The organism is Streptomyces sp. NPDC101194, from assembly GCF_044767885.1.
Lineage (GTDB): Bacteria > Actinomycetota > Actinomycetes > Streptomycetales > Streptomycetaceae > Streptomyces.
This window is the reverse complement of the sequence record NZ_JBIWOS010000016.1, coordinates 30,393-86,562: the sequence shown is the minus strand read 5'-3', so window position 1 is coordinate 86,562 and position 56,170 is coordinate 30,393. Positions and strand designations below refer to the sequence as shown.

The window sequence follows — 56,170 nt, the reverse complement described above, 5'->3', positions numbered from 1 at the left end:
GACGTCTTCCGCTCCTTTGCCTGTGACCTGGCTGCTGGTCGCCGTTCCTGGGACGGCGAGACGGCCCGTTTCATCGCCGCTCAGTTCGATCAGCTCGCCGCCGAGTGGGACACCACCCGAGCCACCGGCCGAGACGGACCTCTGCGCGATGCCTTGGACCGCGGCGGCCCTTTTTCTGAGGGCGTTTGTCTGGAACTCGGATCCGGAACTGGCCTGTTCACCCAACTGCTCCGCAGCATGTTCCCGTGCGTGATCAGCGTGGATCTGTCCGAGCAGATGTTGCGTCAAGCTGCCGGACGCTCACCAGCACGTGTGCGTGCCGATGCCACCGCCCTCCCGTCGGCCGATGGCCAGGTCGCGGCCGTCGCCGCGATCGACATGCTGTTGTTTCCCACCGAGACCGCCCGTGTACTGGCTCCTGGCGGCGTGTTGCTGTGGATCAACCAACTTGGCGAGGCCGGTCCGCTGCATCTCCCTGCGGCAGACGTCGTCACTGCCCTGCCTGGAACCCGGCAGGCCGTCGAGTCCAATGTCGGCTGGGGTGGCTGGGCCGTTCTGCGTCTTGTGTGTTCCCGACCGAACGGCACTCGCCGGTGTCCTGTACGTGCTGCGGACCGGTATCACCTGGCGTGACGTCCCCGCGGAGACGGTGGGCTGCTCCGGCGTGACGGCCTGGCGCCGGCTGCGGGACTGGACCGAGGCCGGCGTCTGGCCCCGTTTGCACGCCGCCCTGCTCAGCGAGTTGCGCCGCGCCGACCTGTTGGACCTGGACGACAGCGCCGTGGACGGCTCGCACATCCGGGCCCTCAAAGGGGGGATCACGTCGGTCCTTCACCCGTCGACCGCGCCCGCCCCGGCTCCAAGCACCACCTGATCGTCGACCGCCACGGAACCCCGCTCGCCGTCACCCTCATCGGTGACAACCGCCACGACATCACCCAGCTCCTGCCGCTGCTGGACGCCATCCCGTCGATCCGGGGCCTGCGCGGACGCCCACGCGGCAAGCCCCGTCACCTGTACGCCGACCGAGGCTACGACTTCGACAAGTACCGCCGCCTGCTGTGGAAACGCGACATCAAACCGGTGGTCGCCCGCCGCGGCGTCGCCCACGGATCCGGACTCGGTAAGGTTCGCTGGGTCGTCGAGCGGACCTTCGCCTGGCTGCACCAGTTCAAGCGCTTGCGGATCCGCTATGAACGGCGGGCCGACCTTCACCAGGGCTTGCTCGAACTTGCCTGCTCGATCATTTGTCTGCGACGTCTTCGCAGACCTGTCGGCCCCCAACAGTAAGCTCCCGGCCTATGATGTCCCCCTCCCAGCCGCTTGACCCGAAACATCACGCCGTGCCCTACGCTGCCGAGAGCGACGACGTGCTGATCGACAAGCTACGGGCCCGCGCATGGGACCCGGGCCTGCGGTTCGACACAGCGGATGTCCCCCTAGCGTGGATCGAAGAACGCTTCGGGCCGGAGCATCTGGAGCAGGTTCAGGAACAAGTCATCTCCTGCAACAGCAACGGAACGATCGAACTCAAGGCGCAAACTGAGCAGGTGGCGGGCTACTTCGCAGACGCTCCGCGCGAGCCGATGTTCCCGCCGGTCACGCCAGGAGCGGTCGAGGCTGCAGAGCACGCCGTCGGGCGTCGGCTGCCGGAACTCCTCCGCCGGATCTACACCGAGGTGGGCAACGGCGGCTTCGGACCCGGTGGCGGGCTGGCCTCTCTGACGGCGGGCCAGCGTGCACCAGGACACTTGGCCGACTGGCCCTGCTCGGTCGACAGACACGCACGCAACCGCGCGGCGGGACTTCCAGCGTCGTGGCTGTACCTGACGTCGGGCGGCTGCACGATGGAGTGGCACGTCTCGCTGCTAGCCGCAGAAAACCCCGTGCTCCTCTACGACGCGGACGGCTGGGTTCCAAGCTGGGGCGAGGATCCCCATCACGGCCTCCGGCACGCCACTTGGTCACTTCGGGAATGGTTGTGGGATTGGGCGAAGGGTGGCGACGTCTGGGCTGAAGTGCTCAAACTCGCGAGACCGACGAGTAGCCCAGTCCTGGGCCCCTTCTGACCAGGCCCGACATTCTGAAACGATCAGTTAATCGTCAGGTTCAGGTAAGTCTTCGCCCAGGTCACGAGCTGTCCGGCATAGGCGGAGTCGGCCCAGACGATGGTGATCTCGGGGTGCATCAGCCGCAGCCGGAACAGCACTTCGTTGGCCGCGTTGCGGTCGGTCATGTCGGCTGAGGCGACCATGACGAACAGCGGCAGGCCCTTGGTGTCCACGACCAGGTACCACTTGCGGCCGTTGACCTTCTTGCCCGCGTCGTCGTAGGTGGCGCCGCCGATCCAGCTCGACCCGAGCATGCTGGTCGACAGCACCCGCCCCATGTAGCCGTCGGCGACCAGGTCCCGCAGGTACCGAAGCGGCGGAGCCGACCGGGCCTGCAGGCCGACAGCCGTGAGCACACGCCTGCGCTGCGCGAGGTCGGCCAGCTCTTCGGCCTGCGCGAGGTTGGCACCGAGCGGCCACTCGCTGAACACCATCCTTCCCGCTTCCAGCGCGGGCCGGATGAGCGGGGCCGGCGGCTCCAGCCGGTCCTTGCGGCAGCGGGCCACCACGGCCTCCGTGAGCCGGTCCCGGTTCAGCTCCACTCCGCACAGCTCGACCGCCAGCCACTCGGCGAGCTGGGCCTGGTCCTCCTCGGTGCACTCACGGAGGCCGAACGCGCCCCGGATCTCCATCCGGTACGGCTTGATCGCTCGCCCCGACCAGTCGTACGCGGCCCACTCCTCCGCGGGCACCTTCACCTGCCGGGCGACGTACGACACCGCCGGCGCCGGGATCTCCTCGGCATCCTCCGGGAGACCGGGCCTCCACCTCGAAGAACTTCAGCAACAGCGCTAACCCCAACCGGTTGGCCGCCGACTTGTTCCGTAGCCGCTCCTGGTCCTCCTCCAGCAGCGTCCAGACCTCGATTAGGTCCTCCGGCTCCCACTCCTGCCGCACGCCGCGTTCCCTCCGGTCGCCATGACCGGACCGACCTCGCCGAGCACGGCCCCCGATGAGCCCAGGAGATCAAAAACGCTGACAAGCACACCTCAGGTCCGCTACAGAGAGCTACTTGTCACTTCGCCGTAGCTTCGGGAGAACAGGGCCGTTCTGGACGCATGTGAACCCCTACGGCCGCTTCGAGCTGGACATGAACAGCCGTCTGGACCTGGACCCGACCGCCATGGCGGTGACGGTGCCGGGCCCGCGCAGCCCGCAGGGAGAGATCACCCCGGCCCCAGCATGAGGGTGGACGGCGGCCCGTGAGTCACGGCTCCGGGGGAGCTAAACAGTGACGGAGGCGGCGGGGCGTACACCCGCGGTGGTCGCGGCCCACCGCGGCGACGATGGAGGACGAGATGGACCGAATGGCAGGCTGTGTCAGGCTTTCCTGTTCTGCGACGGCGTGGGCGTGGTCGTGATCTCGGACGTCGTGATCTTGGACGTCACCCCGGGTGAGGGTGAGTTCGCGGATTTACTTTGCGAGGGTGACGAAGACATGGACAGCGCCACGAGGTGGCGGGCCAGGGCCAGTGCAGCGAGCAGCACCACGAGCGCGCACACGCCGCGCCACCCGGCCTGGCTGTAGACGCGTACGCCGAGCCAGGAACCCGCGCTGCCACCCAGGTAGGCACAGGTCATATAGGCGGTGTTGAGCCTGCTGCGGGCGTCGGGACGCAGTGCGTAGACCCGGGCCTGGTTTGCGACCATGCCGGACTGCATCGCGATGTCGAGCAGCAGCGTTCCGACGACCAGAGCGGTCAGCCCGGGTACGTCGCCCAAGGCGCCAGCAGCCAGGACTGCGGCTGAGACGAGGACCGCGAGCATGGAGACGAGGTTCACCGGGTCCGGGCCGTGGCGGTCCACCAGGCGTCCGGCGAGCGGGGTGCAGAGCATGGTTGCGCCGCCGACCAGGGCGAGCAGTCCTACGGCCTGGGCACCCATGCCATAGACCGGACCGTTGAGGAGGAGCGCCAGGCACGTCCACACGGCCGAGAATCCGGCGAAGACCATCGCCTGGTAGAAGCAGGAGCGACGCAGGTCCGGCTCGGTGCGCAGCAGGCGCAGTGACTCGGCCAGGAGCGCTGGATACGGCTGACGTGAGGACGGGGTTGCGACGGGCACGGTGAGGGCCAGAATGCCGGCGAGCAGCAGGGTCAGGGCCGCGGTCGCCAGGTAGGGCACTCGCCATCCCAGCCATTCGCCCAGCGAACCGCTGAAGGCCCGGGCGAGCAGCATGCCGCCGATCGAGCCGCTTAGCAGGGTGCCGATCACCGCTCCGCGGCGGTCGGCGGCCACCAGTCCGGCTGCCAGCGGGCCGACGACCTGAGCGGCCACGGTGGTGATGCCGATGAGGGCGCTGGCGACGATGAGGAACGGCAGGCTCGGGGCGCATCCCGCGGCGAGCAGGCCCAGGCCCGTCAGGGCGAGCAGTGTGACAAGGAAGGAGCGGTGTGGGAGCCGGTCACCGAGGGGCACCAGCAGAAACATTCCGGCCGTGTAACCGACCTGGGTGGCGGTCACGACCAGAGAGGCTTCATCGGGTGAAGCATGCAACCCTGCGGCAACCAGCGGGATGATCGCCTGCGGGAAGTAAATGTTGCCCACGGCCACCGCACAGGTCATGGCCAGGATCAGGGTCATCCGACGGTTCATCCTCAGTCCACCGGTCCGCCGGCGACGTAGACGACCTGGCGGGAGACGAATCCCGCCTCGCGGCTCACCAGAAAGGAGGCCGTGTGTGCGATGTCCTCCGGTTCTCCGACCCGTCCGACCGGGATGGACTGCGCCGCGCTGCGCCGGAACTCCTCGAAGCCGCGGCCGAGCCTCCGGGCGGATGCCCTGGTCATGTCGCTCACGACGAAGCTCGGAGCGATGGCGTTGGCGGTGATGCCGTGCCGCCCGAGTTGGAGGGCCAGTGACTTGGTGAAGCCGATCAGACCGGCCTTCGCGCTGCCGTAGTCGACGCGGGCGGCATCACCGACTGCGGAGATGCTGGGCATGTTCACGATTCGCCCCCACCCAGCCGCGATCATGTGCGGGCAGACGCTCCGAGTGAGAAGGAACGGGCCGCGCAGATTGACCCCGGTGACGGTGTCCCACTGCTGCGTGCTCATCTCGACGAGCTCGGCGCGGGGACCGATGCCGGCGTTGTTGACCAGTACCGTCGGCGGCCCCAAGACGGCGGCGATCCGGGCGACGGCGGCCGTCACCGCGGTCTCGTCGGAGACATCGGCGGCGGCAGCTGTCGCTGATCCGCCGCTGCTGGTGATGGCTTCTACGGTGCCGACACAGTCCGCCTCGCCCAGGTCGATCACGCCGACCGCCAGGCCGTCGTGCGCCAGCCGTCGGGCCACCGCGGCGCCGATGCCGCGTGCCGCGCCTGTGACGATCGCTGTGTGCCGCTGAGGAGTTGTATGCGTCATGTGCCGAAGTCCACGGCACCTGCGTGCCGTTGCCAATCGATGTAGCGTACGGCTCAATGATCAGCTTTGTGCTCGACGTCGAGGATCTCGCGGACACCAGGTTCGCCGTTTCGCCCCTGCACGAGACCGTGGTCAGCCTACGGGTGCTGCAGGATCCGGGCCTGTCCGCGCTGCACCTCCCGTGGCGCAGATCCGTTCTCGGCCGACTCGGAGTCCTCGACACCGGTCTGTTGATGTCCCTGGTCGCGGCCAGGCGCACCCTCCCTGACTTCCTGACCCCGCGGCCCACCAGCTTCGCCCCGGCCTTCGAAGAAGAACTGGCCGTCGTCCGCGGGACCTCTCCCCGGACGGTGCGCCGCGATCTGCTGGCCACGCACGCGCCGGACCCGCTTCCCGAAGCCCTGCGCGACGCTACTGCCGCCGCGGACGCTGCTGTCATCGCACTCCGCGATGCCCTCTGCGAGCTCCTGCGGCAGTACTGGGAGATCGCCATCGAGCCGACGTGGGCGCAGATCCGACTGTTGCTGGAAGCCGACATGACCTACCGCGCACGGCAACTGGCCGTGGGAGGCGCCCGCCTGCTGTTCGCGGACATGCACCCGAACCTGCGTTGGCAGGACGGTGTCCTGCACATCGAAAAAATGATCAGCAGGTACCGCGTCGCGGCGTCCGGTCGGGGCCTGCTGCTCCTGCCCTCGGTGTTCGCTCACAAGCCCGCTCCTCCGGTCAGTCCGGAGGAGCCGCCGGCGCTGTCCTACCCAAGCCGTGGAGTGGCGACGCTGTGGACCCCGGCGCCCACCCCTGACGCAACTGCCCTGGTGGCGCTGCTCGGTGCCCCCAGGGCGAGACTGCTCGCCCTCCTCGATGAGCCACTGCCCACGGTCGAGATCGCCCGTCGCTTCAGGGTCACCCCGAGTGCCGTGTCCCAGCACCTGCGTGTGCTGCACGCCACGGGCCTTCTGACCCGGGCTCGCGACGGACGGCAGGTTCTGTACCGCCGCAGCCCTCTTGGCGACCAGTTGGCCGGCCAACATCACCCCCACCCGCTCGCGTCCCCTTGATAGGCGATGGCAGCAGTCGGTCTCCGATGAAGCCCGCCTGGCCGGCAGGACATCTGGCATGCGCGGTTCGTTCAGGCGTAGGTCCGATCGGGTGTTCATATCGCGGGTGGGAACCGGTCCTTCGCCGGAACGGTGCTACCAACCGCTGGGGTGCCTTTTATCTCCCGCCGTCGTTGACCCCATGCACGCTCGGTGCGGGCCCGGAGTGTCGGCACCAGGCCCGCACCGGCCCCACGGATACCGCCCAACCACCCCTGCACGCCCCGCTCCCGGCCTACCCTGGCGTCAGAGCACTACCGTGCGCCCCGGACGACGGGAGACCCTCATGGCCGCGCCTGTGACCGAACAGACCGCCCCGCCGTCGTACCCGCCGAAGACTCCGCCCCCGCCGAAGAAGCCCATCTCGCCGCCCCGCCCGGAAACGACGGACGAACGGGTGGCTGGCCCCGGCCCGCTGGCACGAACAGCCTGGCGGGGGGTGGGGATGCGGAACCGGCGCGGTGTGAACTGGTCGCTGGAGTCCGCGCCCTGGGCCGCGGGTGTCGCGAAGCGGAAGGTCGCCGCGCAGCTGGGGGAGTGGGGCTACCGGCCTGCCCCCGCGGTCGCCGAGACGGTCGCGGCCGTCACCGAGCTCGTCGTCGCGGCCGCGGCCGCGGGCAGCGGCCGACGTATCAGCGTCCATCTGTCCGACCAGGACCGGCAGGCGTGCATCCTCGCGCTGTCCCACCAGGCCGGCCTAACCCCTGGCCACGTCCCGGACGGTGACGACGTCCTGCACCGGATCACCGCACAGGCCGGGGTGACGGGGTGCGGCACCGACACCGGACCCGACGGACGTCGCATCTGGGCTGTCATCGAACTCTGACCGCAGATGCAAGAAAGCCCCGGACCAGAACGGTGCCGGGGCTTCGTCGTACCGGGCGCAGGCTTACACGGTGGCGCCGGATGCCCGGTTCTCGGCGTGGAAAAGCTGCGCCGGCTCCGTCCGGGGAGAGTTCTCGTACCAGCAGAACGGGCGCAGCACATCCGCGGCCGCGGCGAGCGCTGGCCGGAGCCAACCGCCACGACTCCCCGCTGCTCGCCCCGACCCTGGACCGCCTGAACGGCCTCGGGCCGTTACCCGACGACATCACCGTCCACCTGGACGCCGGCTACGACTCCGACACCACTCGCACCCTGCTCGGCGACCGGGGCCTGCACGGCCGGATCGCGCGCAAAGGCGAGAAGGCGCCGATCCAGGCGAGCCAGAGGTGGCACGTGGAGCGCACCCACGCCTGGCAGAACGCCTTCTACCGCCTTGCCCGCTGCTACGAGCGCCGGGCCACCGTCATCGACGCCTTCTTCGATCTTGCCGACACGATCACCACCGTGCGCAGCCTCATTCGACAGGCATGGACGACTCACCGCTGGGACGAACGCCCGCACCGCCGTCCATGAGCACATGCCTATCTGCGCGACCTCTTAGCGTCAACTCCTGTTCCGATGTTCCCCGAGGTCGGCCTCCTCGGCCAGGGCGTGCCGGGACACGCAGGCGAGAGCGGCATCGACGTCGTCTTGGGTGATGTCGCAGACGTACTGAAGCGTAGCCATATGGCGCTTTCCCCTACTGGACTGGGCGTTCAGCCATCCAGCATGCTTTGCAGATGTTCCGACGCGGATGGCGAGCGTGGCAGGGCCGACGAACTGGGCAGAACCAGGGCGTCGCGGACCATATGCAGAGGTTCTACGACTCGCTCTTGAAACAGGAGAGAGGGTCTGTCCAAGACGTCGCCCTCAAGTACGGCCGCACGCTCAAGCCCCATTACGAGAGTCTCCTGAGCGCGAAGGCGGCCTCGACCTCCCCGTACTACGTCGGGCTGTCCTCAGAGATGGGGAGCTTCACGGATGTCACCAAGCGGGTAACCCTGGTCGCCGACACGATGCTGCTGTCCGACCACGGTGTCGGAGCGGTGCACGAACTTGGGGTCTCCCAAGAGAACATCGCCTACTCGCTAACCGACCAACGCATGCCAGACCAAGGCGCAATGTTCAGCCGACGCGTCGGGATGGTGACTAGGGATCTCGCCGAGTTAGGTCAGTGGCTCCTGGACACCGAGCCTCTGCTACGCAGAGGACTGGTCTGGTACGGGCCCGTCTTCACGGAAGGGAGCCTAGGAACGACGTCGACTGTTCGCCCTGACTTGCTCAATGAGCGAGTCGGCCCGCTCCCTTCATTTAGTGACCGGTCCATCGACTTTGTCGTGGAGCACGGCCGGGCTGTGGACCTATCGACGGCCAAGCCTGTCGCCAGCCGGGTGGTCCGGCCGATCCTGGAGATTGATCTCCCCTTCCTCGACGGCCTCAGCCTCAGCGACTTCGCGCACGTCACCAGTGAGGAGTTCGACTCCTACCGCCAGTACCGCACCTTCATGCGCTCGCGGCTCCTCGAACTCGACGACGCGCTCGAAGCGGTCGACTCTCAGCTGGCCGTGGAACGAGTCGCGCTCGCTATCCAGGACGAGCTGAACGCCGCTACCGCCGAGATGCACAGCGCGACCCGGACCCGGGCCCTCTCCCAAGCCGTACTGGGTACGACGACCGCTGTTCTCACCGCAGTCCAGCCCGAGGCCCTCCAGGGTACGCTCGCCATCAGCGCAACGATCACAGCCGGTGTCGGCAGCCTGTGGCCGGTCATTGAAGCATTCGCCGATACCAAACCCAAACGCAAGCACGGTAAGTGGCACTACGTATGGGTCCTGCAAAAGAAGGCTTCCCGCTGATCGGGGCGATCAGCGCGTGGTCCGTTGCCGAAGGCTCCGCCCCCACAGAGTCCCAGGTCGAAGCGCTCTCAGGCCCACGCGAGGCTTAAGGGCTGTCCCGTAAATGATCTATGGGTCACCTCGGGCGTGCTTGGCCATAGTGTGGCCCGCTCGTTATCCGGCGAGGGCGAGGTTATGCATCCGGGCGATGGCGCCCATGGCGTGGTGGACTCCGTCGCCTTTGAGGCGGCAGTCGCGGAGGATCTTCCAGGTCTTCATTCGGGCGAAAACGTGCTCGACACGGGCGCGGACCTGCTTGTGGGATTTGCTGTGCGCTTCCTTCCAGTCGGGCAGGTCTTCGCCCTTGCGTCGACGATGGGGCATGACGAGTCCCGTGCCGGGATAGCCGCCGTCGGCGATCGTGAGTGTCCTGCCGACGGCGGCCTTGGCGCCGGATTCTTCCCATGCCTTGCAGTCGTTGCGGTTCCCGGGCAGCCGTCGGCCGACCACGACGACGAGCCGAGTGTCGGCGTCGATGACGACTTGGTGGTTGGTGGAGTACCTGTAGTTCTCCGACTGCTTGGCAATGGTGTGATCGCGGGTGGGCACCAGGGTGCCGTCCACGATGAGCACGGTGTCCTCGGCGAACCGCTTGCGGGGCTGGAGCGTGAGCATTGGCCCGAGGTGATCGATGATGCGGTCCGCCGCCGACTTCGACACCCCGAACAGCGGGGCGAGCTGGCGCATCGTCAGGTTTGTGCGCCAGTATGCCGCGACCAGCAGCGCCCGGTCCTCCAGGGGCAGGCCCCACGGCCGACCCTTGCGGACCGCGTCCGCACCCTCGCGCCGCAGCACGGTCACCAGCTTCCCGAAGGCACGCGGGCTCAGCCCGGTGAACGGGGCTATCCAGGACGACTCCGACGCCGTGATCACACCAGCCACGCCGGGATCACCGCACCGGACCAGCGTGCCCCGTCAGCAAGCCTCCCCGCCTCAGCGGAACTCGTGGACTACCTGGATCTCGCCGACAATGTGCGCGTTGAAGTCGTCCAACTCCTCGGCCGGAACCCAGAGCTCGAGGATCGTCTGCCCGCCAGCCTGCTGGACGGGATACCGGCCCAAGAACTCCGACTCGACCTCAAAACGAGTGACGAAACCGACGCCATCGTGCTTCACGTTCCAGTCCCGCGCGATCCTGACCGCGTAGTCCTCGTTGAGGACCGGGTAGAAGATCGGCTGCTCGGGCAGCCGGGGTGGCCAGGCACGCCAGTTCAGCTCCCGAACCAGATCCAGCTCCTTGGGGCCGGTGGGGCGCCACAGGGTCGTCGTTGCTTGCTGGCTGGTCATCTGCATCGCTCTCTGAACGTAGGCCGCCGGTACGGCGGGTCGGGAGACCGGACGATACCGGCACCGCGAACTCAGCAGCTACGCCATTTCCGCACCCTGGCCAGTTCCGTGACCAGCAGTTACGGGACAGCCCTTAGCGCCGGTTTTCGTTCCGATGTTCTGAGCGCCGTCAATCGCATCGGATGCGAACTCGCGCTGGTTGCAGGATGCCGAATTAATCGCCGTGACCAGGGTGATTGAGGTCCTGAAGCGGCATGTGACGCTTGGCAGCCCTCTTGCATCGGATGCGGTTTTCTCGCACCTGATGCGAGTGACGGAGGGTGGCGGAATGGTGGGATTCAGCAGGCCGGTGCCGGGGGCGGCGGGGCTGCATCTGGTCGACGGGGTGCCTCTGCTGCGGCCGGAGGAACAGGCCTTCACGGCAATGCTGACCGGCTTCGCCAACCAGCAGCTGGCTCGGAACCTCGCCCGCACGACCGTGGAGAGCCGGGAGAACACAGTGAAGGCGTTCGCCACCCACGTGAATGCCTACCCGTGGCAGTGGACGCCGGCGATGGTCGACGAGTGGCTCGGTGACCTGCGTTCACTGCGGGACCTGAAGCGCTCGACGATCCGCTCGTACTCCGAGGCCGTGCGGGCGTTCTGCCACTTCGCCACCGATCCGCTCTACGAGTGGGCGGCGACCTGCGAGGAGTGGTTCGGCACTCATCCGGTGCAGGTGGTGCACGAGTGGAACACCGCAGTGCACGTCCAGGACAACGAGGCGGACGCGAAAAAGCGAGCGTTCACCAAAGCTGAGCTGCACGCCTTCTTCGCGCACTGCGACGACGAGGTCGCTCGCATCCGGGCCGTCGGCCGCAAGGGCTGGCTGCCCGCCTTCCGTGACGCGACGTTGTTCAAGACCGCATACGCCTACGGGCTGCGGCGCAACGAGACGCGGATGCTGGACGCTGCCGACTTCGGCCGCAACCCGCACGGGAGCGAGTTCGGCGAGTACGGCCGGTGCCAGGTCCGGTTCGGCAAAGCCAAGAAGGGCTCGCCGCCCAAGCGCCGCGGGGTGCTGACCGTGTTCGGCTGGACCCCGGACGTCCTGGACGAGTGGTTCACCGAGGAGAACCGTGACGCAGGAATCCTGCTCGGCCAGTTCATGGCGAAGAACCGGATCATCGACGGCAAGGACGACGGCTTCATTGTCGAGATCAGGTGAGTCCATGGGCCGGGAGCGCTCCGTTCCCGGCCCGTCTCTCATTCCCGCACCGGCCAGAACTGCGCGAAGTACTGCTCGACCCCCTCCGGCACACCGTGCTGAGACTGCTCGGCCACCGCGGCCCGCCCCCTACACCGGAGCCTGAGCTGCCAAATCCCTGGCCGCCCCAGGGATACAGACTCTCCGGCATCGCCCCCGGTGACGCCCCAGACGTCCAGCGTTCCTGACGGTGAAACGATCACCGCCTGTACATCCGCCTCCCAGCACCCTGCCGCCTCTGTCGGCGGCGGCTCGTCCCACACTTCCACCGTGAGATCCGCAGTGTGGGTGTGACCGGCACTCCTTACGTCCAGTCGACCCTCACGGGCCGTCAGAAAGCTGCCCTCAGTGTCCCAGTCCTCTGGAAACTGCACAGGAACGGCAACCCCATCCCGTTCCTGCAGACAAAACCCGAAGGACTCCACTTCTACAGGCCCCCGCTGCCTCATCACCGGACTGGCCATATCAACTACCCCTCACTTCCGACGTCACATGCCAGTGGAGATGCGGTTATTCCACAGGGCTTTTCATAGAACCTCGATGCATGCCTTTGTTCGTTGGTGATTGAATTGTCCTATTTCAATTGGCAGGAATAAGAAATTCCTTGCTGATATTGCGTCGTTTGGGTATAGAGGGCAGGTTCCGGTATTCGCTACGGACATAGCTTTGTCGCGCTGTCGACACGTCAGGTGCACAGGGCGCCTGAGCGACACGGCGGCGAGGGGGAAGCACTGTGTCATTGCGATGGATGCGTACAGCCGTGACTGCGGTTGCGGCGGGGGCGCTTGCGGGGACGGGTCTGGGAGCGGCGGCGGCTCAGCCAGGGCCAGGCAGTCTGGTGGCCAGCGTCGATCAAACACAGACGAAGGCGGCGCCCACAGGCGTCAGCGCCGCTGCTGCAACGTGCAAGGTCGACGCCATCGTCTACACCCGCACCACGGAGTGCGAGACCGTCCAGGCGACTGTGAGGGTGCTCGACAGCCGTGTCGTGGTCGGCACGGCTGTGTTCGTGATCAGCCACGAGATGACCCTCAACAAGAAGTCGCTGAAGTGGTCGGAGGCCATGCGCGTCAGCAAGGCACCGATCGTCGGCAAGGCCGGCGGTATCCGGATGGGGGTGTCGGTCTCCTGCGGCAGCCCGTGCAAGGCGTCCAGCCACGTGCCGGGACACAACCTGAGAACTGCCTTCTCCGGAAAGGTCGACTACTCCGACGGAGCCAAGAAGAACAAGACGCACTCCAGCACGGCAAACTACTCGTTCTCGTTCACCAAGCCCGGATACACCCTGGGCGGCTTCTCGTACTCCTCATTGAACTTCCGCTGCGACGATGCCTCCTGGAACGCGGCCAACACCCGCCGCCTGGTGCGTCCTGGGTGCGTCTTCCCGATGAGCACGCTCCCGGAGATCGCGAACAACATCCGCCAGATCCAGTCGAAGGGCGGTCACTACGGCAGGCCCGGCTCCGGGCACCCGCTGCACCGCCTCACCGATGACAAGAAGGCTGCAGCGAACCGGCGAGCCGTGTGCGGGAAGGCGAAGCCGCCGGCCGGGAAGTCCTGCCACGAGTACCCGTTTGCCAGGACCCATGAAGGCGGCACGGCGCTCCCGGCGGCCAGCCGGGGCATCGCCATGGTCCCGGAGACGGAGCAGGACAAGCAGGGAGGCCGGATCATCGGGTTCTACAAGCAGGAGCGTCTCGTGAACAAGGATGGCTTCTGGGTCGCGGTCTGACTGAGAGATGATGACGGTTCAGGGCCCTGCCCGTGTTCAGGTGTCGCACCACCAGTACGTTCTGCTGGACACGGACGCCGAAGAACCCGACCAGGACATCGACGGCACGCTCGCGAGCAACGGGCCCGTCCACACCAACGCGGAGTCCACCTACGCAACTGTCCTGACCGGGACCTCCTACGGGGACGTCGACGTCGCCTTCGACGTGACCGCCTACCCAGCCCCCCTGAGCGTGGAAGGCTGGGACGAAGTTGCCGAGATCAGCCTGTACTTCCCGACCGAGGGACCGCTCGTCGGCGACCCTCTCTCCGAAGACCTGGCAGAAGTGCCTCTCCTCGGAGACGAGGAGGAGTACCAGTGGTGGACGTTCCGGATCCACGCCCGGGGACGGGACGCCGCATCCGCGGCCGGTGACATCCACGCCGAGGAGGACGACACCGTCCTGGAACAGCACCTCATCCAGATCTGGGCCGCCCCCCACGCACCGGAGATCCGCCACCGGCTCACCGACCAGACCGGCCGACGCAGACGTACGGCCGGCACCGAGGAGTACACAGCGACAAAAGCCGCAGAGGCAGACCACGCCGCAACGCCCCCCCGCACCCGCCGAGGAGATGTCCATCGCCCCCGTGCACGCCGAGCTGCACGCCCGTACCCCGGAATCCTCTGACCGACCACTCAGGTCGGATTGAGTACGAGCGCCCATGTCCGGCGCATCCTCGCGCGGCGAGTATCGGTGCAGCGCCGCAACAGGGCGGCGCCGACCCGTTTCGGTGTTGAGGCAGTTATGGAGAATCCCATGTCCCGACGTGTTGCTCTGTCCGTTGTTGGTGGTGTCGTTCTTCTCGGTGGTGCCGGTGCTTTCGCTTTCGCCCAGGCCGCAGAGCAGGCCCCGGTGCTGACGCACAGCACTGCCCGCTACACCGCTCCCGACGGGGACCGAGACGGCGTGCTGGCCTTCGCCACCGATGTCACGGCGTCCTCCGGTGTCAAGAGCGTGAAGGTGCTGGCCTGGCCGCAGAACTCGTCCCTGGCCAAGAAGGGCCTGACCGCCAAGGACATGGCCGCAGTGGAGTCGGCCGATTGCAAGCCCTCGGGGCTGGACACCGTGCGCTGCACCTACACCGCCGGGGTCACCGGTGCCGACGCCGCATCGTCCCCGCGCGGTGCCTGGCACGTCGCCGTCCTGGCCACCGCGCAGGACGGCACCACGACCTTGGACACCGAGGCGGCCGGTTTCACCGTCCGGTGACCCGAACGCGCACATGGTCGAGAGCAAGTGCCGCCGACGACGCGCGCCAGTCCGGACTTCCCCGGCAGGGGCAAACAGATCGCGATGCCGGACGGCGAGCGGTGACGGATGACAGGCTGAGATAGAGCGCACTGGTACCTCGAGGGGAATCGACATGCCTTGCGCGCTGAACCGGGCTCCGGCGGGGGGCGTCATCTGCCGCCTCGCACCGGGCCTTCCACTTCCCCGTCCGTCCGTTGGTGCTCGACGGAGTCGTCGGTGGTGTCTCTGCGCCTGATGTGGGTCCCGCCTCCTTCACGGGGATGGGGGTGTCCCCGGGGCTGAGCGAGGATGTGGCCGCAACCAGGATTCCAACCTGTTCGGCGAAGTCGGGCGCGGGCAGAGTGCCAGGCCCTGGCACATCACCGGGCCGACGGCGGCCCCTACGTCCGGATCGCCGACCGGCGCCCCCGCTCTGCGTGGCGCCAGCACGCACCTACATGGACTCCTGAGCCAGGAGGGGCAATGACCGACAGTTCCCGCCAGGGTGTGTCGGCCTGTCGTGAGGACGCCGCAGTACAGGCATACAACCCCGCACCGCAGACGGGGCTGGTCGACGGGCGTGCAACAGGTGGTGCAACATCCGGCTGCAGCAGACTTCTGTTGCAGCCATGAACTGCGGAAACAGGGACCGTGCAGCCACGCGCAGACGTGGTTCACCCCCTCCGGCATTCGTGCGGCCTCAGGGAAGACACAGCAGTAAGGGTACGGGTACGCACCCGTACCCTGGCGGGATGGGAAGCAGTACGACGATGTCTGATGTCAATGTCCGTATCCCCGAATAGGCCAAGGACCGGCTGGCCGCGATCGCGGCCGCCGAGGGCCTGTCACTGCGCGCGTACCTCGCGCGCCTGGCCGAGACGATGCTCACCCCGGCCGAGCGTGCTGAGCGGGCGGAGAAGGCCAGGGCCGCGTTGAAGGCGTGGAACGGTTACGCGCCCACCGGCTCCGAGGAGGACGATCTGGACAGTGAGCTGGACCGGCGCCTGGCACGGGCGACGACCCGGTGAGCGACGCCATGCACATCGTCCTGGACGACACAGCGATGACTGCGGCCGGCCAGGGCAACGTCCTCGCCTCGCGGCTCATCCACCGGGCTCACGTCGAGCCCGGGTGGTTCCTGTATGCCCCGACGTGCGCGCTCGTCGAGGCCGACCGGGCACGGCCCGGCACGGCCGAGCACCTGGCCGCACTGCCGGGCATCACCGTTCTGGACCTGGACTTGGCCGCCGCGCTGGCTCTAGCTCGGCAGGAGACGTGGGCAGCGGCCCACAGCCAGTTCGCGGCGCAGCCCACCTCCGACCGCCCGGACGGGTCGATCATCGCCACCACGGCGCCGAAGCGGTGGAAGGGCGAGCCGGTGCGCGTCCTGGGCCTCAACACCTGAGCCACAGCCCCCTGATGGCCGCCGGCCCCATTCTGGAGGGGCCTGCGGCCTCATTGCGTGGTGTCGAGCTGTACGCGCGGCTTCCAGAAACGCTGCTCGTGCTTGATCGAGAAATTCGAGAGAGTCATGTGCCTGCTGGCCCATCTCGAACCGCCCTCCGTGGGCGGGGCTACCCCTCGCCCGGACCGTCCCCGCTGGACGTCCTGCCGCACACCCCAGCGCCGGAGAAAGGGAGTAGCAGGTCATGGTGGAATCGCTCGGGGACGGTCCCTGACTCGCCGGAAGCAACTTTCGCGCCGAAACCCACGTCTGCCAGTGGGAACGGGACTGAACCCCACCGACCCATACATGAACGGAGCTTTCGGTGCTCATAGGACTGCTCACCGCCGTGGCAGCATCGATCTGTTACGGCACGGGCTCCGTCCTTCAGGCCGTCGGATCACAGAAGTCAGCCCGCCGGGAGGCCGCCGCGGGCAGCGTGACCCAGCACGGTGGCCCGAGCCTGTCGTCCACTGCGAAGGCGGCGATGACCTGGGAGTTCATCGTCGGGACCATCCTGGACTTCGTCGGCTTCGGGCTCGGCGCACTGGCGGCGCGCCTCCTGCCGCTGTTCCTGTCGCAGACCGTGATCAGCGCCAACTTGGTGATCACGGCGTTGCTGAGCATCAAGCTCCTCGGCATCCGGCTCAACCGCGCCGAGTGGACCTCGATTGCTGTGGTCTGCTCCGCGCTGTTGCTTCTGGCGACGGCAGCGGGCCCGGAAGGCAGCGGCGACACCCCGATCTCCACGCACTGGTGGCTGCTGGGGATCTCGCTGCTCCTGATCGTGGGCGGCACCGTGGTCGTACGCCTACTGGGGGCGCGCGCCGCGATCCTGGCCGGCCTGCTGTCCGGACTGGGCTTCGGCGCCCTCGGTGTCGGGGTCCGTGTGCTGAATGGCATCGACCCTTTCGATCCGGGAGCGCTGCTCTGCGACCCGGCGCTCTACGCGATCCTGGTGGCAGGCATCGGCGGCATGTACCTGCACACGGTCGCCCTGCAGATCGGCTCGGTCAACGGCGCCACCGCCGCGCTGGTCGTCGGCGAGACCGTCCTGCCGGGCATCATCGGCGTGCTGTGGCTCGGCGATGCCTCCCGTCCCGGCTTCGCCTGGGTGGCGATCACCGGGTTCGTGCTCGCCGTATCGGGCGCGGTGGCAGTGGCCTGGTTCGGGTCCCCGAAAGGGCACGGCAGCGGCCCTGCGGCGGCGCCCGTGACACCCGCCAAGGACGCCCGGACGTCCGCGGGGGTCTGACCCGGCACCAGATGCGCCGAATTTCCAACCCTCGGCTGCCGTACGGGAGCCATCTTTGCGACACAACTCCCCACACAAGCAAGCCTGGTTGAGATCCGACATCCTCTGGCCAAGAGAGCGGTTCAACGTGTGGAGTCTGGTGGCCAAACCGACAACTCGCCTGCGCATCGTCTCTTCCGTCCGGCATCGTTGCTGCCGATATCGGGCTCCCAGATGCTCAGCGACAGGTGTCGCGCCCAAGTGGCAACTATCTCGCCCAGTCGTGATCTGTCTCAGCGAAGGCTGAGCGATTCTCACCGAAGGTCGGGGGACTGCTCCGGTCCGATTCGCTCGTCGGCTCGCGTTCACTGCGAGCGGTGGAAAAGCGGTGGACAAAGATCGCGCGAGCGGCACACTGACCTGTGTGAAACGACTGCTGGTGGATGTGGAGAGCGTCACTGCGCGGTTGGTACGTCGATTCGGTCCCCAGGTTGCCGAATGGTGCGCTGACACGCCGGATCTCATCGCGCGGCTGACGTCCCAGTGGGGACTTTCGCTCGGTGAGTCCCTCCCGGACGGCGCTTCGTCGGTGGTGTTGCGGTGCCGTTGGCCCGATGGCACGCCCGCGGTGTTGAAGATCAGTCCGGAGCGGGCCCTTATGGCCGAACAGGTCGAAATGCTGGGGTGGTTCGCTGCCTCGGGCCGGGTGCCCTCGGTGCTGGCCCTCGACGAGGAGGCAGGCGCGATGGTGCTGGAGGAGATCGTGCCTGGAGCGCCGGTGGAGGACATGCCCGCTGCTCCGCTTCCGGGACAGTGGTCGGATCTGCTCGCCGCCTTGCACGGGGTCGCTCCGCCTCCGCTGCCGACGCGTGTGCTGCGTGGGCGGTGCGAGGAGGCCTTCGCCCGGGTCGGCAGGCGGCTGTCCGAGCCTGCGATCAGTGCACGGATGGACGTCACCGCGTGGGACAGGGCCATCCAGCGGTGCGAGCGGCTGCTGGACACGGAAGCGACAACGGTGTTGCTCCACGGTGACCTGCACCTGGGCAACGTGCTCGACGGCGGCGCGGAGCGCGGTCTCATGGCCATCGATCCGAAAGCCTGTGTCGGTGATCCGTGCTTCGACGCTGTGGACTACGTGCTGGCCGGCGCCGGGCTGGAGGGCGTCGAGACCCGCTGCGCGCGCGTGGCGGCGGCGTGCGGGCTCGATGGCGACCGGCTCCATGCCTGGAGCCAGGTGATCGCATCGTTCGCGGCCATCGCCCACCTCAGTGACGGTGGTGAGGAACCGGTGATCGATGAACTGCTCGCGTTGACCCGGTGAGCACACCCGGTATTCCCGATCGCCTCGTCCCCACGCTCCACCGGGGACGGAACACCTATCGCTCAACCTTCGATGAGACTGCTCAACCTTCGGTGAGGCGGAACAAGTCACCAACAGCTGGGTGCACGGTCCGGCGCGCCATTCGCATCCGATATTCGAACAGACGTAGCATTAGTGCGTGCCCAAGTACGACTTCCCCGAAAATCTCCGAGCAGCCCAGCTTTCTCTCCTCGAGACCCGTACCGCATACGAGCAGTACGTCACCACCCTGCCGTGGTCGGCTGAGCCGATGCCCGGGTGGGAGGGCGACAAGCAGCTCCACTCCTCCTACCGGTCCCACAAGGAGGACTCTCCCGGGTATACGGAGGCGCAGGCCGCGGAAGTGGCGCGGTTCCGGGCGGAGCTGCTGAGGCTGAGCGCCGAGGTGGTCACGCACCCGTACTGGCAGTCGCTGAGCGGCCCGGACCTGGTCGACGCGCGCATGGTGCTGCAGCACGCCCACGAGTCCGCCGAGGGCGAGGCGGCGTAGCCGTGCCTGGCCCCGAGGGCATATCTGACCTCGACAAGAAGAGGGCGCTGGCCGACTGGCTGGAGTGGCAGCTGAGGCAGGTTCGGAACCGGATCTGTGAGCTTGAGGTGAAGGAGCGGCAGGAGGTGCGTGCTCGGGAGCGGGCGCGGGCCGAGCAGTCGTGGAAGATCCAGCCGAAGCGGTCCGGTGAGACCGCGCTGCTGCACCGCGGCGGGTGCGGGCTGTTCAAGAGCGAGCTCGGGTTCCTCACCCGGGACGAGGCGATCATCGCCATGGCGGAGCCGGACATCGAGCCGTGCGAGGTGTGCCGGCCCGAGACGGGGCTGGAGCAGTACAGCTGAGAGCCCCGCCTTGGGAGCATGTCGGTTCCGAGCAGACCGACAAGGAGGCACGGATGAGTCTCGATGAGATGCTGCAGCAGGCTGTGCGAGTACACGACCTGTACGACCAGTTGAACCGGCGTGAACGGGGACGGGTCTGGACACGGGAAGAATTCATGCTCGGCTTCATGGGCGATGTCGGCGACCTGGCCAAGCTGGTCATGGCCGAAGAGGGAGCCCGGGACATGCCGGGCGGGCGAGTGGCGCTGGAGCACGAGCTCGCGGACTGTCTGTGGTCGGTGCTCATCCTGGCTCACCGCTTTGACGTCGATCTGAAGACCGTCTTTGGCCGCACGATGACTGAGCTCGAGACCGCGATCAGTGTCCGGCTCGCCGGTGATGAGAACCCCGGTCACAAGCAGGCGTAGGCCGGACGGACAGTCCGGCGCGCTTCGGGAGCTTTGGGCCCGCAGGATCGGATCTGTGGAGTTCCCGACCAAGGTGACACTGGCCCAGACCGTCCCTGTCCCGCCCGAGGGGCCGGGCTGGTGGTACAAGCCCAAGTTCGACGGTTCTCCAGACACGCAGATGTGTCTCATCTTCTGCGGTCGCTTCCGTGATGGTCGCCACCGACAACGCCTCGTGCGCCGGCCGCCTACTCCGCCGCCACGATGCGCTCGACCGCGGCCGTCACCAGTTGTTCACGCTCTGCTTCCGTGAAGACGTCCGGCAGCGTGAGCTGCTCGACGATCAGCCAGTTCATGGCCAGCATGAGCAGCTTGACGGCCATGGCGTCGCCAGGGAGACCGGAGGCCTCGTGGTAAGCGACGTTGGCGTCGACGTCGGCCCGGACTCGCTCGGTGAGGACTTTGCGCAGTTCGGGGCGGCGGGTGGCCTCGAGGCGGAGTTCGAGCAGCGCGAGGTAACCGGTGCGGAAGCAGGCGATGCGTCCGACGAGTTCACGCATCAGCTCCGCGTAGGTCTCCCGGTCACGGTCGGCCGCCTGCTGGCGGGCGACCGTGGCCTCGTCGGGCTGGAGCCGCTCATACACCCGGGCACCGGCTTGGGTGAGCAGGTCGTCGCGGTTGGCAAAGTAGTTGGACGCGGTGCCGGCGGGTACGGCGGCCTCGGTGTCCACCGCCCGGAACGTCAGGCCTCGTGCGCCTTCCCTGGCCAACACCTCGATCGCGGCGTCGACGAGGGCAGTGCGCCGCTGATCATTTCGTCTCACCATTGACACCACTCCAACTGTAGTACTACGTTCAAACCACTTCAAGCAGAGTACTATGTGGAGGGCATCAGAGATGCGAAAGCTCGTGTACTACGTCGGTGTCACGCTCGATGGCCGCATCGCCGGCCCCGGCGGCGAGTGCGATTTCTTCCCCCTCGGCAACGAACAGCAGAGCGCCGCCTACTTCGCCTGGACCAACGCGCTGTACCCCGAAACCGTCCCGACCGCCTACCGCGCCGCCGCGGGCCTCACCAACACGCCCAACCGGCGCTTCGACACCGTCGTCATGGGCCTCGGCACCTACCGCCCCGCCCTCGACGCCGGGATCACCAGTCCGTACGCGCACCTGCGCCAACACGTGGTGTCCAGCACCCTCAAACCCGACACCGACCCGGCCGTCACCGTCGTCCAGGGCGACCCGCTCGCCCTCGTCCGCGAGCTCAAACGGGAGGAGGGTACCGGCCAGGACGTCTGGCTCTGCGGCGGCGGCAAGCTCGCGGGCGTCCTCCTGCCTGAGATCGATGAACTGGTGGTCAAGAACTACCCGGTGGTCGCCGGGGCCGGAATCCCGGCCTTCGACGGCGCCTTCGACCCCACCGTCTTCGATGTCGCCGAGCGCACCGCCTTCCCTAACGGCGTCACCCTCACCCACCTCACCCGCCGCTAGGAGCGTGGGTCAGTAAACAACTTCTGGTATGCCGGGCCTCGTGGTGGAGTGGGGCTGTCGGGTGCTGCTGTTGAAAAGGCGTGGCTGCTGGGCAGTCATGATGCGAAAATCAGTCCGCAATTTGATTCACATCCGCGTCCCGGAGGTCCGTATGGATGTCGCCTCGCTGCTGCCGTTGGCCACGGCCCGGTTGTCGTTGCGTCTGTTCACTCCTGGCGACGCCGACGGCCTGTACGCCTACCAGAGCCTGCCGAGCGTGGCGCGCTACTTGTACCGGCCGGCGCACACGCGTGAGCGCAGCGAGCAGGTTGCCGCCGAGCGCGCGGCGCAGACGGCCTGGTGTGCCGACGGGGACAAGCTGGCGCTCGCTGTCTGCCGACGCGATGAGCCCGGCGTCCTGGGCGAGGTGAGCCTCGCCCTGGCCGATGCCCGCGCCGCCCAGGCCGAGATCGGCTGGACTCTCGATCCAGGTCATCAGGGGCACGGCTACGCGACCGAGGCGGCCGCGGCGCTGGCCGGGTTTGCCTTCGACACGCTGGGCGTGCACCGGCTCTACGCACGGCTGGATGTGGAGAACAGCGGGTCTGTGCGGGTCTGTGAGCGCCTCGGGATGCGCCGGGAGGCGCACCTGGTCGAGAACGACCTCGACGGGGATCGCTGGGGCAGCGAGTACATCTACGCGGCGCTGTCCACGGATCTTGGCAGTCGATCAGGCGATTGAGCCCGACGCCGTCTCTTGTTCGTGATCTGCCACATGGGAGAAACCTGGTATCCGCAACCGCCGCGACGAGTGGATCCGGTTCGGTGTCTTCGCCCGGCTCAAGCAAATCGCACTGGAGCCCTATGGCGGGATTGTCGGCCTCGTCTTGGGTCAGTCGCCTGAAACGCTCCGGCATGACGGATGGTTACGGCATTCCACTGAGCCGCGTCCTGGCCGGAGCCAACTGCCACGACTCCTCGCTGCTCGCCACGACCCTGGACCGCCTGAACGACCGCGGGCCGTTACCCGACGACATCACCGTCCACCTGGACGTCGGCTACGACTCCGACACCACTCGCACCCTGCTCGGCGACCGTGGCCTGCACGGCCGGATCGCGCGCAAAGGCGAGAAGGCGCCGATCCAGGCGAGCCAGAGGTGGCACGTGGAGCGCACCCACGCCTGGCAGAACGCCTTCTACCGCCTTGCCCGCTGCTACGAGCGCCGGGCCACCGTCATCGACGCCTTCTTCGATCTTGCCGACACGATCACCACCGTGCGTAGCCTCATCCGACAGGCATGGACGACTCACCGCTGGGACGAACGCCTGCGCCGCCGCCCGGCCGGCGCCAGGGGCGGCCGTACCCTCGTCCCCGTGCTGCTGGCGCGCCAGGGGCAGGGTGCGTGCACGCCGCCGCCCGCCGCAGTGCCGGCGGACAGGTCGTCGGCGGCGCCGAAACGGAAGACGGCCCGTCAGCCGTCGGCCGGGCGGCCCGGCACGGCCCTAGCCCCAGGAACCGCAAGCACGCTTCTGCCACCGGGAGACCGGCACCTTCAGCCCCGCTCCACTCCATTCCACAACGGGATGGAGGGGCCTGCGGGCCGTGGGCAGCAGCACCGGGGACACGCACATCCTGCAGCGGCTTTGCCGAGTCCGGGACCGAGAAGCAGTCCCCGATCGTGAAGCCGTTGTCCTGCCGGATGTGGTCGCTGCGTCTTTGCCGGCCGGGCAGGGGGCGTCGTTTCGGCGGGACGGTCTGGGGGTGCATCCGTCCTCGGCGACACGAGGTTGAAGCGGGGTGCCAGCTGAACTCGCCGCTGCACAACGGTCGCCAAAGCAGCGGGTGACTGCCTGCGAGGACCCTGGCGGCCTTGGCCGCGGCCGGGGTTCATGCCGGCTGTCGGCTCACGGGTCAGGAAACCGGCCGGCGGGAGCGGGCCGCCTCGATGTCCGGGACATGCTGCTCGGCCCAGAGCCGTACGGCGCGCAGCGGGACGAGCAGGGAGCGGCCCAGTGGTGTCAGGGCGTACTCGACGCGGGGCGGGTTCTCGTCGTAGTCGCGGCGGCTGATCAGGCCGTCGGCCTCCAGGGAGCGCAGGGTCTCGGTCAGCGCCTTCGGGGTGATGCCCCGGATGTGTGCCTTGAGTTCAGTGAAGCGGCGGGGGCCGTCGGCGAGGGCGTTGACGACGAACACGGTCCAGCGGGCGCCGATGCGGTGCAGCACCGTGCGGCTCGGGCAGGTCGCTGCCATCACGTTGTACGCCTTGCCCATCGTCCGCTCCCAGTTTCGTTGTAGATACCGGTATCAAAACCATACCGTGAGTTCCGATCCTACGAAAGAAGGAGTCGGGACGCATGGAACGGATCCTGGTCATCGGAGGCGCACGGGCGCTGGGCGCGGCCGTCGCGAGGCGTGCGGCGAAGGACGGGTACGACGTTGTCGTCGGTGCCCGTGACCGGGCTGCGGCCGACGCGCTGGCGGGCGAGATCGGCGCCACAGCGGTACGGGTCGACCTGCAGGACGAGTCGACGCTCGCGGCTGCGGCGCAGCTCCTGGACGACGGAATCGACCACATCGTGACGACCGGTTCGGCCCCGCACGACGTCCGCGCCACCGAACTGGACCGCGACAGGCTGCTGGCCGCGTTCACGGCGAAGGTGGTCGGCCCGATGCTGGTGGCCAAGCACTTCGCGCCGGTCCTGCGGTCGACCGGGTCGATGGTGCTGTTCTCCGGCGTGGTCGGCTGGCGCCCCGGGCCCGGATCGCTCGTCAAGGGCGTCACCAACGGGGCGGTCGAGTTCGCCGCGCGCCACCTGGCGGCGGATCTGGCACCGGTCCGGGTCAACGCCGTCTCGCCGGGTGTCGTGGACTCGGGCGCATGGGACCGCCTGGGGGACAAGAAGACCGCCCTGCTGAGCAAGAGCGCGGACGCGACCCTCGTCAAACGCCACGGCGAGAGCGAGGACGTCGTCGAGGCGGTGATGTGGCTTCTGCGCGCGGGTTTTGTCTCCGGCGAGACGATCCACATCGAGGGCGGCGCCCGCCACAGGTCCGCCTGAATCCGGGGCGGCGCCCGCCACAGGCCCGCCCGGCCGGCACCGGCGCCCGTCACACCGTGCGAGGCAGCGCTCGCGAACCCCAAACCGGAAGCACCCGGCAGCCACACGGCGCGGACGGCGTTCTCGGTAGGAGAGCGCCCGAGCGCACGTCTCCTTGCCGCAGCTGGCGAGCGATAGGGCTGTCCACTCTCGGTTCTCCACAGAAACGGTTGAGCGGATACAGGGTGCCGGGCCCGCACAGCCGTCCGCGAAGGTCACACGCCGCTCCCAAAGCCCTGGCCTGTTCATAGGCGTGGGCTGACAACGGCCCCCCTCACACCAGGAGGCTTCGCCCGCAGGCGCGTGAGCCGGGCAGAGAAGTATCAGACGAAGGTGGGCATTGTAGTGGCAAGTCCGCATGTGCTGAGCAACTGCATAGATCGCCACATGTAGTGTGGTGTGTCGCCCTACGGGGGGCTCGTGGTGAGTGGAATCATGCAATCCATCCCGGGTTGAAGGCCACCCCGCCCGCCAGGGCTCGACCGGAACCGAACCCTCGCCGCTCGGGGCGCGGTCCGGCCGGCCCGGGACTGAATGCCTCGCGGGGGTCGCCTGCGGGAGGTTCGCAGCCCGGCTCCTGCCGTGTGGACGTCCACTACTCGCGCCTCTGCAGACATGCCTAGGTCGGTTAGGTCGGCGCGAAGCACCCAGGACAGACAATCGAAGGCGCCGCCGCGCCCCGACGTCTGAGATTCAAAGGTGCTAATACGCCTTGCTCATAGATTCCTTGTATGCGACACGCTCGTCGTCGTGGGGCCCGACCGAACAGGAGGCTCTCGTCAGGTCGGTGTCGGTGTCGGTGCTGGAGCGGAAGGGGGCCCGGCTGGCCGGGGCTGTGAAAGAGCTGGAAGCGGAAGCCGGTCGCTCTCGGCGGAGGACACCATGGGACTTCAGTCGAACGATCTTCGCCATGTGTCACAGGTGAGGCCTGGGGTGCAGTTTCCTTTACGCCCAGACGCAAATGAACCGTCAACTACCCGCGAGCATCCCGCGTGCGACGGACCGGTCGGAGAACGGCTTCGCGAACGGTCGACATGTGGGCCTCATGGTGTGAGTCGACAGGGAAGCGGTCGCCCAGGCGGCGGGGGAGTGCTACCAGGTCACCGGCCTCGGCGATGTTGGTCCAGTGGTGAAGACCTGGGGGGCCGCTTTCGTGGTCGGACGTGTCGGGCGGCGGATCCAGCATGTCGAACACGGCTCCTGGCACCCCGAGCGGAGAACCGATCGTGACCAGGACCTCGACACCGAGATCGGGGTAGGCATGCAGGGCCTCGTAGGTGACGACAGACCCGAGAGAGTGCGCTACGACGACCTTCGCGCCACTGTGCTCGATCGAGAGCCGTCGGGCAGACGTTTCAGGACCGGCAGCCTGCGTTGTTCTTTCACGCGGACCAGGACGTGTGCGCTCTTCTCGGTGATCGCCTCGACCAGCAGGGACATCGGAAGAACCGTGGTTCCCGAGGCGGTCGGTCCACCGGTTTCGACAGCGAGCGCTACAAGAAGCGCAACACCGTCGAACGCACCATCAACCGCCTCAAAGGCTTCCGCTCCGTCGCCACCCGCTACGAGAAACGCACCTACATCTACCTCGGCACCGTCACCTTCGCGGCCCTCATGATCTGGCTCCGAGCATGACCTGAGAACCACGGCCTGCTCCAGCCTCTGCGTGCAACGCAGGTAGATTTTTTTGCACCTACAGGGGTGATCACCGTAGAGATAGGGCCATGATGACGACGTATGCAGCGACCGCCAAGCAGGTAACGGCGGATTGGGCGCGGGTCTTCGACGGCTTCGACATTTGGCGTCCTTTGCGGCTGTTGCGCCGAGTTGGCCCCTTGATCCAGGGGATCACTCTTGATCGTTCCACTTCGGGTGACGCCTATTTCCCGACCGCTCACACGCATTGACGCGACCGTTCCCAGTCGTCTCGCTGACACTTGGTCAACGTTTGGCGTCAAGATCGGGGATGCCGGAAACTGTCAGGTTCTCCGACCATGCGGAGGATTATCTCTGCGCTGCCCGGCGCCTTGCTGACCAGGCCAGGCTGAGTCTCGATGTTCCGCCTACCGTCGGAGACGTCGTCACCGAACTGCGCGCTTTCGCGGTAGCCCAGCACGGTATGGGCAGCTGGCCCGCAGTCGGGGAGGTTGAGGACAGCGTCCTCATCTCGTCGGCGTGTGGGGACAGGGACCTAACGGAGGAGGGGCTGCAACTTGCTCGGGACCTGGTGAAGAAGTGGCCTAAACACAGGCTGCCGCTGGACTGGGTCGGCGAAGAGGTATGGATCACTTCCTTGAGCAAGAAGGCGGACAATGCCGAGGACCTGAGCGCCATCGTTGAAAGCCAGGTCAGGGCCCACAGATTGACAAAGGTCCGCCAGACCTAACGTGTCGCCACAGGGACCTCATGTTGTACGGCTCCATCACAATCCCGAATAGGCACCGGCTCCGGGCAGATGGTGAATGCATGATCCAGGAAACAGGGCGGCTTGAGTAGGACGGCATCCGCCTGCCCAGGAACACGACGGCGTTTCGTGCAGACGCAAGGTTCTTCCGTCCCTCGGTCCCTTGACAGTTGGTCAACTACCTCGGGAGGCTGGCCGAGACGGACTTCCATGAAACCCGCGATGGGTTGAACGAGAGCAACGCACGGCGTGCCATGCTTGCCGCCTGCGACTCTGCCGGACTGCCTGTCCTCCCGGACGCACAACTCCTGCGGCTCGGGGAAAACGCGCTGTTCGCTCTTCCCGAGGCCGGCGTCGTAGTAAGGGTCACCCGGTCAACGGAGATGGCCGATAAGGTCGCCAAGGAACTGGCGGTGGCACGCTGGCTTGTTGGGCGCGGATTCCCGTTCGTGCACCCGACGGGTACCCCACAACCCATCGAGGCGGACGGCCGCACCGTGGCGTTCTGGGAATACGTGCTGGAGAGCTCTCCACCTGCCTCCCATACGATCCTGGCCGGGCTTCTCCGCGGCCTACATGCTCTGCCGGACCCGGACTTTCCCCTCCCCGTCCTCAATCCGTTCCCCGTCATGCACAGTCGTCTTGAAGCCGCGTCCGGGATCAGGCGCGAGGACGTAGCTTTCCTCGCCCAAGCCTGCGAGAACGTAGAAGAGAGCTTCCATGCCCTCATCGCTTCCTCGCCCAAGCACTTGGTGCACGGCGATGCCCATCGCGGCAACATTCTCTGGGACGGCGACCGCGCCCTGCTCATTGACTATGAAGCGGTGGCGATCGGTCCCCGGGCTTGGGACCTGGTCCCCACCCGGCGCGGCGAAGGCGATGCAGGAGATCTACAACGCCGAGGACCGCAGCCATGCCGAGAAGGCGAACGAGGCGTTCGCGAAGACCTACGGGGCGAAGTTCCCGAAGGCCGCTCTTCCGCGCCGTCACGCTCAACCTGTCCTGGTTGCCGGACGGCCTGCTGGCGTCGTCCAACTGGCTCCAGCTCAAGACCGCCGCCGGGACGAACACCGAGGCCATCGGGGTCCTCGCCGAAGCCGGCCGCACCAAGCGGATCCGCAACACCGCCAAGGCCAGCCTTAGAGGTCGCACGGATAGGCGTGCGGTCACGGTCGGCGGTCCGGGCGTTCGTCCCAGCGGTGAGTCGTCCATGCCTGCCTGATCAGGCTACGCACGGTAATGATCGTGTCGGCGAGGTCGAAGAATGCGTCGATGACGGTGGTGCGCCGCTCGTAGCGGCGGGCGAGCCGGCAGAAGGCGTTCTGCCAGGCGTGAGCGCGTTCGGCATGCCAACGCTGACTGGCCTGGATGGGCGCCTTCTCCCCCTTGTGCGCGATGCGTCCGTGCACGCCGCGTTCGTTGAGCAGAGCGCGGGTCTCGTCCGAGTCGTAGCCGGCGTCCAGGTGCACGGTGATGTCATCGGGCAACGGTCCCAGCTCGTCAAGACGGTCCAGGGTCGGGGCTAGCAACGGGGAGTCGTGACGGTTGGCGCCGGCCAGGACACGGCCCAGTGGAATACCGTATCCGTCCGTCATGCCCGAGCATTTGAGGCCCCGCGGTCGACCGGTGAGCGGCCGGCGGCCTCGCCGCCTCCGGGGGCCTTGGTGATGGAGCCGTCGACGGCAATCCGGTCGAGGACAAGGCCGATGATTCGGTCGTAGGAGTCCAACGCTATCTGCTTGAGCCGGGCGAACACGCCCAGGCGTATCCACTCGTCGCGACCGCTGCGGATCGTGGTGGCCGAGCAGGTTGTGTCGGCAATCGCCTCGTAAGAGCAGCCGAAACGAAGCAGTTGCAGGAGCTTGTCGAAGATGACCCGGTCACTGATGCGCCGACGGTGGCAGCCGAGCGGATGGCCGGGGTGGTACTCCGGCCGCTCGGGCAGCAGGGCTGCGAATTGGCCCCAGAGCGGTTCTGTCAGCCATGATGGAAGCGCGGGCACAAGTCTCCCCAGTGATCACAGAGCGTCGCAACTCCCTGATCGTCGGCACCCGTGCCTGTCCTGCTGCCGGGCCCTACCATCGAGCCACGGCCTTGACCACCGGCGTCTCTGTGCGCGATCCGCACCCGACGAGCATGAAGTGCTGGGTGTAGATCGCTGTGACGTGAAGACGGGCAGGCGCGGTTCGTGCGGATCAGTGGGCGCGGCGCTGCATTCGATGAGCAGTGCATCGGTGAGGACGAGTCGGGGTCAGAGGGCGCTGAGCGGCTCAGCCATGGAGAGTGACGTGGGGCAGCGGACGGCCAGTGGCGTCGAACAACGCGGCTCCACAATCGCAGCGCTCGTCGGCCAGGGTCTGGTCCGCCGACAGTTCCCAGACCAGCATCTGCGAGCAGTTCGGGCAGTCCAGGCTGACCAGGGTCTCTTCGGGTTCCGAGCCCCAGGCCCGCACCGGGAGGCCCTGGTGCATCAACCCGGTCGGCTCACGCTCATCGGTCAGCGCGACCAGTACCTCGTAGGTGTCGGTGCCGTTCTCCCGCACCATGAGCGTGCAGCGGAGATCTGCCAGCACACCGGACAGGTGGTCGAGCTGACGGACCGGCAAATCACCGCGGCGCAGAGTCGGGTCGGTCTCGGCCGCTCGGTAGACGACGTTGGTGTCGACGTCTGTCGGCTCCGCCCCGAAGGCCCGTACTCGACCAGCCACGAACGCAGCCAGCCGGCCCGGGTAGTCCTCACCGGCCCAGTCCATCGTGAACATCACGCTGTCGACGTGAACCCCCCGGGCCCGTTCGCCGGGGCTCAGGACCAGCTCTTCCAGTTCTGTCACGACGATCACGCTATCAACTGCCGGGCGGCGGACGGTGCCGGTGTCGTGCATGACCAACATCAGCCTCTGCACCTACCTGCGCGACCTCTTACCCACCGCAGCAAGAGCTGAGAAGCCGTTGCCATACCGATCATGGAGTCTGTCGATCGAACGAAAGTCTCGATCGGGTGATCCCGGGCCCTGCCCGGCATGAGAGCAGGGCCTGGCGGTATGCGGGGAAAATCCAGGGGAGCGGACGGCCGCGCGCTGCTACGGTCGGGCGCCATGAGCTGGCTTCCCGATGACTTCGTCCACCCCGTCCTGGTACCGCTGCCGGGCGGTGGCCATCACCTGCGGCCGATCCGGGAGGCGGACACCCCCCTCGACTATCCGGCTGTGATGGGTTCGCGCGAGCGGCTGTGGACCATTTTCGGCCCGGCCTGGGGCTGGCCCGCGGCCACCATGACCTACGAGGCCGACCAGGCCGACCTGTTGCGGCACGAGAAGGAGATCGCCGCACACCAGTCCTTCAACTACGCGCTGTTCGACGCGGCGGAGACAGCTCTGCTCGGCTGCGTCTACATCGACCCACCGGAGAGGGCCGGCGCGGACGGCGAGATCTCCTGGTGGGTGGTGGACGAGCTGGTGGGCAGCAAGGTCGAGCAGGCCCTCGACGCGCTGGTGCCGCAGTGGATCGCCGCCGACTGGCCGTTCGAGCAGCCGCGCTTTCTCGGCCGCGAGATCTCCTGGTCGGACTGGCTCGCCCTGCCGGAGCATCCCGACACGTAAGTGGTTGTTGCCCGTACCGATCTCGAAGGCTGTCGGTCGAACGTGAGTCTCGATCGGGTGACTGCGGCGGTTTCCGCGCGTGAAAGCAGGGCCTCCAGGTAGCTCGGGGGTGCGATCCCATTCCGAGTGCTTCCCGGAGGCTCTGTTGTCTTTGTTGTACGTGCCCGAGCATGTTGACCTCAACTCGCCCGCCGTGTCGTGCGATTGCCTCGCGCGCGCCGAGCCGACTGAGGGGATCATCGACGCGCAGTCGGTGCGGGCCGCCGCGACGGTGCCGGGTGCCCGGTCGCACGTCATGGGCCGCGAATCTGCTGCGTCCACATCCACGGCTACGATCGTGGCGAGAGGCAGGGCCCGCAGCGATGGGCCAGCGGACGCACCGCCCGAATCCTGACGCACCGCGCTCGCCGGGCAAGCGGCGCTGCGGGCCGTAGTGCTGCGCACGGGTAATACGTCTCGGCTCCCCGAAACAGTCCGGGGCGCGGGCTGCTGAGCACCATGGCGGCGACCTGGTGCCGGGGCAGTCCAGACGGCCGTATGCGCCCGGCTCCCCGTCGGCGAACAACGTCAGCGCCTGTGCTGTCTCGGTACGTTCCGGCGCTGTGGAGGTGGCCGGCCACCAGTGCTCCACCTGATGCGCGTTCACGAGGACGAAGTCCTGGTATCCGTCGAAGTCGCCGGGGTCGTCTGCCACGCCGATGTGGATGGGCGTGTCATCGGGCAGGTCCTTGAGCGCGTCGCGAAGCTGCGCGGCGTTCCAGACCAGCGGGGTGTGCTCGAAGACGTCGGTGATGGGCACAGGGTGCCGGAGCAGGCCGCGTTACCGGTGGAGGCACGGCTACGTCTTCGGCCAGAGCACTGAGCCGGGGTACCGTGGCCACCTCAGCGAAGCGATCCGTCGACGATCTGCACCCTCGACGACATCGGATACCGATGGCAGGCCTTGCAGGTCAACCGGTGTGCGACCAGCACAGGCGGGGAGCGCCCTCCATGACGTGCCGAGGCGGCCAGCTGGTGGGCTCCAGGGTTTACGTGCGGATGGTGGCGGCTTTGGTGCTGAGGGCTGGCATCCGAAGGTCAGTAGCTCCGTGAAGGGCCGAGCCTCGCTGTCACCCTTCGGTGGAGCCTCGCACAGTACGAGAACTGCCGCGACGAATACCAGATGGGTTTCCGCTCGATCGTCCACCACGTCCTGGAGGGGCTGGCAGAACCAGACCGACGGCCACGACACGATAGACGACATCCTCCTCCAGCGCGGGACTCCCCACCTCTCGTACGTGTGGGACAGTGCTCCTCGTACCCAGCCCGGCGTGGTGATCCAGATCGCGATCGGCATCCGGGCTTCGCCGCAGGTTGTGAAGGCGTGCCGGGAGCGGCGCCGCGCCCCCCTGGACGGTGGGAAAGCGCCCGGAGAATCCTCGCCCTTCGGGGTAATCGGAGGAGGTCAATGCGGCTGGCCCGCTGCATGGACCAGGCGTGGGTTTTGACTTGTACACGACATGCGGACATTGCGGACATTAGTTCCCTTTTGTTACTTTTAACTCCGAGGGTCGCGCCAGGCGGCTAAGAAGATGAGCATTTCGGTCGTAGAGATCGGTGCTGACAAGGAGAGCGGTGCCCTTCCCTGCCACCCTGTTTGGTTCTGCCCGATCATCGGCGTTCCTGCGCGCAGCGGCGGCCTCACCTGCCGTTCGGTGGCTGCTGCTCGCCACCGTGGGCTATTTCCTCGGTAACGCCGCCCGGTGGGTCGGCGTCCCGGCCGCGCACCTGCTGACCGCGCTGGTCGTGGGTGTGATCGTGTCACTGACGGGCGCCATGCGGTCGCGGTTTCCCGCGCGTGCAAACCGTTCGGCGCAAGCGGTGGTCGGCGTGCTCATGGGCAGCTACCTCGCCCCCGGGGCGGTACGGTCTGTGGCCGGCTCGATCGGGCCGCTCGTCGGCGTGACGCTGGCCACAGTCGTTCTGTGCCTCGGCGTCGCGCTGATACTCCCGCGCCTGACCCGGATGAGCCATAGCGACGCAGTCCTTGGAATGGTCCCCGGCGGGTCCGCGGCGATCATCGCCTGCGCCGACGACCTGGACGCGGACAGCCGGGTGGTGGCATTCATGCAGTACCTGCGGGTCGGCATGGTGGCTGCCTCCGCGCCGGTCGTCGTACTGGCCCTTCACACTGCAGCGCACGCCGGGAACCCCGCTCACGCCCAGCCGTTCGGATCCGCCCTGCTGCCGGACTCCCTGGCCCTGGTGAATTCCTCACACACCTTGGCAGGTCTGCTCGTCCTGGCCGCGCTCTGCACGCTTGGCGGCAGCCTCGGACGCCGACTGAGACTGCCCGCGCCCACGCTGCTGGGCCCCATGCTGCTGACCGCAGTCGGCGTATTCACCGGCGCTGCGCACGGGTTCCAGCCGGTCGGGCCGCTCCAGGACGCGGTCTTCGTGGTGATCGGCCTGGAGGTGGGCTCGCGCTTCACCCGCCCCACGCTGCGCCACGTCGGACGCATGCTGCCGTATGTACTGGCCGCAACCTTCACCGTCTGCCTGATGTGTGCCGCTCTTGCCGGCGCGCTGGCTGCCGCGGTCGGCATCTCCTTCAACGACGCCTACCTGGCTACCACTCCCGGCGGCATCAACGCGGTCCTCGCCACTGCCGCGTCACTGCATTCCAACGTCGCCCTCATCTCCACCTCTCAGAGCCTTCGGCTCTTCCTCGTGGTGATGCTCACACCGTTGCTCATCCGCTGGGTGACGAGCTACGGGGCCCGGACCGTGCGCAGGCAAGTAGCGTGAGCGGGCGAGCGGTCGTGGACGCCGGCCGACGAGATCGCGGATCTGGCCGGCGGTGACCTCGGTGGGATCGTCCTGGGGCCCCAATCGCACCGCGTCCAGCGGCCCGGTCCACGAGGAGCGACCCCCACCCAGGGCCGCCGCGAACTGATAGGGCCAGCCCGGGATCGTCTGACGCACCCCCTCGCACCACCACGGACGGTGGCAGTGCAGCCGCTCGGGCGAGCACTCGGCATCCGGACGCGGCCACGCGGTGACGTCCGTCCTGGACGACGTCCAGTTCACCCGCCGCGACTACCAGCACCGAGCCCGCCCCGGTGCCCTCGACGAACCGGATCGTCGGCAGTGGCTCACCGTCCCCACACACCTTCCCCATGGACGGCCGACTCTCATCCGGGACGCGTTGATCGACGATCCTGACCGGGCCCGCCGGAAGACCGCGGGTGTACTGCGGCAGCACTACGGAACGAGCCCACACTGGCCGGCCCTCGCACAGGCCCTGGACCCAGTACTGGATGCCTTCGGCACTGGCAGGACCGCCACTGTTGCCGCAACCTCCACCCGCGTTCTGCTCGACCTGCTCGGCTGGCAGGGCCAGATCCTCGCCAGCAGCGATCTGCCCTCCCGCCCGGGGCGCTCCCGGAGACTCGCCGATCTCTCCGCCGTAACAGGCGCCCGCGTTTACGTGTGCGGGGCCGGCGGCGGCATGACCTACCTCGACCCGGCACCGTTCGCCGCCGAGGGCATCGCCGTCACGCCGTTCCAACCGCCGACGACCAACATCTGGTCCCCCTGCCGAAGGCTCAGTGGAACTCGTCAGGCCAGTGGGGGATCCGTGTGCAGCGCAGGACCGCGACGGGATCGTGTCCGCCGGGGCTCAGCCCCTTCTCTCGTAACTGCCGCCGGGTGAGCAGACCGGGGGAGAACTGCCTTGCGGTCGTGCTCCGAAACGAGCGGGTTCGCAGAATCTGAAGGTTGAAGCGGCGGGAACCTGCTGGCGGGGTCAGCGTCCAGCACCGGGATGGCCGTGGGTTCGGCGCTGGTAATTGCGTTGTCGATCTAGTGCGGCTGAGGCAGCATCCCGTCATGGGACAGCCTGCTGATGTGCTTCGCTTTGACCAGGTCGAGCTGCGCCGATGGTGTGTCGACGACATCGAGACCCTGCATCGGGCGATCACCGAATCGCGTGATCACCTGCTGCCGTGGATGCCCTTTGCGGCCACCCACGACCGGAGGCAGGGGGAAGGGTTTCTGGCCCGCTCCGAGGAGCAGTGGGTCTCGGGGGAAGCATACGGCTACGCGATCACCTCGGGTGGAGTGGTCATCGGCAGTTGCGGATTGCATCGCCGGATCGGACCTGGCGGTCTGGAAATCGGGTATTGGCTCCATCACGCGTGGACAGGGAGGGGGCTGGCCACTATGGCCGCTGCTGCCCTCGTGCAGGCGGGACGGGAGCTGCCGGGTGTCGATCACATCGAAATCCACCATGACGAGGCCAACGCCGCGAGTGGCTCCGTCGCCCGCCGATTGGGCTTCATTGAGGTTGAGCGCGTGCGGGTGCCGGACGGGCCGGAAGCGCCCGGCGAGACGGGCGTCGAGGTGATATGGCGCCTTCAGATTCGGGCCGACAAGGACGATCGGGTTCGCGGACTCTCGGAGCCGTCTTGAGTAACGTCAGACGGCAGCGGCTTCCTGAATCCCGCGTGACATCGCAAGTTGCTGGCCGAACTCGCAGAAACTCCCAGCAACTACGGGAAGTTGACACGCATGGGTGACCAGCATTGAGTAGGCCCTCACCTGCTCGCTTGCAGTGTTTCCCACACCGAGGTCCTCACGGAACCCGCGTGAACTCACTTGGCAGGACTGTGTGGGTACGCGACACGTGCTTGATCTCGTGGCGCTGCTTCCGTCGTGTACGCGCCATCACTTGCTCCAGACGCCGAGGAGTCGGACGGAACGCAGCGGGCGGGGCTGGCCGATCCGGCAGCGCAGGTGGGGGATGAGCACGGTGTCCTCCATCGAGTCGGTGGCGGGCAGTGCTGCGCCCCGCCGGCGGAGGGTCCGTCGGCGGGGCGTGGGGTGAGGCGGGTGGCCGGTCGGCCTATCCAGCGCAACCTTTTCAACCGCATGATCGGACAGCTCTACCACTGCCTCCAGCACGGCCAGTTCTTCGACGAGGCCGTCGCCTTCCCTGCGACAGCCGCGGCTCTCGCGGCATGAGCTCCATCAGCCGCTGACTGCGCGGGACCAGCACTCGTCTATGGCTGTCTGCTTCCGTTCAAGCTCGGCATCCATGACCCGGTTGGTGAAGGTCCCCGGAACCGCGATTGAGCGCCCACGGGTCCTGACGACCCGAAGGTCCCACCAGATTCCGCTCCGCAACACCCGCTGCCGCCTCTCGATGCCGACGACCTCGCTCCAGGGGATGACTCGCCTGCTGATGAAGGTGCGGAACTCCAACCCCGTCACGGTCAGGAGGGCCCGGCCATAGATCGATTTGATCGTGCTGAGGAACACAACCACGGACAAGACCCCTACGCCACCGACCCACCACCACTTGCCCGACTCATGTGTGGTCAAGCTCATCGCCACCATCACACCGGCGAGCGCCAGCATCACGAGGCCGTTCCGCCACCAGTACCTCTGGCGATCATCAGAGTTGAAGCCGATCCACACATCAGGCATGTCCATGATGCTATCGACGTCCGTTCAAATAATGCCCAGCCCAACTTGACGAGCTATGTGCCTGAGGTGTCTGTCCGGTCCTCGCCCGCGCGGGGCGGGCGAGGACCAGGCAGGGCGGCAGGTCAGTGCTCAGCGCTTCTGGAACGGGTGCACGTTGTCCGGGGCGTCGTCATTGGGCGGCGCGGCCGGGGCGGGTACGTGGATCTCGGAGCGGATCTCGATGCCGGGGCCGCGTTGTGGATGCACAGCGAAGGGCGCAGGGTCAGCCCGCGCAGTGCGAGCGCTGAGGCGGTGGTCCAGGCGAGGACGGCGAGGCCGGTGACGATCGTGCGGCCGTCCGCAGACGCCGCATGCTGGTGAAGAGGCAGTGTTCCGACCCTGCGCAATTCCTCGGTGCTCGCCTCACAGAGCGACAGCAACCAGGCTGCTGAGCACTCGGTCTCCCGCGACGGTGGTCTCCTGGCCGACGCCGTATCTTGGGCAGGAGATCGGTTGAGGGTTTCGGGGGGATTTGTGCGGATCGCAGATCACGCTGCTTGGGATCGGGGGTACCCGGTCACGTACCTGCTGGTCCGTGAGGACGAGGAGGGCGAAGAGAAGTACTGGGGGCGGTGCGCGAGCGTCGAGGGCATGTTTGTGGACAAGGTGCCGCCGAAGCGCGAGGTATTGACGCTGCGAGGATGCACTCCCACAGGTTCATTGCGCGATGCCCTGCTGCCAGCCGCAGAGTCGACTGGGCTGCTGGGCGATGTGTGTGTCGAGGTATGGGACGAGCAGCAGCCGCTGCAGTGGTGGACCCTGGTGGACTTTGTCGTCCTCGCCCACCAGCCGAACCGGAGCAACCCGGCCCTGGTGGATGTCGTCGTGGGTGCCGGGGTCGAAGAGGAGCACGCCTGGGACCACACCCTGCCGACGTCGCCGCAGTTCAAACTGTTCGCGGGAACCACCATGGCCGCCAGACACGCTGGAGACTGCGCCGGAGTGGATGGGCTGTTTGTCTCGCGCGAGGCCCCGCCGTCGACTCCACTGCACCTCATCGGTTGCGAAGCCGCTGAATCCTTGCTCGCCGTCTTGCGTCGGCCCCGCAAGTGGGACCGGGACTGGGTGCAATTGTGGGCGCTGGACCGCCATGGCGAGGTGATGTACCGCCACAACGTGTCCCTGCGCACCGAGAAGACACGGCCGTCCGTGCTCGGAGGCGCCCTCGTCGACATCACGCTCGCCGACGGCGGCGACGATCGGCCTCCGCTGTTGGCCCGGCCGATCTGGGAAACCTGGTATCGGGGAGCTCCGACAACCCGCAACCAATGGGCCCCGTACTCCGCGCAGGGCCGATCCGAGTGGCTTGACCTAACGGCCACCCGCATGAGCAGCCAGCGCCCGGACCGCTCTGGCGGCACCCGTCATCTTGACGGCAAGTTCGTCACCGACGTGCCCGGCCTTCACTGCGCGATGGCAGAGGCCCTTGTGGGGCCTGGGGGCTACTTCGGCCGGGAGTGGAACGCGTTCAAGGACTGCCTGGGTGGTGGTTTCGGCGTGGCCCTGCCCTTCACCCTGATCTGGCACGATGCGAACGTAGCGCGCCGAGCGCTGGCAGACGTCGTCCCGGACCCTGATGAGGGGCTCTCATATTTCGAGGACATTGTTCAGCTGCTCGAACGCTGCGGAGCAACCGTCATTCTTCAGTAGCCGAGACACTCTGCGGACTGATGAAGGTCGACGGAGGTCCGGCCGCGCTATTTGGTAGCTCTGAGGGCCGCGAGGTAGCCGGCCCAGCTGTCCTGGGCCAGAGCTGCCCACTGCGTGGCGGTGTTCCTGTGGATCGCGAACAGGTCGCACATGATGATCGGCGGAGGTTCACCGGCCAAGCCGAACACGGCCGTATTGCGGGCCGCGAGGACAGGGCCGGCCAACTGCCAGCGATGGCGTCGGCGTCGGCAACGGTGGGGTGGGCCCGTGTCCGCGGCTGACTCCCGGGCGGCCGAAACACCAACGGCTGTACCAGTCCAGCCGGGACAGGGCGAAGTCCCCTGTACTACGGTCGGCTTGACCGTTCTCACGCGACGGGTGGCCTGGAGGCCCGCTCAGCGCGTACCGGGGAAGGAGAGGGCTGAGGGATGCTGGAGCAGGAATTGGCCTCGCTTGCGGTTGCGGGCGGAACAGCCGTGGCCCAGGCCGTGGGAACCGATGCTTGGACGAGCCTGCGGCAGGCGGTGGCGCACTGGTTCGGCCGCGGAGACGCCAGGCGCGAGCAGGCGGAACTGGAGCGCCTGGACCAGAGCGCGGGCGAGTTGCAGACCGCGGGCGGCGACGCGGCCCAGCGGGCGCGCATCCGCCTGGAAGCTGCTTGGCAAACCCGCATTGAAATCCTGCTGGAAAGCATGGACGAAGCCGATCGCATACTCGCTGCCGACCAGTTGCGCAGCCTGCTCACTCATGTTCCTGGCACAGAGGTGTCGGCAGGCGATGACTCGGTAGCCGTCGGCGGCAATGTGCACATCGAGGCGGACAACAGCTCCGCAGCCGCCTGGAGCATGGGGGACGTGACCCTGGGAAACCCTTCGCAGCCGGGTCCGCGCCAGGACTGAGCGAACCCGGTACCGCCTCGTCCATGCCTGGTTGGTTTCCCAGCATCACCGCCCAGCACGGCAGCAGCGCCGTCGGCTACGCCAAGCAGGTCCACCATCACTTTGCCGCGCCCCGCGCGCCGGCCGAATGGCCGTACCAGGTTGGTGTGATCCCAGGCCGTGCGAACTCTTTCCAGCCCCTGGCCGTCGCCCGGAGCACCACGATGCTCAGCCAGGCGCTGGCTGGCAGCGGCGGGGCGGGCAAGACTCAGATAGCCGCCGCTTACGCCCGCGCCCAATGGGAGTCTGGCAGCGTGGACGTGCTGGTATGGATCACCGCCACGAGCCGCCAGGCCGTCATCGCCGGATACGCGCAGGCCGCTGTGGAGTTGCTCGCCGCGGACCCTGGCGCCCCGGAGCAGGCCGCCCGAACATTCCTGGCCTGGCTGGAACCCAAGCATGGCCAGAGGCCGTGCCGCTGGATGATCGTTCTGGACGCCCTCGCCGACCCGGCTGACATGCACGACCTGTGGCCCCCTGAGGGAAACGGCCGCACCCTGGTCACCACCGCCCGCCACGAAGCCTTTGCTCGGTGGCGAGGACAGGCAGGCGATGCGGCTGGCGCCGCCACCGCGTATGCCGAGCTGCTGGCCGACCGGGAGCGGTTGCTGGGCCCGGACCACCCCGAAACCCTCACCACCCGGCACGAGCTCGCCTACTGGCAAGGGCAGGCGGGCGATGCGTCCGGCGCCGCCACCGCCCTCACCGACGTGTTGGCGGACTTCATTCGGTTGCTGGGCCCGGACCACCCCGACACTCTCACCACCCAGCACAATCTTGCGTACTGGCGAGGACAGGCAGGCGATGCGGCTGGCGCCGCCACCGCGTATGCCGAGCTGCTGGCCGACCGGGAGCGGTTGCTGGGCCCGCACCACCTGGACACCCTCACCACCCGGCACAATCTTGCGTACTGGCGAGGGCAGGCGGGCGATGCGGCTGGCGCCGCCACCGCGTATGCCGAGTTGCTGGCCGACCGGGAGCGGTTGCTGGGCCCGCACCACCTCGACACCCTTACCACCCGGCACAACCTTGCGTACTGGCGAGGGCAGGCCGGAGGGGAAGAACCGGCTGTCGGATAACTATGGTCCGCTTAAGGCCACAGCGCCGTCCTCAGCTCAACACGCTGGACTTGACAGAGAACCAGTCCGAAACCATCGCCCGGAAGGCGTCGAGCTCCAGGACCTGAGTGGACGGCCAGGTGCTCGCCCGGGCGCTCTTGCCGCTTCCTGCCGCGCCGATCAGGACGATCAGCGCCGGTCGGGGATGGTCGTGTCGAGCGGCTGCATGGTGCCTTCGAAGTTGGTCTTCACGGGCGCTGTCCTTATGACCGCGAGCCAGCTGGACAGCTGACCGCACAATAAGCGCAAAAGGTGCATTGGTTAACTATGTGGCACCATATCGTTACAGACGGGAGCGGAGCCTGCGGTCGTTCGGTGCCTGCGGCACTGTCTCCCTCCACGGGCTCCCGACGCCGGGGTTGGTCCGTGGCCCGGATCTTGATGCACTGGGCCCCTGAGCGCGAGCGTCGATCCCAGGTCAGGCCTACCCCAACCCCACGGCGTGGCTGCGTGTGTCTCCAGGGCGGCTGAATACGATCTCAATGGAAAGCCCTTGGTATTCCGCTCCGAGTCGAGGTGACGTGGTGTCGCAGCCCAAGGTCGAGCGTTCCTTCCCCGCCTACTACCGCGAGCATCGTGAGCGGTACGCGACCGGTCGGGTGACCAAGATCAAGAGTCGGCCGATCTGGGTGCTGGAGAACCTGGGCGGGTGGTCGGTGAACAGCATCGTCATCGAAGGCGACGACGGGTTGGTCGTCTACGACACAGGAATCTGCCGGGAGCAAGGAGAGCTCATCGCTGCCGAGATCGCGCGGTTCTCGGACAAGCCGGTGCGGGCCGTCGTCTACTCCCACCACCACGCGGATCACTGCCAGGGAACTGATGCGATCACGTCCCCTGAAGCAGTGGCCAACGGTGAGGTCGAGGTCATCGCGTGGTCGAGCTTCTCTCGCGAGTACAGCGACGAGAATCGGGTCGTCGGGCCCATCATGGGCATCCGCGCTGCCTACATGTTCGGCGCCCTGCTCCCACCCGAAGATCTCCCGTACACCGGGCTCGGTGGTCGGTTCATCGGCGGGAGCGTGGGAACCTTTATCGAGCCGACCACGCTCATCGACAGTGAGACCGACTTCGACATTGCCGGCGTTCGGTTCACCCTGTTCCTCACAGGCGGGGAGGCCGCCAGCGAGATCGGCATGTATCTGCCGGACTACCGCACGGCACTGATCGCGGACGAGGTCTACATCTCGCTTCCCAACCTCTACACCCTCCGCGGCGCCAAGTTCCGGGACGCGATGCGCTGGGCAGCGGCGAGCGAGAAGGTGCTGGCCCGGGATGTCGACCTGCTCCTGGGATGCCACATGCCGCCGCTGGAAGGACGCGAGCAGATCGAGCAGGTCCTGGGGGTCTACCAGGACGCGATCCAGTACAACCACGACCAAGCGGTGCGGCACATCCTGCGCGGCGCCACAGCCGAGGAGCTCCGGACGGGTCTCGTCGAGCTGCCCGGCCATCTGGACCTCGACCCGTTCACCCGGGAGATGTACGGCAGCGTCGCCAACAACGCTGCGGCGCAGATGACCGGCTACCTGGGGTGGTTCAGCGGTGACGCCACCGATCTCGCGCCGCTGCCGCGCGCCGAACGGGCCAGTCGGACAGTAGCACTGATGGGTGGTCGAAAACGGGTCATCGAGGCGGCACGAGCAGCCTTCGACGACGGCGACGGCCAGTGGTGCGCAGAGCTGGCCGGCCTGTGCGTCAGCATCGACACCGAGGACCGCGAGGCCCGCCGGCTCAAGGCCGCGGGTCTGCGCCTCCTCGGCTACGCCGAGCAGAACGCACTGCGCCGCAACTTCTACCTCACCGGCGCGCTGGAACTCGAAGGCGCCTTCGATCCCGCGGCCGTCAGCGGTCTCGCCCGCAAGACGCTCACATCGTCCTCGACACCGCTTCTCGGGCTTCTCGATTCCTTCCGCTACAACGTCGTACCGAGCCGCGCCGGGAACCAGCGTCTCGTCGTTGACATGGTGCTCAGCGACAGTGGTGAACGCGCCCGGCTGGAGCTCCGCCACAGCGTGCTCCGGGTCGACAAGACCGCGGATGACCCCGACGCGACTCTGAGTCTCCCGAAGGACCGGTTCCTCGCGCTGGCCTCGGGGAGCACGACCTGGGACACGCTGCAGCAGGATGACACGGTCGAGGTCGCGGGTGAGCCCGAGGTCCTCGCGAGGTTCCTCGCGTGCTTCGACCCGACCCCGCCACGGGTGCAGCTCCACGTGCGGTGACGCGGGAGCGCGTCGCTGCGTCATTTGGCAGTCCTGCACAGCGCGGGCCGAAGACCCGGATCAAGATCCGCCGCCTCCGTCCGACCACCACCGGGCCTGCGTACCCGGTCCGAAGGCTCCTGCCCGGCCTCCAACTCATCCACGCCCTTGCGGACCGTCGTCTCGCTGACCTGTGCCGCCCGCACGACCGCCCGGATACCAGCGTGTCCCAGGATCCGGGCCTCGGCCCCCTCAGCGTCGCTCCCGTCCGACTGGACGACCAGGGCGAGGACGGCGCCGGTGGCAGGCCCCGCACCGCACTGGCCTGCGTGGCCGGGCTGATCGTACTGGTTCTGGCGACCGGGGTGGTCACGAGCGTCACGGCGGCCGTGGTCGGATGCGCCGGCATTCGCCTGTTGGGTGGGCCATCGGCGGTTCGCCCCCCCTTCCCCCTTCCCGCCCTTCCAACCTGCAAGAAACGCCAGCTCACCTGCGCGAATAGGGTAAGGGGGCGTTCTTCGGCGAGTCGGATTGCGTGAGGTGCCGGAGCCGTCGGCATGCGACGCTAAAACTATGACGTCTGCAGCGATCGCTCGGGGTACGTCCGCCCAGCGGTGGCTGGCCCGCCTCAGCTTCGTGCTGGCAGGCCTGGCTGTCGTGATCCTGGTGGTCTTCGCCGAGCTGAAGAGTCTGGCCATGTTCGCCATTGGCCTGGCTGCCGCGGTCGCGAGCGTGGCAGCGGCGTACTTCTTCCTCTCCCGGCGAGGCATCGTGCGGTGGCTGTCGCTTGGGGTCTACGTCCTGGTACCGATCGCGGTGGCCGTCATTTTCGCGGTCAACGGCGTGCTGTGGGTGGCCATCGTGTCGGCGGGAGTCTGGCTCCTCGCGGACATGGCCGGGCGCCAGGCGCTGAAGGCGGACCAGCCGGACTGGCGCATGCCCGAGTATCCGGCGCAGCCACCGGCCCGGCATCCGTTCCTGATCATGAACCCGAAGTCGGGCGGCGGGAAGGTCGAGAAGTTCGACCTCAAGCGCAAGGCCGAAGCCCTTGGCGCCGAGGTGTTCGTCTTGGACGGGTCGACTGACGTGGCCGCCGTAGCCCGGCAGGCAGTGGCCGACGGCGCTGACCTGCTGGGGGTGGCCGGCGGTGACGGCACCCAGGCACTGGTAGCGGGCATCGCTGCCGAGCACGGCCTACCGTTCGTGGTGATCAGCGCGGGCACCCGCAATCACTTCGCCCTGGACCTGGGGCTGAACCGGGAGGACCCGGCCTCCTGCCTCGGTGCCCTGACCGACGGCGTGGAGGTGCGGGTCGACCTGGGGTTGATCAACGGGCAGCCGTTCGTCAACAACGCCTCCTTCGGCGCCTACGCCCAGGTCGTGGAGAGCCCGGCCTACCGTGACGACAAGATCGGCACGACGCTGAACCTGCTCCCGGACCTGCTGCAAGGACACTGCGGAGCGCGACTGACACCGCAAGTGGATGGCACACAGATCGAGGCGCCGCAGGCGCTGCTGGTGTCCAACAATCCGTACCGAACCGATGACATCGCTGGCCTTGGCCGCCGTGCACGGCTGGATCACGGCGTACTCGGCGTGATCGGCGTCAGGGTCCGCAACACCGGTCAAGCCATCGATCTGCTCCGCGGCAGCAACGCCGAGGGGGTCACGGAGCTGACCACGCAACAGATCGAGATCACCGCCGATGCGGCGCAGATTCCGGTCGGCGTCGACGGCGAGGCGGTGACAATGTCGACGCCGGTGACGTCCACGACCTGGCCGGGCGCCCTACGCGTTCGGGTGCCACGCTGCCGCCCGGGCATCCCCGAGCCGGAACCTCCGGCGAACTGGGCCAGGCTGCGGCGCCTGGCCAGCGGCCGCCGCGAGGCCGCTGAGGTCATGAGGTGAAAACGTTGTTGTGGCCGCCGCGTGGGCCTTGGGGCATCGAGGCGAACCTGGCGAAGGCGGCACGGCTGCCCCGGGCCCTCGGCCGAGCGCGCCGATCGCGTCGCCGATGTACGTGACGGCCAACAGCGCGAGCACCGCGGTCATGACTGCGGCGCCGTGCGCTGTCATCCAGACCTTCAGGCCCTCCAGGGTGGCCGCCGTCCTGTCCCCGCCGAGTAGGTATACACCAAGCGTCACCAGCAGGCTGCTCGAGGCGATCAGGACGAAAAGGATCAGCGCCACGACCCGGGCCCCGGTGCTGTTGGTCGCGCCGCCGATGATGGCTGCTGCACCGACGGTAAGCGGCAGGTTCATCGGGTTGGCCCCGGACAGCAGCGCGGCCAGGCGGAACGCCTTGCCCGGCGTCATCGAGTCCAGCGAGGTCATCCAGGCCGGGGTCGTCGCGGGCCGCCCGGGGCGGGGCCGGCTGCGCCACTGCTGGACCGCCAGTGCCGCGAACAGGACGCCCAGGCCGAGTTCCAGATCATCGGGCGGTCTCCTGCTCAGGGTGGGCGGGCGTCTTGAGGACGCGTGGCAGGTGGGCGTGGAGGTGTTCGACTTCGACTTCGCGGCCGCGGTCGCGAAGTGCTCGGGCGAGGATTTCGGTGAGGCCGCATGCCCTTTTCCGGACTAAGGAATTGATCTCGGGACGGTTGTCTTGAGCACGCAAAATCGCCTTCGTGGCGTACTTGAGGCGGTCGTGCTGGTTGGCGGTCTGTTTGAACAGGTGCTCGGTGCGCACGTATGGCAGTCGGTCGCGACCGCTGTGGGGCAGAGGTCGGAGGCTACGAGCGTGCGGAAGTCAGGTCGCCACAGCGGTTGACCCTGACGCAGGGACAACCTCTCAACATGGTTGGCATGACTTCGAAAGCCAATGCGATCGAGGGCGCCGGACCGCGCAAGACATACGGCGACCACGAGATTGTCGTCAGAGCCGACCAGGGACCTCACCGAGGGAGGCTCGCCGACATGCCGACCGACGACGAGGAGCGGACCGAGAGAGGCGATTGGACGATGCAGCACTTCACCGTCCACCACGACGGCGTCACGATCCCGGTAGCCCGCGGCGGCCAGGGACGACCACTGGTCCTATGTCCTGGGCTGAACTCGACGCAGGCCGACCTACACGAGCTGACCGAGCTCCTTCGACGCGACCACGACGTGGTGACCTTCGACCTCAGGGGTCATGGCCTGGCTTCGGCCGCCGAACGGTACTCCTTTGACGCGTTTCTCAGTGATCTCGTCGCTGTGCTTGCGGAGCTCGACCTGCCCTCGGCACCCGTGCTCGTGGGCTACTCGCTGGGCGCGGATCTGGCCGTGCACTACGCAGCCGCGCGTCCTGACACCGTCGCCGAACTTGTCCTCATCGACGGGGCGAACCCATTGCCCGAACCATTCATAGCCGAGGCCGACCTGGCGGAATTGCGAGCGATGGCGGACGACCTGGCGACGCGGCAAGAGGCAGAGGGGGCCAAAGGCACCGCGCATCAGGTGTTGCTCACCGCACAGAACATCCTCGACCTGAACCTCGAAATTGATGTGGTTCGGTCCACAATCCTCGACCGGTACCGAAAGATCGACCACCCCATCCGCATGATCATGTCGACGTCCATCGTCGGCGACAGCGGTGAAGGACGTGCGCCACGGCACAACCAGATCTGGCGTGCCGGCATCGAGCGGCTCGTCCGCGAGTGGCCGCACGTCTTCACGTTCTGGCTCGACACTGACCACCGGTTGGTCTTCACCCATGCTTCGGAAATCGCGGAGATCATCCGGCGCGGACCACTCAGCCGACAGGCCGACTTCTAGGAGACTGGTCCGATGCTGACCATCGGCGAACTGGCGTCGTATGCCGGAGTGACGGTGCGCGCGGTGCGGCACTATCACGCCAAGGGACTGCTGCCGGAGCCGGAGCGAGACCACTCCGGCTACCGGAGGTACGACGCCGGTGCCGTGGTCGAGCTAATCAAGATCCGGACCCTAGCCGAGGCCGGGGTCCCGCTGGGGCGCGTGCGGGAGCTGCTACAGGCCGACGAGACGGAGTTCGCCGCGGCGATCACAGACATCGACAAGCGGCTACGGGCCGAGATCCGAGAGCGGCAGCGGCACCGGGAACGCATCGCCCGCCTCGCCTCTGGGGATTATCTGGCGCTGCCCCCAGAGGTGGTCGAGTATCTCGACCGGCTGCGGGCGCTCGGGGTCGACGAGCGGATCGTCCAGGTCGAACGTGACGGCTGGATTCCGCTGGCCGCACTCTCACCCGAGCGAATCCCGGAGTGGATGGCACGCAAGCAGAAGCAGATCGCCGACCCGCAGTTTGTCGGCTTCTACCTGGTCCTGAGCCAGGCTCTCGACCGCACCCACGACGACCCGCTGCTGGTCGAACTAGCCGACAAATTGGCCGCCTACATCACACGGATGGCCAACGAGCAGGGCGAGGACTACGTCGATGACACCGATATCGAACCACCATTCGCCAAGCTGATGGACACTTTGGCCTTCAACACCGTGCCGTCGGCCCGGCAACTGATCGAGCTGCTGACGAAACGAGGCTGGACCGGCTGGACCAAGCTCGAGCGCGTGTGCCCGATGCAGGGTGGAACTCGGCAGGAAGACACCGCGGTGCAGCATTCCCGGCGTGAGCGGTGACGGCAGGCGGTTCTTGGTGGGCGAGGGCGACGGTGGCCTGGCTTGGGGCGGGGCCGGTGGTTGCACGATCGAAAGCGTAGCTGCGGACGCTGCCGGGCCGGTTGTACCGGGCGGCGAAATCGATCAGGTATCGGCGTACCGGCTCAACAGCCCGCCCCTCCTCATCAAAGACCAGCCACGGCACCACGCCCGGGTTTGCAGCGACGTGGCCCCATCGCGGCAGGCGAATCGATCGTAGATCACGCGAATACTCGTCCAACTCCGTTGCGTTCCTTGCCCGTTCGGATGCGCGCAACATCTACCGACTAGGCCTGTTGAGGGACGTGCTTCGGCTCGGCGTGTCCTTCGGTAGTCCGGTCAACACCTCTGTGCTTTCCGCCTGCGCATCCGATGGCGATGCGGCGGGGGCCGGCGGGCAGGGTTGCGTAGTCGGCGAGGTTGGCGAGCAGCTCGCGGGCGCCGGGGGCGTTGAGGACGATGTCCTGGACGCGGGGGTGGAAGCCGTCCAGGTCGAGGATGTCGCGGGCGGCGGCCGGGTCGCGGAACCGGTTGCGGACGTCCTCGATCCGGTCAGCTGCGGGCGGGACGGGCTGGCCGTCGAGGCCGGTGGGCAGGTGCAGATAGCCGAATGAGAGAAGACGGATCGGGTGGGTCGGGCGCACGAAAGATGAGACGAGCCAGCGTCGGCGGCAGGAGCACGGGGTTCTTGTCGAAGGTGAAGTAGGCGCCGGTTTTGTCCTCGTGGAACTGGTCGGCGGTCAGGTGGACAATGCGGGTGATCGGCAACCCGTAGAGGCGGATCAGGGCGCCAGCGATGCGGATGTCCAGGGGCAGCGACGCGTTCGTAAGGCACCGGCGTAGTTGATCTGCTTGATCATCGTCGTCGAGGAAGGTTGCCGGTGCTGGCCGCTGGTATCCGGGGTATTCCAGATCCCGGGTCAGGCCGCGCTTGTTCGTCCACTTGATGAAGGCCGCGGTCAGGCGCGATCGGGACGGCTTGGCCTGGGCAAGCCACGGTGCGTCGCGCCGGCGAGGATGCCGGTCGCGCTGTCGAGGAGGATGAGGGCCGCGCAGATCCCGGCCAGCCCGAGCGCCGCCTTCACCCAGTTCGCCATGCCGTGCCAGCCGAGCTCCGGGGCGCGGCGCAGGGTCAGGCCGCGTGTGGCGAACGCGGAGAGGACGGCGAGCCCGGCCGCGACGGCGGGGCAGGATGACGAAGCTGGGATCGTCCGCAGGCGCTGCGGGGCGGGGGAGGTGCTGAGGCCGGGCGGCCTGTGAGGGCTTCGGCCGCTGGCGAGGCAGTTGAGGCCCAGGCAGGGCGCCGGGGGATATGCAGAAGGCCGGCTCCCGGTTCTTCGGGGTCCGGCCTTCTGCGTGTTGGTGTGTCAGCTTCCGTCGGTCGAACCCGACGTTGGAGACCCCACAGCAGGCGTGAGTACTGCTGCTTGAGATGCTTTCCGGTTTCGGTGTCGATGGCCGTCCGGTCCGGGCGGAACTCGATGGTGCGGCGCGGGGCCCGGGTATTCGGCTTCCAATGGGAGCCTCCGACCATGACCGACAGCTGGACCTGGTAGCGGTCCTTAACCGGGACCTTCACCTCCAGCCGGATCGGCATGGCGAACTGTCCTTCCTTGAGCGGCTGGGTCTCCTCATGCGCGGTCTGGTCCCCCGAGTCGATGCGGACCATTTTCGCCTTCTCATCCGTGCCGACCCAATCGGACAGGATGACGGACTGGCCGTCCTTGTTCCCATGCGCCAGAGTTTCCGTCAAGGCGGCTTCGGTGAGCCAGCCCAGGTCGGTCAGGCGGTGGTCGCGGGCCAGGCGCAGGCCCTGATGCAGGCAGGCGGCGAGGAGGATACGGCTGGGGGTGAGGGCCATGGGTTCGAACGTGTCCGGACCACGTCTCCGTGCGCTGAATTCCGTTACCATCAGGCTTGCTCGGGGTGCATGCGACGGGGGAGGCTAAGGAGATGCGGATCCGGATCCAAGGCGACGGTGACGAGAGGGCGTTGACGGACCTCCAGGACTGGTTGAGCCGCGATCCGCAGGCCCGCCGTCTGTCTGTCGTCCCCGTCAGCACGCCCGGCGCCACGATGAGCGCGCTCCACGCCCTCGACATCGTGTTCGAGCGTGGCCTCGACATCGCAAACTTCGCCGTCGCCTATGCCAGTTGGCGGATCGCCAAGGGCGGGGCGGGCCTCCACGGCGCGCGCAACCTCACGCACGGCGGCACGACCGTCGACATCGGCCACCTCAACCACGCGCAACTGGCGGACCTACTGCGCCGTCTGGAGAACGAGAGCACGGACACCGGTACGCCCCTGTCGTGATCGAACAGCAGACGCGCGGTTCCCGCGCGGTGCTCCTCGGCGTACACGCCTTCACCCATTTCCCGCACCTTGAGGGCGTTAGCCGGAACATCCCCGCGTTGCAGGCCCAGTTGACCGACCCGGTGGTGGGAGCCCTCCCCAAGGAGAACTGCGCCGTCCTCCCCGCGCACAGCGAGCAGGGCCGGATCCTCGACGCCGTGTGCCAAGCTGCCGAGGAGGCCGACGACCTGCTTCTCGTCTACTACGCGGGGCACGGCCACTTCGACCGGGGCGGGGGTCTGCTCCTCGCCACCGAGGCTTCCAGTAACACGCGCCGCCATCACTCCGTGCAGTACGAGGCGATCCGGGAATGCGTGGAGGTGTCCCGCGCTCAGCACAAGGTGGTCATCGTGGACTGCTGTTACAGCGGCCTGGCTCTCCGTATGGGTGAAGCGTCGACGGAGGCGACCGATCCACTCGCCATCGAGGGGGCCTGCGTCCTCACGTCGGCCGCCGAGACCCAGCAGTCTCTCTGTCTCGCGGAAGGCAGCGTCTTCACCCTGGCCCTCGTCGACGTGCTCCGGGACGGGCTGACAGGCGTGCTGCCCGATGGCCGCCGAGGCAATGAGCAGAGCCACCTCAGCACGGCCGACGTTTTCACAGGCATCAAGGCCCGGCTCGCGGGACGCATCGTGGATGATCTGCCCGTTCCCGAGCCCCGGATGGCCACGCAGGGCGACGGCCACAAGATTCCCCTCGCCCGCAACCGTGCCTTCACCGGCCCCCCAGCCCCACTCGTCGACGTTGCCCCGAAAGATCTGCCGGGACAACCCGCCCCGGACCCGCTGGCCGAGGTCGTCGGCCAGCAGACTTTCGTCGACGGTCTCGTCGGCTACCGCAAGAGCCTCACTCCGGAGCACCTGCCCTTCGTGTCTCCCGGCCCGAGCCACCAGTCGGAACCCCACAGACTCTTCTGCCGCCTGCGGGACATCGACAACCGGGGGGTGCTGCTAGTCGGCGAGGCCGGCACGGGTAAGACGCGGACCAGCTTGGAGGTGGGCTGGATCGCGCTACGTGAGGGCTGGCGGGTGTTCCACGTCTGCCCGGAACGGAAGTCGTCCCTCACCATACGGATGACCGCCGCGGTCCTGGCCGAGAACAGACCCGTCCTGATCGTGATCCACTATCTCAACGAGTACCTCAATGACGAGGAGGACAACGGCGCCCAGCTCGACCTAACCGCGCTGCATCACCTTCTCCTACCCGAAGCCCGCCATAGGAACATCAAGGTGGCCCTGCTCGCCTCGGTGCGCCCCGGCTGGCTGCGCAAGGCGCGCCACATCCAGCTCCACGACCTGTTCGACGAGGTCGAGCTACGGCAGGACGAGGACTTCCAGCGGTTGGTCGCCGACCACGCAGTGACCAAGATGGCCCCCACCCTGGTAGACCGCCTCGGCATGGAACGAAGCCGGGAATTGGTCGGCCATCGCCCCACCATTGCTGTGCTGATGGCCCGGGAGCTGGAGAGCCGGGTCGTCCAGGGGCTCCCGATCCCCGACATGACCAGGCTGCGAACTGGTGGCACCCTGTGGAGCTGGGTGAGAGGCGCGCTTGAGGGGGACGACCTCCCCGTCGACGGCCCCCACAGATCCGCCTTCGACGAGGTCACCGCCGCGGATTGGGTGATGACTGCCGCTGCCGCGGCCGCCGCCTGTCCCCAGGAGAAGGCCGATGTGATCGCGGCAGCCAACGCTGCGCTGGCCCGGACGTCGAGCAGGTTGGCGCGCGCTGATGGCGTGGTGAACACCCTCATCGACTTCGGCTGGCTGGAATACGAGGGAGACAGCGGCCTCCTGAACACCGTCCACGACGTGGTCTGCGACCAGCTCGTCGAGTCCGTCCTCCTGCCGGCACGTGGCCGCACTGCGAATCGCGAAGGCACTCGTGCCCTCCTCGCCGGCTGCCTGACCAGCCCGCGTACGGTCGGCCGCTACACGACGAACCTCGCCCGGCTCTTGAACGACATGGCCCTGGACAACCGTGCGGAGGCGGTCTCCGCGGTGCTCGAGGAGTGGTTTGCCGACAACGCCCACGCTCTCGGCGACGTCTTGCGCCTGGATGCCGACGCCGGCGGCTACGCCCTCGATGTGATCTGCTCGGGGCCGCCCTGGTCCAACGCCGCGGTGCACAACTGGCAAAAGTTCGTAGGACCCTGGCTGGAGGAGTTCGGAGACGACATCAACGCCTACCACGTACTCCGATGGGGACTGTGGAACCTGCCCGCCGACGGCGCTCTGCTCCTCGTCCCGGTGGCGCTGCGATGGGTCGAGGCCTACGGATGGCGACGCGAAGCGAGCCACGTTCTGGGTCCGCTGCTCCGCCGGAACGACCTGGAGGTGGAGGTACAGGAGCTGGTCCTGCGCAAGGCGATGGGCTGGCTGCGGCGCAACGGCGAGCTATTGGAGGCTGGCTTCGTCCTGTGTTCGCTGGTGGACCGTATCAACCTCACGGATGACCAGACGCGACGAGCGGTCGCGCACGCCCTTGGCTGGCTACAGCACCACAGGTCCGTGTGGGTGGCGCACACGGTCCTGCGGCCGCTGCTGAGTCGTGGGGACCTCACCGAAGAGGAGGCCTGCAGGGCCGCCACGCTCGCGCTGAGCTGGCTGGACGCGCATGCCGCCGAGCCTCCCGCCACCTACGTCCTATGCCTGCTCCTCGCCCAGCCCGAACCGGACGAGAGCCAGATGCGACGAGCCGTCGCGTTTGCGTTCCGATGGCTGGACGACCATGCGGCCACGGCCGAGGCCCACTTCATCCTCCGTGCGCTGCTTGAGCATCCCGGTCTCACCGACCACGAGGTCCGCCGCGCGGCCTGCTTCGCCGACCAGTGGCTGGAGCACCACTCCGGGATGGAAGAGGCCGGTTTCCTGATCCGTCGGCTGACCGAGTGCCCCGGCACGACTGACGACGAAACGAGTCGACGATCGTGCCGACCGACGTGCTGAGCCCCGGTTTGCCGATGGGCCCGTCGCTGCTGATCGTGGCGCCCGCGCTTGCCGCGTCTTTCGCCTCCACCCTGATCACTGGGCGATCGCTGCGCCGGCTATGGCGGGCATGCTCGTCATCGGTCTTCAAAACAGCCACCCGATTACGGACTTCGACTCGCAGATCACCGCCCTGCTGGTGGTCTCGGTGATCGTGACGGCCTTCGGCTATCTGCGCGAGCGGCACGCCCGCGAGCTGGAGCTGATACGGACGGTGTCGGAGGCCACGCAGCGGGTGGTGCAGCGGCCGCTGCCGCGCCGGATCGGTCCGCTGCGGGCGGGATCGGTGTATCTGGCGGGCAGGAGCAGGCGTTGCTCGGCGGCGACCTGTACGCGACGGTCCGCACCTCCACGGGCACCCGGCTGATCATCGGGGATGTGATGGGCAAAGGCCTGACCGCGATCAGCGACGCCGCCCTGCTGCTGGGCGCCTTCCGGGAGGGCGCGCACCGCCAGGCCACCCTGCCCGACCTCGCGGCCTACCTGGACCACAGCGTGTGCTGGAACCTGGCTTACCCCACCGAGGCGGAGAAGGCCGGAGAGGTCTTCATCACCGCCGCCATCCTCGACATCCCCGACGCGCTGCCACAGGTGGACATGGTCACCTGCGGGCATCCGCCCCCTTGCTGCTGCACGGCCAGATGGTCTCCACCTTCCACGCCACCCGCCCCGCCGCTGGGCCTGGGAGAACTGACCGCCGTCACTTACCACGTCGACACCCTCACGTTCGGGCCCGGAGACATCCTGCTGCTGCACACCGACGGGGTGGTAGAGGCCCGGGACGCCAGGGGCGTCTTCTACCCGCTGTCCGAACGCGCCGCCTCCTGGGCCCTCCACAGTCCCTCCGCACTCGTCCACCACCTGCGCACCGACCTGCTCGCCCACATCGGCGGGGCACCTGAGACGCGGCCACCGGCCAGTCGGTTTCGCAGCCTGGGACCATCCCCGCGGGTGCGGGGAGCAGCGCACCGCGCCCACGCGGTCTAGGTCGGCGTCGGGATCATTCCTGTGGGTGCGGGGAACAGTGCCATTCCAGCCCATCCTTGAGGCGACGGCGTTCGGACTGCTAGCCGACCGCCGCCGATACCAACGCTCCCTATCGCGCCTTCGGACGGGTAGAGGCGGGGTCGTGCGTCCGGGATCGGTCAACCAGCGATAGGTTCGGCGCCGTGCACTGCCGCGATCTGGTCAAATTGGGGCACTTCAACGCCATGCGCGAGTTCTACCGTGCTGCATCCCAACGGCAGCTTCTCGTCGTGCTCTGGTGGGACTGACACGGACTGCCTCACCGTCGGCTCACGTCAGCAGCTGGGGAATTGCGTGAACTTCCACCTGAGGAATTACGTGAGCGTCCACACGCCCTTCGCGGACCGAAGCAGCTTGTTGATGAGCTGATACTGCGCAGACACTGTGGCGATCGGGTCGTGAGGGCCGAGGAACATGTCGGCCCGATAGTGCCCCTCCAACTGCTGCTGGAAATAGTCGATCAGAGCAGGTCGACGTGCTGTGGCGCAACCGGCCCTGCCACGAGCGCGGCGGCGGTGACAGGAACGAAAGCTTGGTGGCGCGCCTGTTCCTCGTCGTGGTGCTCGGGCCGCATCCAGCCCGGCGGAGTCGTATAACCCAGGTCCTCTGGCTAGAGGCCGAGCGCGTCAGCGAACGCCTCGCCGAGAGCGAGGGCCCCGCACGCCATCGCCGCCCGCCGCGCCCGCGAGGCCCTCACCCACTGGCAGGGCCGACGCCGTACGTGAAAGCAGGTGGGTGGGTGGGGTCATGTACCGGTGTGGGTGTGGGCGGCCCACAGGCTGGGGACATGGGGGTACCTGCTGCGGAGGCGTGTGGTGGCGAGGTGAAGGGCGAGGGCGCTTCGGTCGGCCTGGGGCGGGGCCGTGCCGTTGTCGGTGAGATGGGCGTAGAAGTCGGTGCCGAGTTGGGCAGCGGTGCGGTCGTCGACGGACCACAGCGTGCCGATGACGTGCCGGTAGCCGGCGAGGTGGAAGGCGCCGGTGATGTGGAGGGACTCGTCGGCCAGGCGGGGGGCGGTGTTGCTGGTGTCGCAGGCGGAGAGGTAGGCCAGCTCGGCAGTCAGGTCCAGGGCGGTGATGTCGGCGATGGTCAGGGGGGCGGTGGCGTGGTCGGTGAGAACCAGGTGGCTCCGGGCGGGGTCGGTCCAGTCCGCTTCGCCGTGGCAGGAGAAGTGGGCGATGCCATGGTTGGGCAGCGCGTTGAGAACCGTGTCGCGCGTGGAGGTGGCCAGGAGGTGGGCGTCCGGGATCAGGGACGTGATGGCGGCGGTCTCGACACGGACGCCGGGCAGCGGCGGGGTGCCCGGGGCGTTGGCGGCGGCGACGACCAGGGTGCTGGGGGTGGACGGCCCGGACTGGCGGGTTCTGGCGTGGGCGAGGGCGCGCACGGTCGTGGTGTAAGAGGAGACGACACGGTCGAGGACGGTCCGCGGTCCACCCTCTCGCTGGAGGTCGTCGGTGTGGTGGCCGGCCGCGTGGAGGGGGAGAAGGGCGAGGGGGCCGACCGGGCACCACCACAGGCGGGGCCAGGGCTCACCGGGCTGATGGGCGGTTGTGTGGCCGAGGTCGGTCAGAACAGGCTCAGCGACGGTGTCCCACAGCCAGGCCAGAACCGCGAGGATCTCCTGCTGGGCTTCGGCACGTGCCCTGGGGGCGATCTCGTGGTCGGTGGTGGCGTGCAGGGCGGCCAGGAGTCGATTCCCCTGGTCGAAGGCGGCATCCTGGGTCAGCGTGGGCAAGGGCACGACCCGGACAGGAGCGTCGGCGGAATCAGTGAGGACGAGGGCGTCGCAGCGGCGGGGGCTGGCGGTGACGAAGACGACGGGCCCCTCGTGCGCATGGCGGGCGAGCTCGTTGATCGGGGGCGCGTGGAGAAAGTCCTCGAAGCCCGGGAGGCCGGAGATGCGCGCGAGGAGGCTCTGCCAAGCGTCGTGGGCCTCGCGCCGGTGCTCTGCCAGGCGCTGGTTCGCCTCCCGGAGCGCTTCCGGGGCCTCCGCCGATGACGTGGGGCGGGGGTGGTTCAGGGCGTCGAGGCGGGCCCGCAGTTGGCGCAGCTCGTCCGCCAGGTGGGGGGCGTGCTCGCGCAGGCGGACGGAATCACGGCTGCGCACACCGAGGGTGTCGGCGGCGAGGATTCCGCGGGCGCTCTCCAGCAGCTCCGCGGCCCGCGCCGGCCGGCCTGCGGCGAGCGCGGCGGCGGCGGCCTCCGCCGGTAGACCTGGCAGGCGGCCGAGCTGGTACTCGCGGTCCGCGCGGCCCAGACTGCCCGGGGCGAGGGACGCCGTGAGGCCAATGGCCTCTTCTACGGCTTCCAGCCCCATCTGGGGGGCGCCGGGGCCGGAGGCCAGGAGCGCGAAGCGCCGATACGCCTTAATGCGGGTGACCGTGTCAGCTGTCGTGCTGCCCGCGGCCTCGCCGAAGTAGCGGCATGCGTCCTCCCGCGCTTGCGTCCCGCCCGTGACCTCGAACAGGTTTGCCAGCTTGCCGCCGAGGCTGTTGAGGTACACGGCGCGGTGGGGGTGGTCGTGGGGGGTGGCGCTGACGGCCTCCTGGCTGACCCGTATGGCTTCTTCCAGTACGTCGATGTCGGTGATGCGTTCGAACAGGGTTTGCAGGGTGTTTCCGAGGTTGTAGAGGTGCTTGGCGCGGTTGGGGTGGTCGTGGGGAGTGGCGGCCACGGCTTTCCGGCTGGTCTTTACAGCTTCCTTCAGTACCTCGATGTCACCGACGCGCTCGAAGTGGGCTCCCAGCGTGCCTGAGAGGTTGTTGAGGTACGCAGCGCGGTTGGGGTGGTTGTGGGGGGTGGCGGCCACGGCCTTCCGGCCGACCTGTGCGGCTTCTTCCAATACCTCAATGTCACCGGTGCGTTCGAACAGGATCTGCAGAGAGGTCCCGAGGTTGTTGAGGTACGCAGCGCGGTTGGGGTGGTTGTGGGGGACGGTGGCCACGGCTTCCCGGTTGACCTGTACCGCTTCTTTCAGTACCTCGATGTCACCGACGCGCTCGAAGTGGGCTCCCAGCGTGCCTGAGAGGTTGTTGAGGTACGCAGCGCGGTTGGGGTGGTTGTGGGGGGT

At 67.7% G+C, this 56,170-nt stretch carries 52 protein-coding genes and 10 pseudogenes (1 of these 62 running past the window's edge); 41 read left to right on the top strand and 21 right to left on the bottom strand.

The window, feature by feature from the left end; all coding sequences use genetic code 11:
• The 3 genes from ACIRP2_RS36900 to ACIRP2_RS36890 form a co-directional block, all read left to right on the top strand.
• Window positions 1-633, top strand: partial view of a class I SAM-dependent DNA methyltransferase gene (locus ACIRP2_RS36900; protein ID WP_404258143.1) — the 3' portion only. It extends 69 nt beyond the left edge of the window; only the last 633 of its 702 coding nucleotides appear in the window; its start codon lies off the left edge, out of view; the stop codon is at window positions 631-633.
• Window positions 530-1,290 (top strand): IS5 family transposase gene (locus tag ACIRP2_RS36895; RefSeq protein WP_404258142.1). Its coding sequence is split into 2 segments (ribosomal slippage): window positions 530-809 and window positions 809-1,290, totalling 762 coding nucleotides; the frame shifts between segments, so codons are not numbered across the junction. The genes ACIRP2_RS36900 and ACIRP2_RS36895 overlap by 104 nt, the downstream gene beginning before the upstream one ends.
• A 53-nt stretch (window positions 1,291-1,343) precedes the next feature.
• Window positions 1,344-2,069, top strand: a complete 726-nt coding sequence (locus tag ACIRP2_RS36890; RefSeq protein ID WP_404258141.1) for a hypothetical protein — start codon at window positions 1,344-1,346, stop codon at window positions 2,067-2,069.
• Between the two features lie 29 nt (window positions 2,070-2,098).
• Here the strand turns inward: ACIRP2_RS36890 and ACIRP2_RS36885 are convergent.
• Together ACIRP2_RS36885 and ACIRP2_RS36880 are read right to left on the bottom strand one after the other, a co-directional pair.
• Window positions 2,099-2,458 (bottom strand): annotated as a pseudogene (locus ACIRP2_RS36885) (transposase); the annotation flags it as partial.
• A 132-nt stretch (window positions 2,459-2,590) separates the two neighbouring features.
• Window positions 2,591-2,863, bottom strand: a pseudogene (locus tag ACIRP2_RS36880) (DUF4158 domain-containing protein); the annotation flags it as partial.
• A gap of 260 nt (window positions 2,864-3,123) precedes the next feature.
• Here ACIRP2_RS36880 and ACIRP2_RS36875 point away from each other — a divergent pair.
• A complete protein-coding gene (locus tag ACIRP2_RS36875) occupies window positions 3,124-3,297 on the top strand; it encodes a hypothetical protein (protein WP_404258140.1) in 174 nt (57 codons plus the stop codon).
• A gap of 134 nt (window positions 3,298-3,431) precedes the next feature.
• On the opposite strand, the gene ACIRP2_RS36870 is transcribed toward ACIRP2_RS36875, so the two are convergent.
• Both ACIRP2_RS36870 and ACIRP2_RS36865 read right to left on the bottom strand, forming a co-directional pair.
• Window positions 3,432-4,694, bottom strand: coding sequence for an MFS transporter (locus ACIRP2_RS36870; protein ID WP_404258139.1), 1,263 nt, complete (start codon window positions 4,692-4,694; stop codon window positions 3,432-3,434).
• 14 nt (window positions 4,695-4,708) lie between these two features.
• Window positions 4,709-5,476: an SDR family oxidoreductase gene (locus ACIRP2_RS36865; RefSeq protein ID WP_404258138.1), complete on the bottom strand. Its 768-nt coding sequence runs from the start codon at window positions 5,474-5,476 to the stop codon at window positions 4,709-4,711.
• A 56-nt stretch (window positions 5,477-5,532) separates the two neighbouring features.
• Between ACIRP2_RS36865 and ACIRP2_RS36860 the strand changes: the two genes are divergently transcribed.
• The 3 genes and pseudogenes from ACIRP2_RS36860 to ACIRP2_RS36850 form a co-directional block, all read left to right on the top strand.
• The gene (locus ACIRP2_RS36860; RefSeq protein WP_404258137.1) at window positions 5,533-6,537 is read left to right on the top strand and encodes an ArsR/SmtB family transcription factor; all 1,005 of its coding nucleotides are present in this window, start codon (window positions 5,533-5,535) and stop codon (window positions 6,535-6,537) included.
• A gap of 484 nt (window positions 6,538-7,021) precedes the next feature.
• The gene (locus ACIRP2_RS36855; RefSeq protein ID WP_404258136.1) at window positions 7,022-7,402 is read left to right on the top strand and encodes a hypothetical protein; all 381 of its coding nucleotides are present in this window, start codon (window positions 7,022-7,024) and stop codon (window positions 7,400-7,402) included.
• A 173-nt stretch (window positions 7,403-7,575) separates the two neighbouring features.
• Window positions 7,576-7,974, top strand: a pseudogene (locus ACIRP2_RS36850) (transposase); the annotation flags it as partial.
• A 30-nt stretch (window positions 7,975-8,004) separates the two neighbouring features.
• On the opposite strand, the gene ACIRP2_RS36845 reads toward ACIRP2_RS36850, so the two are convergent.
• Window positions 8,005-8,127 (bottom strand): hypothetical protein, encoded by a 123-nt coding sequence (locus tag ACIRP2_RS36845; protein ID WP_404258135.1) that lies wholly within the window; start codon window positions 8,125-8,127, stop codon window positions 8,005-8,007.
• 122 nt (window positions 8,128-8,249) lie between these two features.
• Between ACIRP2_RS36845 and ACIRP2_RS36840 the strand changes: the two genes are divergently transcribed.
• Window positions 8,250-9,296 (top strand): hypothetical protein, encoded by a 1,047-nt coding sequence (locus ACIRP2_RS36840; protein ID WP_404258134.1) that lies wholly within the window; start codon window positions 8,250-8,252, stop codon window positions 9,294-9,296.
• 153 nt (window positions 9,297-9,449) lie between these two features.
• Here ACIRP2_RS36840 and ACIRP2_RS36835 read toward each other — a convergent pair whose 3' ends face one another.
• Both ACIRP2_RS36835 and ACIRP2_RS36830 read right to left on the bottom strand, forming a co-directional pair.
• Window positions 9,450-10,217: a transposase gene (locus ACIRP2_RS36835; protein ID WP_404258133.1), complete on the bottom strand. Its 768-nt coding sequence runs from the start codon at window positions 10,215-10,217 to the stop codon at window positions 9,450-9,452.
• Window positions 10,218-10,268: 51 nt separating this feature from the next.
• Window positions 10,269-10,628 (bottom strand): hypothetical protein, encoded by a 360-nt coding sequence (locus ACIRP2_RS36830; RefSeq protein ID WP_404258132.1) that lies wholly within the window; start codon window positions 10,626-10,628, stop codon window positions 10,269-10,271.
• A gap of 322 nt (window positions 10,629-10,950) precedes the next feature.
• Here ACIRP2_RS36830 and ACIRP2_RS36825 point away from each other — a divergent pair, with 322 nt between their 5' ends.
• The 11 genes from ACIRP2_RS36825 to ACIRP2_RS36775 all read left to right on the top strand — a co-directional run bounded on the left by ACIRP2_RS36825 (window position 10,951) and on the right by ACIRP2_RS36775 (window position 20,149).
• Window positions 10,951-11,829: a hypothetical protein gene (locus ACIRP2_RS36825; RefSeq protein WP_404258131.1), complete on the top strand. Its 879-nt coding sequence runs from the start codon at window positions 10,951-10,953 to the stop codon at window positions 11,827-11,829.
• An 877-nt stretch (window positions 11,830-12,706) separates the two neighbouring features.
• Window positions 12,707-13,600, top strand: a complete 894-nt coding sequence (locus ACIRP2_RS36820; protein ID WP_404258130.1) for a NucA/NucB deoxyribonuclease domain-containing protein — start codon at window positions 12,707-12,709, stop codon at window positions 13,598-13,600.
• Window positions 13,601-13,640: 40 nt separating this feature from the next.
• Window positions 13,641-14,270: a hypothetical protein gene (locus ACIRP2_RS36815; protein ID WP_404258129.1), complete on the top strand. Its 630-nt coding sequence runs from the start codon at window positions 13,641-13,643 to the stop codon at window positions 14,268-14,270.
• Between the two features lie 129 nt (window positions 14,271-14,399).
• The gene (locus ACIRP2_RS36810) at window positions 14,400-14,852 is read left to right on the top strand and encodes a DUF5707 domain-containing protein (protein WP_404258128.1); all 453 of its coding nucleotides are present in this window, start codon (window positions 14,400-14,402) and stop codon (window positions 14,850-14,852) included.
• 836 nt (window positions 14,853-15,688) lie between these two features.
• Window positions 15,689-15,901, top strand: a complete 213-nt coding sequence (locus ACIRP2_RS36805; protein ID WP_404258168.1) for a hypothetical protein — start codon at window positions 15,689-15,691, stop codon at window positions 15,899-15,901.
• A gap of 8 nt (window positions 15,902-15,909) precedes the next feature.
• Window positions 15,910-16,278 carry a hypothetical protein gene (locus ACIRP2_RS36800; RefSeq protein WP_404258167.1) on the top strand — a complete coding sequence of 123 codons (369 nt, stop codon included), beginning with the start codon at window positions 15,910-15,912 and terminating at the stop codon, window positions 16,276-16,278.
• A gap of 364 nt (window positions 16,279-16,642) precedes the next feature.
• Window positions 16,643-17,572, top strand: a complete 930-nt coding sequence (locus ACIRP2_RS36795) for a hypothetical protein (RefSeq protein ID WP_404258127.1) — start codon at window positions 16,643-16,645, stop codon at window positions 17,570-17,572.
• A gap of 424 nt (window positions 17,573-17,996) precedes the next feature.
• Window positions 17,997-18,872, top strand: coding sequence for an aminoglycoside phosphotransferase family protein (locus ACIRP2_RS36790; protein ID WP_404258166.1), 876 nt, complete (start codon window positions 17,997-17,999; stop codon window positions 18,870-18,872).
• A 178-nt stretch (window positions 18,873-19,050) separates the two neighbouring features.
• Window positions 19,051-19,401, top strand: a complete 351-nt coding sequence (locus ACIRP2_RS36785; protein WP_404258126.1) for a hypothetical protein — start codon at window positions 19,051-19,053, stop codon at window positions 19,399-19,401.
• 2 nt (window positions 19,402-19,403) lie between these two features.
• A complete protein-coding gene (locus tag ACIRP2_RS36780) occupies window positions 19,404-19,742 on the top strand; it encodes a DUF6233 domain-containing protein (RefSeq protein WP_404258125.1) in 339 nt (112 codons plus the stop codon).
• Window positions 19,743-19,795: 53 nt separating this feature from the next.
• Window positions 19,796-20,149 (top strand): nucleotide pyrophosphohydrolase, encoded by a 354-nt coding sequence (locus tag ACIRP2_RS36775; RefSeq protein WP_404258124.1) that lies wholly within the window; start codon window positions 19,796-19,798, stop codon window positions 20,147-20,149.
• A gap of 227 nt (window positions 20,150-20,376) precedes the next feature.
• On the opposite strand, the gene ACIRP2_RS36770 is transcribed toward ACIRP2_RS36775, so the two are convergent.
• Window positions 20,377-20,955, bottom strand: a complete 579-nt coding sequence (locus ACIRP2_RS36770) for a TetR/AcrR family transcriptional regulator (protein ID WP_404258165.1) — start codon at window positions 20,953-20,955, stop codon at window positions 20,377-20,379.
• Window positions 20,956-21,025: 70 nt separating this feature from the next.
• On the opposite strand from ACIRP2_RS36770, the gene ACIRP2_RS36765 reads away from it, so the two are divergent.
• The 3 genes and pseudogenes from ACIRP2_RS36765 to ACIRP2_RS36755 all read left to right on the top strand — a co-directional run.
• Entirely contained in the window at window positions 21,026-21,619 is a 594-nt protein-coding gene (locus tag ACIRP2_RS36765) for a dihydrofolate reductase family protein (protein ID WP_404258123.1), read from the top strand.
• A gap of 151 nt (window positions 21,620-21,770) precedes the next feature.
• Entirely contained in the window at window positions 21,771-22,340 is a 570-nt protein-coding gene (locus ACIRP2_RS36760; RefSeq protein WP_404258164.1) for a GNAT family N-acetyltransferase, read from the top strand.
• A 49-nt stretch (window positions 22,341-22,389) separates the two neighbouring features.
• Window positions 22,390-22,939, top strand: a pseudogene (locus ACIRP2_RS36755) (transposase); the annotation flags it as partial.
• 571 nt (window positions 22,940-23,510) lie between these two features.
• On the opposite strand, the gene ACIRP2_RS36750 reads toward ACIRP2_RS36755, so the two are convergent.
• Window positions 23,511-23,870, bottom strand: a complete 360-nt coding sequence (locus tag ACIRP2_RS36750) for a winged helix-turn-helix transcriptional regulator (protein ID WP_404258122.1) — start codon at window positions 23,868-23,870, stop codon at window positions 23,511-23,513.
• Window positions 23,871-23,953: 83 nt separating this feature from the next.
• Between ACIRP2_RS36750 and ACIRP2_RS36745 the strand changes: the two genes are divergently transcribed.
• The 4 genes and pseudogenes from ACIRP2_RS36745 to ACIRP2_RS36730 form a co-directional block, all read left to right on the top strand.
• Window positions 23,954-24,658, top strand: a complete 705-nt coding sequence (locus tag ACIRP2_RS36745) for an SDR family oxidoreductase (protein WP_404258121.1) — start codon at window positions 23,954-23,956, stop codon at window positions 24,656-24,658.
• 1,464 nt (window positions 24,659-26,122) lie between these two features.
• Window positions 26,123-26,332: pseudogene (locus tag ACIRP2_RS36740) on the top strand (IS5/IS1182 family transposase); the annotation flags it as partial.
• Window positions 26,333-26,663: 331 nt separating this feature from the next.
• Window positions 26,664-27,083, top strand: coding sequence for a hypothetical protein (locus ACIRP2_RS36735; RefSeq protein WP_404258120.1), 420 nt, complete (start codon window positions 26,664-26,666; stop codon window positions 27,081-27,083).
• 272 nt (window positions 27,084-27,355) lie between these two features.
• A pseudogene (locus ACIRP2_RS36730) lies at window positions 27,356-27,904 on the top strand (phosphotransferase enzyme family protein); the annotation flags it as partial.
• Window positions 27,905-28,267: 363 nt separating this feature from the next.
• On the opposite strand, the pseudogene ACIRP2_RS36725 reads toward ACIRP2_RS36730, so the two are convergent.
• Both ACIRP2_RS36725 and ACIRP2_RS36720 read right to left on the bottom strand, forming a co-directional pair.
• Window positions 28,268-29,103 (bottom strand): annotated as a pseudogene (locus ACIRP2_RS36725) (IS5 family transposase).
• 268 nt (window positions 29,104-29,371) lie between these two features.
• Entirely contained in the window at window positions 29,372-29,932 is a 561-nt protein-coding gene (locus ACIRP2_RS36720) for a hypothetical protein (protein ID WP_404258119.1), read from the bottom strand.
• A gap of 264 nt (window positions 29,933-30,196) precedes the next feature.
• Between ACIRP2_RS36720 and ACIRP2_RS36715 the strand changes: the two genes are divergently transcribed.
• Complete coding sequence (locus ACIRP2_RS36715; protein WP_073492597.1) at window positions 30,197-30,700, top strand: GNAT family N-acetyltransferase; 504 nt, start codon at window positions 30,197-30,199, stop codon at window positions 30,698-30,700.
• A gap of 589 nt (window positions 30,701-31,289) precedes the next feature.
• Here the strand turns inward: ACIRP2_RS36715 and ACIRP2_RS36710 are convergent.
• Window positions 31,290-31,499: pseudogene (locus ACIRP2_RS36710) on the bottom strand (DUF6225 family protein); the annotation flags it as partial.
• 815 nt (window positions 31,500-32,314) lie between these two features.
• On the opposite strand from ACIRP2_RS36710, the gene ACIRP2_RS36705 reads away from it, so the two are divergent.
• Entirely contained in the window at window positions 32,315-33,487 is a 1,173-nt protein-coding gene (locus tag ACIRP2_RS36705) for an AbrB family transcriptional regulator (RefSeq protein WP_404258118.1), read from the top strand.
• Window positions 33,488-33,517: 30 nt separating this feature from the next.
• On the opposite strand, the pseudogene ACIRP2_RS36700 reads toward ACIRP2_RS36705, so the two are convergent.
• Window positions 33,518-33,769: pseudogene (locus ACIRP2_RS36700) on the bottom strand (transposase); the annotation flags it as partial.
• Between ACIRP2_RS36700 and ACIRP2_RS36695 the strand changes: the two are divergent.
• Together ACIRP2_RS36695 and ACIRP2_RS36690 are read left to right on the top strand one after the other, a co-directional pair.
• Window positions 33,738-34,394: a WbqC family protein gene (locus tag ACIRP2_RS36695; RefSeq protein WP_404258117.1), complete on the top strand. Its 657-nt coding sequence runs from the start codon at window positions 33,738-33,740 to the stop codon at window positions 34,392-34,394. The pseudogene ACIRP2_RS36700 and the gene ACIRP2_RS36695 sit on opposite strands and share 32 nt — an antisense overlap.
• Before the next feature lie 176 nt (window positions 34,395-34,570).
• The gene (locus ACIRP2_RS36690) at window positions 34,571-35,152 is read left to right on the top strand and encodes a GNAT family N-acetyltransferase (protein WP_404258116.1); all 582 of its coding nucleotides are present in this window, start codon (window positions 34,571-34,573) and stop codon (window positions 35,150-35,152) included.
• Between the two features lie 558 nt (window positions 35,153-35,710).
• Here the strand turns inward: ACIRP2_RS36690 and ACIRP2_RS36685 are convergent.
• Window positions 35,711-36,169, bottom strand: coding sequence for a hypothetical protein (locus ACIRP2_RS36685; RefSeq protein WP_404258115.1), 459 nt, complete (start codon window positions 36,167-36,169; stop codon window positions 35,711-35,713).
• Window positions 36,170-36,799: 630 nt separating this feature from the next.
• On the opposite strand from ACIRP2_RS36685, the gene ACIRP2_RS36680 reads away from it, so the two are divergent.
• The 4 genes from ACIRP2_RS36680 to ACIRP2_RS36665 all read left to right on the top strand — a co-directional run bounded on the left by ACIRP2_RS36680 (window position 36,800) and on the right by ACIRP2_RS36665 (window position 42,139).
• Window positions 36,800-37,858, top strand: a complete 1,059-nt coding sequence (locus ACIRP2_RS36680) for a barstar family protein (protein ID WP_404258114.1) — start codon at window positions 36,800-36,802, stop codon at window positions 37,856-37,858.
• A gap of 428 nt (window positions 37,859-38,286) precedes the next feature.
• Window positions 38,287-38,757: a hypothetical protein gene (locus tag ACIRP2_RS36675; RefSeq protein WP_404258113.1), complete on the top strand. Its 471-nt coding sequence runs from the start codon at window positions 38,287-38,289 to the stop codon at window positions 38,755-38,757.
• 23 nt (window positions 38,758-38,780) lie between these two features.
• Entirely contained in the window at window positions 38,781-39,875 is a 1,095-nt protein-coding gene (locus ACIRP2_RS36670) for a tetratricopeptide repeat protein (RefSeq protein ID WP_404258112.1), read from the top strand.
• 563 nt (window positions 39,876-40,438) lie between these two features.
• The gene (locus ACIRP2_RS36665; protein WP_404258111.1) at window positions 40,439-42,139 is read left to right on the top strand and encodes an alkyl sulfatase dimerization domain-containing protein; all 1,701 of its coding nucleotides are present in this window, start codon (window positions 40,439-40,441) and stop codon (window positions 42,137-42,139) included.
• 38 nt (window positions 42,140-42,177) lie between these two features.
• Here the strand turns inward: ACIRP2_RS36665 and ACIRP2_RS36660 are convergent.
• A pseudogene (locus tag ACIRP2_RS36660) lies at window positions 42,178-42,402 on the bottom strand (hypothetical protein); the annotation flags it as partial.
• 289 nt (window positions 42,403-42,691) lie between these two features.
• Here ACIRP2_RS36660 and ACIRP2_RS36655 point away from each other — a divergent pair.
• On the top strand, window positions 42,692-44,026 hold the full coding sequence (locus tag ACIRP2_RS36655) for a diacylglycerol/lipid kinase family protein (protein ID WP_404258110.1): 1,335 nt from the start codon (window positions 42,692-42,694) through the stop codon (window positions 44,024-44,026).
• Here ACIRP2_RS36655 and ACIRP2_RS36650 read toward each other — a convergent pair.
• Window positions 43,907-44,548 carry a GAP family protein gene (locus ACIRP2_RS36650; protein WP_404258163.1) on the bottom strand — a complete coding sequence of 214 codons (642 nt, stop codon included), beginning with the start codon at window positions 44,546-44,548 and terminating at the stop codon, window positions 43,907-43,909. The two genes, ACIRP2_RS36655 and ACIRP2_RS36650, sit on opposite strands and share 120 nt — an antisense overlap.
• A 1-nt stretch (window position 44,549) precedes the next feature.
• Window positions 44,550-44,807, bottom strand: a complete 258-nt coding sequence (locus ACIRP2_RS36645) for a hypothetical protein (RefSeq protein WP_404258109.1) — start codon at window positions 44,805-44,807, stop codon at window positions 44,550-44,552.
• A 116-nt stretch (window positions 44,808-44,923) separates the two neighbouring features.
• On the opposite strand from ACIRP2_RS36645, the gene ACIRP2_RS36640 reads away from it, so the two are divergent.
• Both ACIRP2_RS36640 and ACIRP2_RS36635 read left to right on the top strand, forming a co-directional pair.
• Window positions 44,924-45,874: an alpha/beta fold hydrolase gene (locus ACIRP2_RS36640; protein WP_404258108.1), complete on the top strand. Its 951-nt coding sequence runs from the start codon at window positions 44,924-44,926 to the stop codon at window positions 45,872-45,874.
• A gap of 12 nt (window positions 45,875-45,886) precedes the next feature.
• Entirely contained in the window at window positions 45,887-46,714 is an 828-nt protein-coding gene (locus ACIRP2_RS36635; protein ID WP_404258107.1) for a MerR family transcriptional regulator, read from the top strand.
• A 305-nt stretch (window positions 46,715-47,019) separates the two neighbouring features.
• On the opposite strand, the gene ACIRP2_RS36630 is transcribed toward ACIRP2_RS36635, so the two are convergent.
• The 3 genes from ACIRP2_RS36630 to ACIRP2_RS36620 form a co-directional block, all read right to left on the bottom strand.
• Entirely contained in the window at window positions 47,020-47,376 is a 357-nt protein-coding gene (locus ACIRP2_RS36630) for a hypothetical protein (protein WP_404258106.1), read from the bottom strand.
• Window positions 47,377-47,691: 315 nt separating this feature from the next.
• On the bottom strand, window positions 47,692-47,829 hold the full coding sequence (locus ACIRP2_RS36625) for a hypothetical protein (protein ID WP_404258105.1): 138 nt from the start codon (window positions 47,827-47,829) through the stop codon (window positions 47,692-47,694).
• A gap of 35 nt (window positions 47,830-47,864) precedes the next feature.
• Window positions 47,865-48,593: a hypothetical protein gene (locus ACIRP2_RS36620; protein WP_404258104.1), complete on the bottom strand. Its 729-nt coding sequence runs from the start codon at window positions 48,591-48,593 to the stop codon at window positions 47,865-47,867.
• Window positions 48,594-48,685: 92 nt separating this feature from the next.
• Between ACIRP2_RS36620 and ACIRP2_RS36615 the strand changes: the two genes are divergently transcribed.
• The 4 genes from ACIRP2_RS36615 to ACIRP2_RS36600 all read left to right on the top strand — a co-directional run bounded on the left by ACIRP2_RS36615 (window position 48,686) and on the right by ACIRP2_RS36600 (window position 53,058).
• Window positions 48,686-49,045: a hypothetical protein gene (locus ACIRP2_RS36615; protein ID WP_404258103.1), complete on the top strand. Its 360-nt coding sequence runs from the start codon at window positions 48,686-48,688 to the stop codon at window positions 49,043-49,045.
• Window positions 49,042-52,032 (top strand): caspase family protein, encoded by a 2,991-nt coding sequence (locus ACIRP2_RS36610; protein ID WP_404258102.1) that lies wholly within the window; start codon window positions 49,042-49,044, stop codon window positions 52,030-52,032. The genes ACIRP2_RS36615 and ACIRP2_RS36610 overlap by 4 nt, the downstream gene beginning before the upstream one ends.
• Window positions 52,033-52,141: 109 nt before the next feature.
• Window positions 52,142-52,438, top strand: coding sequence for a hypothetical protein (locus ACIRP2_RS36605; protein ID WP_404258101.1), 297 nt, complete (start codon window positions 52,142-52,144; stop codon window positions 52,436-52,438).
• Window positions 52,384-53,058, top strand: a complete 675-nt coding sequence (locus ACIRP2_RS36600) for a PP2C family protein-serine/threonine phosphatase (protein ID WP_404258100.1) — start codon at window positions 52,384-52,386, stop codon at window positions 53,056-53,058. Before ACIRP2_RS36605 ends, ACIRP2_RS36600 begins: the two co-directional genes overlap by 55 nt.
• Window positions 53,059-53,842: 784 nt before the next feature.
• Here ACIRP2_RS36600 and ACIRP2_RS36595 read toward each other — a convergent pair.
• The coding region (locus ACIRP2_RS36595) for a CHAT domain-containing protein (protein WP_404258099.1) at window positions 53,843-56,170 on the bottom strand (2,328 nt) is incomplete at its 5' end.

Coding starts and splice junctions, on each gene's coding strand:
- ACIRP2_RS36855 (WP_404258136.1), top strand. CDS start 7,022: ATGCGGAACCGGCGCGGTGTGAACTGGTCGCTGGAGTCCGCGCCCTGG.
- ACIRP2_RS36685 (WP_404258115.1), bottom strand. CDS start 36,169: ATGCCTGATGTGTGGATCGGCTTCAACTCTGATGATCGCCAGAGGTAC.
- ACIRP2_RS36620 (WP_404258104.1), bottom strand. CDS start 48,593: ATGGCCCTCACCCCCAGCCGTATCCTCCTCGCCGCCTGCCTGCATCAG.
- ACIRP2_RS36830 (WP_404258132.1), bottom strand. CDS start 10,628: ATGCAGATGACCAGCCAGCAAGCAACGACGACCCTGTGGCGCCCCACC.
- ACIRP2_RS36655 (WP_404258110.1), top strand. CDS start 42,692: ATGACGTCTGCAGCGATCGCTCGGGGTACGTCCGCCCAGCGGTGGCTG.
- ACIRP2_RS36825 (WP_404258131.1), top strand. CDS start 10,951: ATGGTGGGATTCAGCAGGCCGGTGCCGGGGGCGGCGGGGCTGCATCTG.
- ACIRP2_RS36735 (WP_404258120.1), top strand. CDS start 26,664: ATGCCGGAAACTGTCAGGTTCTCCGACCATGCGGAGGATTATCTCTGC.
- ACIRP2_RS36680 (WP_404258114.1), top strand. CDS start 36,800: ATGTTTGTGGACAAGGTGCCGCCGAAGCGCGAGGTATTGACGCTGCGA.
- ACIRP2_RS36715 (WP_073492597.1), top strand. CDS start 30,197: ATGAGCTGGCTTCCCGATGACTTCGTCCACCCCGTCCTGGTACCGCTG.
- ACIRP2_RS36810 (WP_404258128.1), top strand. CDS start 14,400: ATGTCCCGACGTGTTGCTCTGTCCGTTGTTGGTGGTGTCGTTCTTCTC.
- ACIRP2_RS36840 (WP_404258134.1), top strand. CDS start 8,250: ATGCAGAGGTTCTACGACTCGCTCTTGAAACAGGAGAGAGGGTCTGTC.
- ACIRP2_RS36605 (WP_404258101.1), top strand. CDS start 52,142: ATGCTCGTCATCGGTCTTCAAAACAGCCACCCGATTACGGACTTCGAC.
- ACIRP2_RS36670 (WP_404258112.1), top strand. CDS start 38,781: ATGCCTGGTTGGTTTCCCAGCATCACCGCCCAGCACGGCAGCAGCGCC.
- ACIRP2_RS36865 (WP_404258138.1), bottom strand. CDS start 5,476: ATGACGCATACAACTCCTCAGCGGCACACAGCGATCGTCACAGGCGCG.
- ACIRP2_RS36615 (WP_404258103.1), top strand. CDS start 48,686: ATGCGGATCCGGATCCAAGGCGACGGTGACGAGAGGGCGTTGACGGAC.
- ACIRP2_RS36760 (WP_404258164.1), top strand. CDS start 21,771: ATGGATGTCGCCTCGCTGCTGCCGTTGGCCACGGCCCGGTTGTCGTTG.
- ACIRP2_RS36775 (WP_404258124.1), top strand. CDS start 19,796: ATGAGTCTCGATGAGATGCTGCAGCAGGCTGTGCGAGTACACGACCTG.
- ACIRP2_RS36640 (WP_404258108.1), top strand. CDS start 44,924: ATGACTTCGAAAGCCAATGCGATCGAGGGCGCCGGACCGCGCAAGACA.
- ACIRP2_RS36870 (WP_404258139.1), bottom strand. CDS start 4,694: ATGACCCTGATCCTGGCCATGACCTGTGCGGTGGCCGTGGGCAACATT.
- ACIRP2_RS36635 (WP_404258107.1), top strand. CDS start 45,887: ATGCTGACCATCGGCGAACTGGCGTCGTATGCCGGAGTGACGGTGCGC.
- ACIRP2_RS36690 (WP_404258116.1), top strand. CDS start 34,571: ATGGGACAGCCTGCTGATGTGCTTCGCTTTGACCAGGTCGAGCTGCGC.
- ACIRP2_RS36800 (WP_404258167.1), top strand. CDS start 15,910: ATGCACATCGTCCTGGACGACACAGCGATGACTGCGGCCGGCCAGGGC.
- ACIRP2_RS36745 (WP_404258121.1), top strand. CDS start 23,954: ATGGAACGGATCCTGGTCATCGGAGGCGCACGGGCGCTGGGCGCGGCC.
- ACIRP2_RS36625 (WP_404258105.1), bottom strand. CDS start 47,829: ATGGCGAACTGGGTGAAGGCGGCGCTCGGGCTGGCCGGGATCTGCGCG.
- ACIRP2_RS36675 (WP_404258113.1), top strand. CDS start 38,287: ATGCTGGAGCAGGAATTGGCCTCGCTTGCGGTTGCGGGCGGAACAGCC.
- ACIRP2_RS36765 (WP_404258123.1), top strand. CDS start 21,026: ATGCGAAAGCTCGTGTACTACGTCGGTGTCACGCTCGATGGCCGCATC.
- ACIRP2_RS36770 (WP_404258165.1), bottom strand. CDS start 20,955: ATGGTGAGACGAAATGATCAGCGGCGCACTGCCCTCGTCGACGCCGCG.
- ACIRP2_RS36860 (WP_404258137.1), top strand. CDS start 5,533: ATGATCAGCTTTGTGCTCGACGTCGAGGATCTCGCGGACACCAGGTTC.
- ACIRP2_RS36750 (WP_404258122.1), bottom strand. CDS start 23,870: ATGGGCAAGGCGTACAACGTGATGGCAGCGACCTGCCCGAGCCGCACG.
- ACIRP2_RS36845 (WP_404258135.1), bottom strand. CDS start 8,127: ATGGCTACGCTTCAGTACGTCTGCGACATCACCCAAGACGACGTCGAT.